The sequence below is a fragment of the Proteus sp. HMSC14B05 genome (assembly GCF_001808035.1).
Taxonomy (GTDB): domain Bacteria; phylum Pseudomonadota; class Gammaproteobacteria; order Enterobacterales; family Enterobacteriaceae; genus Proteus; species Proteus mirabilis.
The window spans coordinates 102,719-153,781 of the sequence record NZ_KV791979.1 but is presented as its reverse complement, the minus strand read 5'-3'; the positions used below and the strand labels follow the sequence as shown (position 1 = coordinate 153,781).

Here is a 51,063-nt window from a genome sequence, read left to right as displayed (position 1 = left end):
CTTGTAATCAGTAGGTCACCAGTTCGACTCCGGTAGCCGGCACCATATAAGAACCCGTTATCTCGTAAGAGGTAACGGGTTTTTTCTTATCTCCACGTGTTGGGATAATGATGATCTTAGGATAATTTTCCTTGATTGACTTATAGATAAAATTGCTATACAACTAAATAAGTTAATAAGGAAAGATTGTGAATACAAGACCTCGCTCATTAAGATCAATTCAAAATTGGTGGCGCTTTATTTAAGCGGCACCTAGTCCTATTTATCTTTTATTTATATAAATAACACTATTGCCGCCAGAGCGCGGTGATGTTGTTTATGGCATTTCTCTGGCGGTATTTATCCCAACTAAGGAAATGCAATGAACAAATATCTCACTGAAAATAAATCGATAGTTTTAACAGGGGATCGGATCACTGGACCTTTACATCTTGGTCATTATATTGGCTCTCTTCAGCAACGTGTCGAATTTCAGAAGAAAGCGACACAATATATCTTAATGGCTGATATGCAAGGGTTAACCGATAATGGCTCAACACCTGAAAAGGTCAGTAAATTTCTTTTTGATGTGGTGGCTGATTATTTAGCTGTTGGTATTGATCCGAAACTTTCCACATTATGCTTACAATCCGCACTACCGGCTTTATCAGAACTGACTATGCTGTATTTAAATATTGTCACAGTATCTCGCTTAGAGCGTAATCCAACAGTAAAACATGAGATTTTGCAAAAAAATCTTTCTCGTTCATTGCCGGCGGGATTTTTAACCTATCCTGTCAGTCAAGCGGCGGATATTACTGCATTTAGTGCAGATATTGTGCCCGCAGGCGAAGATCAATTACCTATGATTGAGCAAACCAATGAAATCGTCACCAAAATAAATAGCTTAATAGGACAACCCGTATTGACAAGTTGTAAGGTCGTAGTAGGGCAAGTCGGTCGTTTACCCGGTACAGATGGTAGTGGGAAAATGTCTAAATCCTTAGGTAATACGATTAATTTATCATCCACAGCAGATGAAATTAAAAAAGCGGTTTATTCGATGTATACCGATCCGCAACATATTGATGTTGCATCACCAGGTCATATTGAAGGTAATGTGGTGTTCACCTATTTAGATGCTTTTTGCCAAGATAAAGCCATGGTGACAGCAATGAAGGCTCATTACCAAAGAGGAGGACTTGGTGATATGAAATGCAAAGCTATGCTTAATGATATCTTACAAGAGCTTCTGCAACCAATACGTGAAAAAAGAGCGCAACTTATTAATGATAAAGCTTATTTATTACAAGTGATCAAAGAAGGGAGCGATAAAGCGAAAGAAGTGACTCAACAAAAGCTTGATGAAGTAAAACGCGGTCTAGGATTATTGATCTTGTGAGCTATTGTATTTAAAAAAGCTAACATTAGGCTTAACGGTGAATATCAGTAAGCCTAGTGTTAGCACTATTCACTTTTTCATTCACTTTTCCTAAAGCGATCACCAGCCCATCACCGACCAATTAAAAACACGCCCTAAGATTTTTACTTCTTCTAAGGTTGATTCTTCATCAGGATAATCAATCGTATTATAGCTACGAATAATGATTTTATTATTGGGTAAGCGGTGCAAGATTTTAACTCTTAACAAGTCACCTTGCTGAATAGCGTAAATACCACCATCAATAATCTTAGTATGTCCTGTACTGATGGTTACAATAGAGCTGTCAGGAATAACCGGTGACATACTGTCGCCATGCACTTTAAAAGCAACAGCATCACTTGGCTGTACACCATATTGATTAAATGTAGAACGAGAGAATCTCAATAATTCCACCTTTTGATTATCAGTGGTACAACTGCCAAAACCTGCGGCCAATTCAATTGTTGAATAAAATGGGATCTCCACTTCATCTCGCTCTATAGGAGTACTATTATCCCAATCATTAACAGGTATTATTTCATTAACTGAAATGCCATCATTTTTCTTGGCGCCTCTGCCATATTCTAACCATTCAGCTCGAACATCTAGCCACTGACTTAAGGCTAAAATATTCGTTGAGTCAGGAACGGATTCACCATTTAACCATTTCCAGACAGCGGGCGCACTGACTTTTATTCCTTGTTTAGCCAATGCCTCTGTAATTCTTTTACCTAACCCTCTACCCGCAATCCCGGAGTCTAAGCAGGCTTCTTGTAGTCTTTTTGTGAATGCTAACTTATAGTCATTTTTAACCACTAGTTAATTTCCTTTTCTATCTTGCTTGACGTGACTTTAGTTACATACTAGCATTAACTAACAGTTAATAAAAGTATGTTAAACATGATTTGTTAACTAAATTAACCATAACGGATAGGTTGAGTATAAAATAGCATTGAGTGCATCAATACGCTAATGGTGATTTAAGCAGGCATGTAAGTGCCCCTAACTTGTTGTGGGATATGGATAAGCAAATAAGTCGTGACAGTAAATCAAAGGGAATATTGTATGAGATTAGCTGACTTACCTAAGTATTTTTCTCCAAAAAGTGTTGTATTAAGTGATGTTAGGACGCCTAAAGCTGTTGATTCATTATCCATTACGGATGTAATGGCTTCAATAAGCTTAGCGACCCGTAAAGGGCGAATGGGAATAGAGCTATTTTTAGCTAAGCACCACATTAACCGTCCCGAAGAAGCGATAGAAAGCCTGTATCAATGTGCATTAACTCAAGTTAACCAATATAAGATGATTGATAAGTTAGCTGAACATGATAAAGCTAAAGTTTTACATATTATCGCTGAATATGCTTTTCAGGATTATGCCAGAAGTGCAGCCAGCAAGAGAGCATGTCCTGATTGTGATGATGGCTTTATCGAAGTTGAAGTTTTTACCACCAAATGCCATGGTCGAAAAACAACTCTGCAGGTTACTCAAAATGCCAAACCTCATCTAAAAACAACCTCATCAAATAAACCTTCTTTTCGAGAGGTAAGGGAAGTAACACGCGTTATTTGCCCTACATGCAAAGGTAAAGCGGAAATTCGTTTAGCATGCCGTTGCCATGGACGTGGAAAAATTGTTGATAAAAAACAGACTGAATTACAAGGAGTTGCCGTATTTAAACCTTGTCGCCAATGTGCTGGACGCGGTTATCCTCGCCTTAAATTCAGCGAAGTCTTACAACAATTGCAACATGTGGTGAGTATTTCAAAAACGGCTGCTTATAGTCATTATAAACCGCTATTTGATTTTTTAGTGGCGGAATGCTTTAAAGAAGAGTCTTTATCAGATAAATTTCTACAAGAAGTTACTGTAAAATAATAATTTTCTATTTTTATTTATTTTTATGAAAAAATATTGTTGACTTAAAGGAAAAATAAGCATACTATAACTCCACAGTGAGAGATTTGTATCTAACAAGCTCTCAGCAAAATCTAAGAAGCCTCACTTTTGAAGTGGGGCTTTTTTGTTTTCAATATTTATCACTATCACACTGACCATTATATAAGCTTGGCGAGTTAATCGATCTCACTGCCAATAGGTTTATGTTATGGCATTTTTTATACTACGCTTTTATCTAATTTATTAGATAAATAAAACCGTCAATATATTCATATTAGCCTTGTGATTAAAATTAGATATGAAGAATGAATATATTATTAATGACATTTCCTCTGATTGGAGGTAAGCCATAAGAAATAATGAAAGAAAATCCAGATCTATGGGAACAAATATGCATTGTTCTTTATTCAATGAAAGAGCAAGGTATATCAGCCTTACTCGCTGGGGGAATGGCTATTCTTCGAAGTTTATATAACGCAGGAGGATGGAAAAAAACTTTTTTAGATGGACTGATGTGTGCAATGTTTGCTTGGTTTATCAAAGATATTCTCCTTTTATTTAGTATTAATCATCAATTTGCTTACTTAGCCAGTGTCTTTATTGGTTATGTAGGCATTGAACCTGTAAGCAAACTTCTTATCAGGAAAAATAGGAGTTAAAAATGGCTAAAATAGCGCGGGGTGAACGTAATAATAACCCAGGTAATATACGCCATGGTGCAAAATGGCAAGGATTAGCAAGCACGCAAACAGATAAAGATTTTTGTCAATTTATTTCACCAGAATATGGCATCAGAGCAATTTATAAATTAATTCAAACCTATCAAAATAAATATGGTTTAAATACAATTAAATCTATTATTTATCGCTATGCACCACCTAATGAGAATAATACATTGGGTTATATTGAGCGCGTATCAAAAGAAATAGGGATTGAAAGTAATAAACCTATTGATACCCAAATAAAAAAAGTTTGTATATCTTTATCTATAGCCATTATTAATATTGAACTGGGTTATCAACCCTATGCCAAAAAAGTATTTGAAGATGCTTGGTTGTTATTATGAACTATCTTACAAAAATCATAATAATCATTATGTTATGTTTAATTGCTGGACTTTTTTGGGTTATTGATAGAAATAAAATATTAAAACAAAAATATGTGAAAATTAATGAAACACTGACGCAACAGATTGTAGAAAACAAAAACTATCAATTAAGAATAAAGCAATTATATCAAATGGATACTCAACGTTTACAGGAGTTAGCCAGTGCCAAGAGCGAAATTAACCGGTTGCGTAGTTATGCTGAGCGTGATCCTGAGCGGGTGTACATCAGAGCCAGTTGTGCAACAAACGACGCCAATTCCACCCCCCGCGTGGATGATGCAACCCGCGCCAGACCTACTGACGCCGCTATCCGAAATTATTGGATACTCAGAGAAAGAATTGCTCAGTCAGAGTCCATCATCTTAGGTCTACAAGGTTATATTCGCCAAGAGTGTATTAATTAAAGTGATTAAAAAGGAGTGTAAAATAAAGGAGATGAAATGAATGATAATGATATTAATAAAGCTATTCGAGAGCAATTAATAAAACAATTAATAAAAACAGATATCAATGCTGAAGTTATTACAGGATATCAACCGGAAGAAATCACTGATAATAATATTATTATGTTTTTTCCTATTAAGGAGGTGAGCCAAGGTTGGCAGAAAAGAAGTTATGATGTTCAAGGTAATAATGCCAATCACACTGAACAACAACTTGTTGAGTTAACTTATCAAGTTCAGAGCTTTACTAAAAAACAATCTGATTTTACTGCAGGTGATTTAATTAGAACAACGCGAATGATCATTCATTCGCTGCCTTTTATTGAATCAATGAGAAAAAAAGGAATAGGAATACAACGTGCGACAGAAATTAGGCGTGCGCCAATAATTAATGAAGGAAATAGCTATGAACATAATCCTTCATTTGATTTTAATGTCACTTTTCCCAGCTCATTATCTCTAAACACTGCAGCTACACATTTACTTATATCTAATCTATCTCGTATTTAAGGATAAATATGTCTATTAAACAAACACGCTATGTTGATATTGCGAGTGCGGTGATTGGTGCCTCTACTGCACCAATGCGTAAACTGACCGCACGTATTTTTTCAACAAACCCTAAAATTCCAGCAGGGAAAGTACTCGAATTTACTTCTGGTCAAGTTGATGCGTTTCTGGGAGCTGATTCTCCAGAAGCGCAATTTGCCCGCCAATATTTTAGTTATGTGAGTCCGGCTCCCGTCAGCAAGCCTAAAGAGCTACAAATTGCCTCTTATGAGCCAATGGGACGAGCGCCAACACTCTTTGGTGGACCGGTTGCCACACTGGATAAATTAAAGCTGATTGAAGAGGGTGAGTTAACGCTGGTGATTGGCGATGTGACTAAAAAAATCAGCAAGCTCTCTCTTCAAGACGTGACGTCCTATAGTGATATTGCATCTGTAATTCAAGCAAAACTCAATGCTGAAAGTGAGCCACAATTTGCCAGTTGTTATGTGACTTTTAATGCTATGGATAGTGCTTTCTTAATCAGCGGCGGTGTGCAAGAAAAAGCGCAGATTAGCGTCAACAACTCACCTCTTGCTGATGCCTTAGGGTTAAGTCAGGGACAAACTTCTGAGGGTAATGCATCACAGACTGCCCTTGAAGCATTTATGGCTGCAGAAGCTATTTCTGACTCATTTGGTAGTGCAACATTTTTAACCGAACTATCTATTGAGCAAAGTGTGGAACTGGCTGAATACGTAGCAGGTGAAAATGTCAAATACCAACTTTATTTATCGGTGCCAGATCAACAAGCTGAAATGTACAGCAAGGCATTAATGAATACCGCATCGACAGGGTTGAATTTAAAAACCGAGGAAAACTTTTTTGTGCAAGCGTTGCCTATGGCGATTATGGCAGCAACAGATTTTGAGCGTACTAATGCCACCACAAATTACATGTATCGACAATTTGGTATTACATTCCCATCGCAAGTTACCACAGATATGGTGGCCGATCGCTTAGATAAATTGCGCGTGAACTATTATGGTGAAACGGCGGTATCTGGCTCTGAGATCAGTTTCTATCAACGTGGTTTTTTATGTGGTAATGGTGCTAATCCAGTAGATATGAGCGTACATGCCAATGAGCAATGGCTAAAAGCGTATATTGCACAGCAGTGGCTTAGTTTATTACTGTCAACGCGCGGTATTCCTGCGAATAAAGATGGTGAAGCAAGAGCGATGATGATCATTGCTGGGGCAGTAACAAAGGCATTAAATAACGGCACTATTCAAACGGGTAAAGCATTAACAGAAGTACAAAAAATCGCAATTACAGATGCGGCAGGTGATGATTTAGCGTGGCACGATGTACAAAACAAAGGTTATTGGTACAACGCTGAAATCGTTGAACAAACAGGGCCAGGCAATTTACCGGAATACACCATGAAATATGTATTGATTTACGGTAAAGGCGATTGGGTTCGTAAAGTTGAAGGCTCACATAATTTAGTTTAAGGAACAAACAATGAACGATATTTCAGCAACAGGCTTAAGCCTTATTATTCAAGCAAGTAAAACATTTCCAGCGGGTATTCCGATCACCACCTTTTCTGATGAAGGTGATCCTTTAGATTTACCGACAGTTAATATTACACAAACAGCGGTAGATATTAATGGTAATTTGGTCAGTTGGTCTTCACCAACACCTCAAACGGTCACCATTAATGTGTTAGCGGGAAGTGAAGAAGACGAAAATCTAGCTATTTTGTTTGATGCTAATACAGCAAGACGGGGACGACGTCCTGCCAGTGATGTGATTACTTTAGTCGCTTCTTATGGAGATGGCTCTATTACCACGGCACGTAATGGACGTATTACTGGCGGTTGCCGAGGTAATTCAGTCGCAGGGGTAGGGCGTCTTAAATCTAAGCAGTACACTTTTATTTTCCAAGATTTTGACCGTGTTAGAGCGCGTTAATTATTAATCTTACTTTTTATCATGGCGACTTCGGTCGCCTTTTTTTATGGAGTTTTTATATGTTGATTAAACCAAAAGAGATCACGGTGATTGATAGTGATCGTCAACAGCATACCTTTATTATTAGCCGGTTACCCGCCACAATTGGACGAGAGATCTTGGCTAAATACCCATTATCAAATGCCCCTAAAATCGGTGATTATGAAGTCAGTAAAGAGGCCATGTTAAAGATGATGGCGTATGTTGCTGTAGAAAAAGAAGGCCAAGAAATTTATTTAAAAACCAGTACATTAATTGATAATCACGTCCCTGATGGGGAAGCGTTAATTCGTCTTGAATTAGAAATGTTAAAGTACAACACCAGTTTTTTCGGCAACGGCGGGAGCCAAAATTTCCTTCAATACCTATTAGGCAAGCTCAGCGGTTCTCTCCCGTCGATTATAAAAACGCTGATGGCTTCTTTGCCGTCATCATCTCAGCCGGCTTCGCCTCTTTCACAGAACTCAAAACAACCATAGATTTAGAGGAAGCTTTTGATCTGTGGGAAATTGCGATTACCAATCGTTATAACGAGGCGCTAGCGGCGTCCAAGGAGAGATAATGTCGCTATTACCCGTATTTAGTCAGGTACTGACGTTAGACGCGGAGGTATCTGATAACGCATTAAATAATATCAGGAAATCGACCAACGAAATTCTTGAGGAAATGAAGAAAATAGAGCAGGGCGCATCAGCAGGTATTAGTCGCTTTTTTGCCTTTGTTCAAGAAATAGCCGCCAGTTTTAACGAATTATCACTGGAGCCTGAAATAAACCTTTCGGTGGACAACCAAGAAATTATTCAAGCCTCTGAAACTGTTGAAAATTCGATACAACAAATCGTTAAAACGGCACTTAGTAGTACTCAAGAATTTGATACTTTTTTGCAAAATATCTTAACGGGGCTGACGAGTTTATCGCTTGATGAGCCCATAAATATTGAAATAAATAGTGGTGAAACACAAGAGAAGATCCATTCAATTACGTCAAGCATTGACGCTCTAAAAAATGCGATGTCAGTATTAAATTACACGAGAAATTTGCTTAGCAATGATGTGGATAGTGATGCAAGTCATCTTGCGAATTTAAATGCTGAATATCAGGCAATGGAAGATCAGCTTGCTTCATTAAATAATGAATTAACTTTATTAACTGAGGCAGAAAAGAAAAATAAAGAAAATAAATTAGTTATTGATGAGGTGATTAAAAATCTAGGTGCCGATTACGATCAATTTATCAGCACCATGCAAACCCAAGGTATTAAAGCGGCAATAGAAGAAGCTCAAGCTCAACGTCGATTAAGCAGTAGTGTTGATGAAACCGGGAAAAGTTATCAGCAAACCGTCGATAAAATGAAAGATTTTATCCTAAACGCCATAGGTGCAACGGATATTATGGGGACGTTACAAAAGGTATTTTCTGCGTCACTTGAACGTTCTCAAGAAATCGAATCATTAGATAAACTCAGTAAAAAAATGGGGGTTGCGGCGATTGATATTGACGCTTTTTCAGGTGCGATGGCTGCAATTGGTGGCACGAAAGAAGCTGCTCAAGCGGATTTAGCCGCTATGGCAACTGCGTTTGACGATACGCAAGATCCCATAGAGCAGCTTTTACAGGTCGCTGATAACGTTAAAAATATGAGTTTTGATGATGCCCAAAAAGAGCTGGAAAAATTAGGTGTTGTTGATGATAAAACCATCGAATTAATGATGAAAGGTCGTCAAGAGCTAGAGCGTACGATGGGGGTACAAAAACAATTCTCAGGTATCAACGACGACAGTATTGAAAGTGCGATCCAACTCAATGCCACAATACATAAATTTAGTCAATTAGCGGCACAATTCAAAAATAACTTTTTAGATATGATTATTCCTACGCTGGCAAAAGGTATGGAATGGTTTGATAAATTAGTCGATTTTTGTGTGAAAAATAAAGATATTGTGATTAGCTTTTTCTCCGCCATCGGCGCCGCTGTTGCTATTTATTATTTACCCGTCATGATCTCTGCTGCCGCATCGACACTTGCCATGGCATTACCTATTATTGCTATTGCAACGGTGATTGGTTTATTAGGTGTCGCCTTTAAACTCGTCTATGACGATATTATGAATTTTATTAACGGTAACGATTCCATGATCGGCCGTATATTAGAAAAATACCCAGTATTAAAAAGTGTGATCATGACGATATGGCAGGCATGGCAATCATTCTTTGAATATTTAAAAGAGGCTGTCACTGTTGTTGCTGATTTTGTTATTGCTGCATGGGATCTAATATCTAACTCATTTAATCAATTTATACAGACTCTAGAAATAGGGATTAATAATCTTATTGCTTGGGGGCAATCCATTATTGATATCTTTATTTTTGTTTCTGATTCAGTGGTGAGCCTATTTGAATGGATGTGGGGCTGTGTTGAAAAGATATTGGATTTTGTCGATGAAAAAATCAACCTAATACAAGATATATGGCAATCAGCCAAAAGCTTTTTCGGTATGGACGACGAAGAAAAAGAAATTCGTGTGGTGCAAAAGGTAGAGCGGCGATTAACAAATGAGGGGGAGCTTGACTATATCTTGCCACAATCTCAAACAGCGACACGATATTATAGTCCTATGCAGGAGGTTAAATCGTTAAATAACGGATTAGCAATATCGTCAAATAACAGTTTAAACCCGATGACCAGTCAAATGATCAGTAATCAATCAAGCATTAAAAACGAAAGTAATGTGCAAATTGGTGAAATCAAAATTGAAACTCAAGCCACAAATGGTGCGGAGGTGGTTAAAGAAATCAAGAAATCTTATACAGAGCAAGAAGCTAAAAATATATCGCAGAATCACTCTAGTGGCTGGAGGGTGTAATTATGATAACGGAAGTTAGAATTTTTGATTTAGCCTCTTTTACCACATTGTTTGATAGTGTTAACCCAACTCAAGTCACCATAGACGATAGCCACCAAGCGATTACATTTACGGTAGAAAATGGGGAAAGCCGCAGTGACCATGTGGTGATCAACCCTATCAGTATCAGTATCAGCTTATTGTTAACGGGCGATATTGCCAATGCTTATGCCACTATAAGACAGTTATATGACGAAAATACGTTAGTGGGTATTCAAACACGTGTTAGTACCTATCAACCAATGCTATTAGAAAGTCTTAGCCATGATGAAGATCCGTCAAAAGTAGACGCTATTGAGTTAAAACTCAAGTTTATTGAATGGAAAAGCATTGAGCCTGAATACAATAAAAAATCAGCTAAATCGACTAAAAAACCTAAGCAATCCTCAACGATTAATCGAGGAAATGTGAAAAGTAAAAAATCCATGCCAATAGGAAAAAAAGAGGGCTAGGAGGTAGAAAAAATGCAAGAAATACCATTACAAGCCATTCCTAATCAACGATTTTCTGTAGCAATAGCCGGTGTGAATTGGCAATTAAAGCTTAAAGTGGCTAATCAAACCATGTTTTGTGATATCGAGCGAGAAGGCGAAATACTTATTACAGGAATGCGCCTTGTTGCTAATACACCGATAATTCCTTATCGCTATTTAAATCAGGGAATTAATTTAATGTTTTTAACAGAGCATGATGCATTACCTTGGTATGAGGAATTTACCAAGACGCAATCATTAGTGTATTGGAGTGAGGAAGATGGATCTTCGACGAATAAGGCTCGGAATTGAAGTCGGAGAACGGCTTCAATGGTATGAGGGATTACGTATTTCAGCCAGTGGAACAAAGTATGCCAATCCATTACAAAATGAATGTAATGTCACTATCTCAGGGCTAAATGCACAAACAAGAGATTATCTGCTGACAGAAACCAGTCCCTATAATAACAATAAGCAAACGCGACGACTCTATTTGGAGGTCGGCCGAGTTAATACCGGATTACTCTCTTTATTTATTGGCGATATTGTCAGTGCTGAAATAGATTCACCTCCTGATGTGACGTTAACTTTATCGGCAAAAACCAGTCATCAAAGCGCGGGAAAAATTATTTCTTCCAGTGGCGGCACAATGCGCAGGCTGAGTGAAATAGCCTTGGCTATTGCTGATGATTGTGGGGTGAAACTAGATTTTCAAGCTACCGATAAGAATATTGCTAATTGGTATTATTGTGGCTCAGCATTGCATCAAATAGAACGTTTACAGGAAGCTGGGGACGTTAAAGCCTTTATTGATGATGATACGTTATTTGTAAAAGATGACGACAAAGCACTAAAAAGCCGTTTGCGTATTTTAAATATGAATTCAGGCATGATTGGCATTCCCAAAGCGACAGAAAGTGGGTTAACCGTAAGTTACTTAATTGATAGCACCTCTGAGCTTGGTGGAATGCTTCGCCTTGAGAGTAAATTAAACCCTTCATTAAATGGTGATTACATCATTGAGCAATTGGCGTTTAGTGTTGCCTCACATGAGGCTGATTTCAACTATACCGCAATTTGTAAACGAGCTTAATTATGAGTAAACCCAATAACGATATTGCGAGTGTTGGTTCACTGGCAGGGGCTTTCTCGTCCGCATTTCGCCATTTGATGATGAATACGGATGATATGTTGCCCGCAACAGTCATTGATTATGATGAAAAAAGCAATCGAGCCGTGATCAAACCACTGGTGATGATGTTAACCACGGATAAACAAACTATTTCACGAGCACCCGTTGCAAATATTCCCGTATTTCGCTTTGGTGGCGGAGGTTTTTTTATTAGAGCACCGATTAAAGCGGGAGATTTTGGTTGGTTAAAAGCTAATGATCGTGATATTAGCCTTATTTTTCAACGCGGTGGTCTAGAGGATAGACCTAATACCACCCGATTACATACCTTTAGTGATGCGATGTTTTTTCCTGACACCTTAAAAGGTTGGGTGATCGACGGAAAAAATATTGATGCTTTGGTTATTCAGTCAATGGATGGTTCTGTCTGCTTTTCTCTTCATAACGATAAAGTTGTACTAGAAACCCCCAAGTATGAAATCAATGCCCGAGAAACGATATTTACCGGCAATGTCACAGTGAATGGTAATTATGCGGTAAATGGAAATAGTGATTCTCAAGGGGGCGTGATGCGTCACAACGGGAAAGATATCGGTTCAACCCATCGCCATAGTGGCGTACAAGCAGGCAAAGATAACACAGGGAGTCCAATATGAGGACATTTGCTATAAACCAGCATAATGATCTGGTGATTGATGCTAAAGGTGATCTGCAAATTTGTGATAACGATGAAGCAGTAAAAAACCTTTGTCAGCATTTTATTAAAGCGGTTCGTGGAGAGATGTTGCATAAAAAAGATAAAGGTATTCCTTATTGGTCAGCAACATTTAGCCGTCAAGTTGATATTCCTTTATTTGAAATGGCCTTTCGACAACGTCTGGCTGAAATCGAGGAAGTTGTGGCTATCAGCCATTTTAATGCCTTTTTAGATAATGGCGTACTGAAATATCAGGCGGATATACGCACAATATATGGAGGATTTACATTACATGGCTGATTATCGATATATTAATAATAAAGGCGTTATTGTTCCTGATACGGCAGCGCTACGAAAGGAGGTAGAAGACGAATTTCGCACTGTCTTTGGGCAATCAATCAATTTATCGCCAGAAACGCCCCAAGGGGTTTTGGCAACAATGGAAATTGAAAATCGCGATGCCATTGTGCGTAATAATGCCGAACTTGCTAATCAAATTAATCCCGATATTGCTGGGGGTATTTTTCTTGATGCAATATGGGCGTTAATGGGAGGAGAGCGTATTAATGCCACACACTCCTATTTAAGTAATGTGGAATTTATGGGAGTGCCCGGCACCATTATCCCTAAAGGTTCACAAGCCCTAACGATAAATGGCGCAGTATTTGAAACATTAACCTCTCTTATTATCGCAGACACTGGAAAAATAACTGGGGATATGCGCGCTAAAGAGTACGGGCCTATCACTTGTGGTATTGGGCAATTAAATAAAGTGGCAAGTTCGGTATTAGGCTGGGAAAAAGTCAATAATACCACGCACGCTATTATTGGCCGTTATGCAGAATCTGATATTAAAGCCAGGCGTCGGCGTAAACAGACTCTCGCTAAAAATACCATCAGTGTTGCCCAAGCAATTACATCGTCCCTCTATGAATTAGCAGGGGTTAACTCTCTCTCTTTTCGAGAAAACTTCACTGATAAAACATTAACTATCGATGGTATTTCCTTATTGCCACATAGCATTTATGTCTGTGTTGAAGGGGGAGACAGCCATGAAATTGCCAATGTTTTATTAAGAACGAAAACAATAGGTGCGGCGTTTAATGGTGATATTGAAATAAATCTCTTAGAGCCAGCAAGTGGTCAAGAATATCCGGTTAAATTTTCACGACCAAAAGAAGTGACGATTTTTTGCAAAGTTACCGTTAAAAAATCCCCTTTTGATGCACAAACCATTATTCCTGATGCACTAGAAAAATGGAGTCATGGAGAGATAGAGGGGGATAATGGGCTGGTGGTAGGGCGAGATGTCTCTCCTTTTGAGATTTCCGCTGCCGTCAATGCTGTGGAGCCACATTTATTTGTCACAAAAGTGGAGTTATCAACAGATGGAAAAAATTGGCATGTAGCATTAATTCCCATTGCCATTAATCAAATTGCCCGCTTACCTAAAGGGGCGATACAAGTGGTGATGATATGAATATTCAACAGTTTGATTATCATTCCGATCTTCTACAAGCGATACTTTGGCAATATGAAAATGCCGATAAATTAAAATCACTGGCTCATTTTAAGGCAGATTATTTTCACCAATCCACCGTGTTATTTTGGCAAAATTGGTATCGCGATATATTTAATATTGATACCGCCAACGACTTTGGTTTAGCGGTTTGGGGGCGTATTTTAGATGTGCCTTTAGGCATTGATATTTCCCCAAGTGAGAAAACAAAAATAGGTTTTGGCTTTGGTAAAAAGAAAGCTAATTTTAACGCAAATTTTCGACGCAATACCGATTACACCTTATCACTGACGTTAGATCAAAAAAGAATGTTGATAAGAATGCGTTATTTCAATCTCACCCAAAGTCCGACGGTCACCAATATTAATCAATTTTTAAAACGTTTTTTCTGGCGGGGTGAAAGTAAAGTATTTGTACTTGATCCCTTTGATATGACGTATATGTATTACGTTTTTAATTTTAATCCCGATGAACGCTTACGTTTATTATTAGAAAACTTCGATTTAATGCCACGTCCTTCTGGCGTAGGCGTCAAATATCGCATCATAACTAAAAAAGCATTTGGTTATGGTTCATATCGTAAAAATTTCTTAAAGAGTAATTTCGGAGAATAAATCCTATGACTAAAATATTTAAAATCCCCTTTGCCACGCAAGGGGATAAAACAGTTGTGCCTGTAGAGATCCAAACAGATGGCTCAGTATCTTATACTCAAGGTTACGGTTATGATTATGAGCGTGACCAAGTCACTGATCCGGCGGCAAAAGATATTGAACGTGAAAAAATGAACAGCCTATTTCACGATATCACCGAGTCTATTGGTGAAATGCAATTACAAGGTTTTGCTAAATGGTCAGAAGCGGGCAAACCCTATGCTATTCGTAGTGTGGTTTATCATAACAATAAGGTATGGCAGTCTAAAATTGAGAATAATAATATTGAGCCTATTGCCGGTAATGCATGGGCTGAGCTAAAAGCTGATATCACCGCGAATGAAGTGGGTGCTTATAACAAAGCTGAGGCTGATAAGCGTTTTCAGCCGGTGGGTAAATATCAAGCGGAAGGTTATAGCTATGCAAAAGCGGAATCTGATACTAAATATCAACCCAAAGGCAATTATGCTCCTGCGGGAAATTATGCGAATAAAGGCGATAGTTATACCAAAGCGGAGTCTGATGGGAAATATCAACCTAAAGGCAATTATCAAGCATCGGGAGATTATGCCACCAATACCAATTTAAAAAATGAGCTTAATAAGAAATTTGATAAAGGTAATATTGCTCAAGCGACCGGAACCTCAACGGCTCATGTTATTAGCCAAAAAGCCGCTACTGATGCTTTTCAGCCAAAAGGGAATTATCAACCCAAAGGGAATTATGCATTAGTGGGTGCATCCTATACGAAAACGGAATCTGATAATAAATATCAACCTAAAGGCAATTATTTAGCGACAGGTTATAGTTATTCTAAATCAGAGTCAGATGGTAAATATCAGCCTAAGGGGAATTATGCAATAGTTGATGCATCCTATACTAAAACTGAATCTGATAATAAATATCAACTTAAAGGAAATTATGTACCTACAAGTCGAAAAATTAATGGAAAGCAACTAAATACAGATATTAAATTAACAGCAGAAGATATAGGAGCTTTAACTCAATCTCAAGCTGATGCTCGTTACTTAGCTAAAAATACTAATATTGAAGGAGGGATCGGCAGTTACATCTTAGGTAATACTAATTCTGCTAATGTTGGGGATATTATATCTGGAGGCTCTATTAATAGAGCCTCCATAACAAACTATTATGTATCTACATCTTCTACAGAAGATAGATTCCATACAATATTGCTCTCAGGGACAATAAGTGGTTCATGGAAAGCGTTAGCCAAAACGAGCGGAAATCGTGGATCTAGGCCTCCTGAATCAGGCGGAACTACTTTATTTGTAAGAGTAGCTTAAAATAAATTAAAAAGGATTTGATATGATAGAATATATTAGAAACATACAACAACATAGTATTATTCCATTAGATAAAGGTGTTGAATGTGAAGTTAAATTGACTAGTTTTGAACAAGTAATACCTTACTTTGCAACTCCTGATGATAATGAAAATATTGGAAGGGAAATTTATAAACTTTGTTTGTCAGGGGAATATGGTAATATAGCCCCCCCAACTAAACCGAATAAATATGAATTAATAGCTAGTCAAAAAGAAAAAAGAGATTATTTAATAAATGAAGCATCTTTTATAATTGATCCTTTAAAGGACGCAAGTGAAGGTGGATATATAAATAAAGAAGATATTGATAAACTAGAAAGGTGGAAAAAGTATCGTTATCAACTAACTAAAGTCAATGTTGAAGATGAAAATTTAGAATGGCCATCAAAGCCTGAGTAATAATTGTCATATAGATAGAAAGCCACCTATTACCTCTCTGGTGGCTTTAATTATTCAATTTAATACTATTTTATTGTAGTTTATATTGTTATTACTAATAATTGTATTATTATATTTTATCTAAAATTACTCTAATAAAATATACTATGAAAATTACCCTCGCTAGCAACTGACATTTATCCATACTTGTTAAGCTTGATACCTATGCTCAACAAAATCCTTCTCGTACTGATGAGATCGACGTATGGTTAACTAATCAGGCCGTTTATCTGCTAGAGGTGAAAAGTGAAATTATTGGTTATGGTGTTGCCCATCGCCATTTTTTTGGTCAGCAATTTATTGAATTAGTGATGATAGCTAAAGAGCATAGGGGAAAAGGTTATGGCAAAAAACTAATTACTTATTTTCAGCAAAAAATAGCGACAGAAAAATTGTTTACTTCAACCAATCAATCTAATGTACCCATGCAAAATTTATTTATTCAATTAGGCTTTGTTGAAAGTGGCTATATTGAAAACCTTGATGAAGGTGATGCTGAGCTTATTTTTTGTTTTATAAAAAATCATTGATAGTTTAGGCTAGAAACACGCTAATAGATTAGTGAAAGACTAATATATTGAGTGAAATACATTTCAGTTTTTAGAATAGTTCTTAATTTTTAAGAGCCTCTCAATAAAGTGATTAAATAAAAATATTCTATATCAACCATCTTATTTTAATTTAATCAACCAAAAATAGAAAATATAATGGCCATTGGGAAACTCAATGGCCATGTTATTGCGATAAGAAAAGCACTCAGCAGGCGCATAGCTAAGCTGGGATCTTTGGTTAAAAAGAAGGTGATAATAAAAGAGAGTACAGCCCCAATTAGGTAGCCTATTCCAATAGTTGCAATAACAGACATAGTCGATCTTCAGTAAAAAAATTGCAGTAATTGTACGCTAATTTTGTTAAAGAAACAGACTAAGAAGAAAAAATTTTCAACAAATGTCATTAGCAATTGGTGTTTTTTTAGCATTTATTTCATTATTGATCGCATATTTTACTTAAGTAACATCCAACAAGCTTATAACAACTTTTCTTGTTTTACCGTAGCCTTTGCTACTGTAAGTCTTTTTAATACCCTAACACTATTTTTTAAGCTTTATCCCTTTTAGGCTTTTATCTATTCTATTAACGATCCCAAAGGGGGTTATAGTAACAACATCCTTATTATATTGATTACTAAGTTACATATATCATTAACAACATTGTTTAGAGTATAACTTGCTCATGGATGGGTAACACTTAAAGGAGCTAAGTGTTAACTAGGACGTGATTAAAATCCTCTTGTTGCCTTTAAAGAGGATTTATTTTTTTGTTTTTTTAAAGAAGCTCGATCCCTGTAACCTTTTTCATACTATTCATAGGTTAAAAATCAGTATACTTTAGAGATGATATTTCTTATCAATTTATATAAGGTGGTTATCGCTATGGTTCCTTACCAACCCGTATTAACCTTTTGGTTTGAAGAATGTACCCCAAAACAGTGGTTTCAAAAGGATAGCGCTTTTGATAAAGAAATTAAGGATAGATTTGGTGAGCTATGTATTAGCGCAAGTCGTGCAGAGCTTGCCTCTTGGCGCGAGAGCATTGAAGGGCGGTTAGGGGAAATTATTATTCTAGACCAGTTTTCACGTAATATTTGGCGTGATACACCAAAGGCTTTCGCCCAAGATAATATGGCGTTAATTCTTGCTCAAGAAGCCATTCGATTACCCGAATATCTCACCCTGACACCGGTAAAACGCAAATTTCTGATCATGCCATTTATGCACTCAGAATCACAAAAAATCCATCAAGATGCCATTGCGTTGTTTTCACAATTAAATGATGACGACACGTATCAATATGAATTACGCCATAAAGAGATTATCGATAAATATGGTCGTTATCCTCATCGTAATGAAATTTTAGGGCGTACTTCCACAGCAGAAGAGTTAGCGTTTTTACAACAACCCGGCTCCTCATTCTAAAAAGAAAAAATGCATATCTAAAAAGATATGCATTTTGTTTTTCGTTTCTTGCCGATGACTATGCTTATGATGATAAATCAATAATGATAAAGCGTCATCGCACAGAAAACCAATATTACATGGTTATATGCCATAAGTTATAAAAGGCAATGCGACCGGATAATTCAGCAATTACGACCGCTGCGGCACAAGTTGCTAAGGTCACTTTTGAGGTTTGCGCTTTTAATGCGCTAAACCCGACAACCACAATACCTAATGCTAATACTGCTAATTGGAAACCCCAAAACAGTGATTGCTCAGCACTCAATTCTGGGCCATTAAAGCTTAGGAAACTGACATAACCGGAGCGTGCGGCAAAGGTAATTATGGCACCGATAATAAAGGACAATGCCCCTAAACGTCTTGCACCACTGACCATTGCAAGTACTCCACCGCCAATTAATAGCGTCATCCAAAACTGTAACGTGGTGTAATCTGTGTTCCAGTTAGCAATTGTTGGAATATGGTAAACTTGCGGAATTGACCAAACAAAAGCTAAACTAAAAATAACGGTAAATAGATTACAAATTTCACGTAATCCCCGCCATTTTTTCATAATAGTGAGTGCCACTGTTGCAAAAGCAAAACCAGTAAATACACCACTTAGAAAAGCTTCGTTACTCATTGGAGAACGGCCTACGCCTAATAACATATTGAAAAAGCGTAGTGGCTGACCTACGTGTAATCCACCAATACCTAAGCCCACAAGCATTAATATCAGAGCAAGAATATTGGCATTACGCAGTTGTTGTTCATCAATTTGACCTAACTTTTTACTGATATAAGCGATCAGAAACAGACCTGCTGCGCTAGAGCCTAAAACAGTAAAAAAGACAAGAGGAAGTTCATGCATGGTTTATACCTCCGCCGCATTTTGAACTGAGCCGGTTTTATCACCAGAAGGTTTTGCATCTTTATGTGCTTTTATCACGATATTTGGGTTAGTTAAGCTTGGATCTGGCATTGGTGCGATACCACACTCTGTACCATGTTTCGCTCTGATCACTTCAATATCATCAAAATCCAGTGCACGTTGTGGACAAGATTCAACACAGACCGGTTTCATACCTTGGGCGACACGCTCATAGCAACCATCACATTTTGACATCAATTTTTTCTTTTCATCAAACTGTGGTGCGCCATAAGGGCAACGTAATTCACAATAACGGCATCCAACACAAACATCTTGATTAACAACCACTAAACCGTCTTCTTCACGTTTATGCATCGCGCCAGTAGGGCACCTGCCACGCAAGTAGGGTTAGAGCAGTGGTTACAAGAAATTGATAAATAATAACTATAAATATTTTGTGTCCAGATACCGTCTTGTTTTGCCCAGCTACCACCGCCATATTCATAAACACGACGGAATTTAGGGCCTAAATCTAAATCTTTTTCGTCCTTGCAACTGACTTGACAGGTTTTACAGCCAGTGCATTTAGTGGAGTCAAAATAAAAACCATATTGCTTCATGAGTTAACTCCTTATGCACGTTTCACTTCAACAAGGTTAGTATGTTGTGGATTTCCTTTAGCAAACGGCGATGGGTGCCAGCTTGTTAATGTATTAATACATCCACCGGTATCTACACCTGTTGTATCAAGTGAACGCCATGCACCTTGTGGTACTGCAATCACACCAGGTAATACACGATCTGTCACTTTGACACGAATATGCAAGCGACCACGTTCGTTATAAATCTCAGCAATATCGCCAGATTTTAATCCACGCTGTGCCGCATCAACGGGGTTTAACCAAAATTGATGAGGAATAGCTTCACGTAACATTGCGACGTTAAAATAGGTAGAGTGGACGTGACCTTTATCGTGGAAGCCCGTCATTTGCAGTGGGAACTTCTCTTTTAAGGTAACGTTTTCAACACCTTCTTCATTTTTACAATATTCTGGAATTGCAGGAATACGATCACCTTCTGGTAAGATCCAACCTTCAGTATCTTGCATTAATTTCTCAGAATAGATTTCAATTTTACCTGATGCTGTTTTTAGTGGGTTGGCGATAGGATCTTGGCGAAATGCTTCTAATGCCACATAAGCGCTACGAGGAGGAAGTTTTCTATCCACAATCCCCATATCGTTAGTTTCAGCAAAAGAAGGAAGCGCGGGGTTATTTGCTTTTACTTGGTTATAGCAATACTCAATCCACTCTTGGTAGGTTCTACCTTCAGTAAATTTCTCTTTAACACCTAATTTTTCAGCGATATCTGCCAATACATCATAGTTAGGACGATTTTCCCATAACGGCTCAATAGCATTTTGTAAACGCACCATATAATGATACGCACCACTAGCATAAGAGTTATTGATAAGATCGTTAGTTTCCACAGTAGTGACATCAGGCAGTAAAATATCGGCATATTTTGCTGATGGTGTCATGTGGTTATCCCACACTAAAATAAATTCACATTTTGATTCATCTTGCAGTAATTCATGTGTTTTATTGAGATCAGCATGCTGGTTACCAATCACATTACTGGAGTAACACCACATAAATTTAATGCCCGTATCCAGCTTATCTTTATTTCTGACACCGGCATTTTTACTGGTTAATTCTTCACCACGAGCAACCGCTTCAGACCACATAAACGTTGGGATCTGGGTTTTTACTGGATTTGGTATGGCAAAACTTGCGACAGGGTATTCAATGCTACCGCCCCAACATCCGGTATTAGTACCAGGACGACCAATATGACCAGACATTAATGGCAACATCATAATTGCACGGCAAGCTTGTTCACCATTACTGGTACGCTGAATACCCCAGCCTTGGGAGATCCACGCAGCTCTGGCATTACCAATTTCACGTGCCAATTGAATAATACGCGCAACGGAAATTCCGGTTAATTGACTTGCCCACTCAGGGGTTTTAGCAATTCCATCAGGACCATTACCGAGAATATAGTCTTTGTAAGAGCCATTTTCAGGTGCTGAGGCTGGCAGAGTTTGTTTATCCCAACCGATGCAATATTCACGTAAAAATGCCTCATCAGTGATACCCTCTTGGATCATCACATAACCTAACGCAGCCACTAATGCAGCATCAGTACCCGGATAGATAGGGATCCACTCTGCACCTAATGTTGTGACACTATCAGTACGACGCGGGTCGATAATAATTACTTTACTTTTACTCTTATCTAACGCATTCAGTGTTTCATAGAACTGACCACCGCCAGACATACGAGTTTCAGCAAGATTATGACCAAACATCACAACCAAATCTGAGTTTTCGATTTCTGTTAACAGAGATTCCAGCATATCACCATACACATAAGGGACGATGCCGGTTAATTGTGAATAAGAGTAAGTACCGTAGTCACTTAAGAAGCCACCGACTGTACTTAATAGACGTTTACAGGCTGTTCTACCATGTAAATTCGCTCCGGTAGATCCAGTACCATATTGGTAATAAATAGCCTCATTACCATAGGTATCGATAGTATATTTTAGCTTATCAGCGATAATCGAAGTCGCTTCATCCCAAGAGATACGCTCGAATTTACCTTCACCACGTTTACCGACACGTTTCATGGGGTATTTTAAACGGTCTGGATTATAAGTTTTCCAACGAACGGAACGTCCACGTAAGCAAGGACGGATCTGATGAAGACCAAAGGTTGAGTCATCAAACATGGTTTCATTGGAAATACGGCGGATCACGCCATCTTTAACATGAACTTTTAATGGGCAACGACTACCACAGTTCACTAAGCATGCACTGTATTTGATGGTTTCAGACGTCTCATCAGGACGAATACCCTGGGGTGTTTGAGCATTAGCAGAGAAAGGTAATGATACCGTTCCAGCTACAGCAGCAGCGCCAGAAAGAACAGCTGCAGACTGAATGAAGCCACGCCGGCTCATTTCAGTGATAGAAACATTATTTTTAATTTTTGACATTGACATTACCCTAACATTTTTCACAACAAATAAAGTTGTATATCTATGTTAAGTTATTACACCTATACCTATAATGATTTATATCAATATAAAAAATGTTAATAAGGTTATCTAAAAAAATAATTATTAAACAATTGGTTACATTTTGCGGTTAATACCACTTTAGTGGTAAATAAAATATCAAATATATAGGTGGAAACAGTGATTCGATATATAAAAAATAACATATCGATTTTAAAAAAATAGGCTAAAACAAGATTGTTAATATGATAACAAAGTCGATAATTATAAATATTTGTTAATCTATTTAATAGAAAAAAGGGAGAATTAATCTCCCTTTTAAATAATGAACGCTAGGGCTATGGTGTGTCGATATTGGTAGGGAATTTTAATGCTCTAACATCGCTACCTGTTGGTGATTGGTGTATTCGTAAACCAAACTGAGGAAGAATAGCGAATATATGATCAAAAATATCGGACTGAATAGCTTCATACTCTACCCACACGGTTGTATTGGTAAAGGCATAAATTTCGATAGGTAACCCTTCAGAGGTTGGGGCAAGCTGTCTTACCATAATGGTCATCTGTTTATGGATCTTCGGATGATTTTTTAGATAAGCTTCCACGTAAGCGCGAAATGTACCGACATTCGTCATACCACGTTGATTAAGTGGCATTTGATGATCATGACAAAGGCTAGCGTTATAGCTGGAGATTTCACCTACTTTGCTTTTTATATAAGGTTCAAGAAGCTGTGCCTTTTCTAATTTATCAATATTCTCTTGATCTAAAAAGTAAATACTATTGATATCAAGAGATAAACTGCGCTTAATTCGACGCCCACCTGATTGTGTCATCGCTTGCCAGTTTTTAAACGAATCAGAAATTAAAGAATAAGTAGGAATGGTCGTAACGGTATTATCCCAATTACGTACTTTTACTGTGGTGAGGCTAATATCCACTACGGCACCATCAGCACCATATTTAGGCATTTCTAACCAATCACCCAAGCTAATCATATTATTGGCGGAGAGTTGAATACCGGCAACAAGTCCCATAATTGGATCTTTAAATACCAACATCAACACCGCAGTCATGGCACCTAAACCACTTAATAAAATAAGCGGTGATTTACCGATCAGTAATGAAACAATCATGATACCAATCAGCACGCTGGCGACTAATTTTAAACTTTGGAAAATACCTCTAAGGGGTAATCGGCCAAAAGAAGGGGAATTTCTCATGATCTGCAAACAGAGATCCATAATTGAGAAAATCATCAATAAACCGAAAAGTAAACACCATGCTTGAGCTGTGGTGGTTAATATCTCCTGTGTTTTACCGGGTCCCATCCATAATAAGGCTTGGATATTAATGACTACACCTTGGATAAGAAAGGCAAATCGACTGAATAACTTATTAATTTCAAAAGAGAGTTGCCACTTTTGATCGTATTTACTGATAGCTTTTGAAAGCTTAGGGAGCACAAGTTTGTGCAAAATAAAGTGGAGAACAAGAGCAACAACAAAAATGATCAATAAAACAAGTAACAGAGAAGTGATTTGAGCGTACTCTTCATTAAACTGACGTATCCATGTAAGCAGTTGCTGCTGCATAAACTATCCTCATCATAAAAGGTGATTTAATACTAGGGTACAAGAAGAGGGATTTTAGTTCAAACAAGTGAAATTTTTGTTACTAAAGATGCGCGAAGAGTAAGATAAGAAAAAATCAAAGAGATAGAAAATAAAAGCCAGATAGTGCCTCTTGCGATATAGAGTGCATTTTCTGGCTTTATGCGCTAGTTATTCTTTTTAATACAAAGAATTACAATAAACGAGTTGAAGATAATTTAACAACAACTTGGTGCAGATGAGTAATAAAAGAAGTCATTGATTTCATATTAAGTATCCTATTAATAAAATGTGATTCTCGTCACAAATATTTTCTGATACTGATTCTAATCACATTTTCATAACAGTCAATAGCTTTATACAAAAATATTTTAAATTTTAAATTATTTTTTATATTGAAAGCATTTTTTGTTGGTAACCATAGCTTAAGAACGTTTGAATTTATATCTATCTTATTGTTTTAAAATTATTTTTCTGCTTATAGCGCTTAGTTGACTTTTTCTATTGCGCCTTTCGCGATATTGTTTTTTTAAACTAACTATTGCAGTAGAGAAATGAGGAAGTAAAAGGAAGGGCATTTGACAAGTAGTCTCGGTTGGCTTTGTCGAATTGGGATAAATTAATACACCGCTACTGTTAGAGCCACATTAAGTGGCTCTAATATTCAACTACAGCTTATAAACTAAGACGCAATTAACGAGTCATCCGCTTGATTGCACTGGCTATTGATAGAATAGTTATAGAACTTAAAATAAGTTGTATACCAATCAATGCCATCACCAGTGTTATAGAAGTTTCAGGGCCAAAAGCTAGTAAGAAATAGGCTAAAACAAGATCTAAAAAGCCCACTAAAATATTAAACCAGCCATAAAAGCTATCTTTAATTTGCTTAAAGCCGAGTACTAAGCGGAGTATTCCTGCAAAGATAAATAAATAACCGATAATAAATGCAAGGCTTAACATGCCATTTAAAGGATCGGTAATAAAAATATAACCTAAAAATAGATAGATAAAACCAGCAAGTAAAGTAATTAACATCGACCAACCAGAAGAGATCCGGCTATTAAAGGCCGCCATTATGCTGGTTATTGCACAAGCAAAAAACACCACACCGAGGAAAACACTGACCACGACCCCTGAAGAAAAAGGGTTAATAATACAGATAATACCCGCAAGTAATCCCAGCATGGCAATGATACTCATTAAAGTACACTGCTTTTTAACGAGTTTCTCTGTTAGCTGAGATAAATTATTTTTATTAATGTCTAACATAACAACCTCTTAATTTGTAATCCTTATCGCAAATTATAGCAATTTTTAGCTATATAACAGGAATTCTTTAAAGAAAAAGGCCATTAAAGATTTGTATTAGAAAGTCAGTAGCATTTGAAATAGTAATGTGAAAGAGTAGTGTGGTGAAAAGTTATCAAGGTTAATACAATTTATCACGGAGGTAAAATGTCTGAGATTGTGTATTTAAATAACCAATTTGTACCTAAAGAACAAGCTAATATCTCTGTTTTTGATCGAGGTTTCTTATTTGCTGATGCCGTTTATGAAGTTACCGCCGTTATTAACGGACAATTAATTGATTTTGAAGGGCATTTTCAACGTTTACAGCGCTCGTGCAAAGCATTATCAATGCCTTTTTCATTAACCAAAGAGCAATTAAAAGAGATCCACGGGCAATTGATAGATAAGAACCATCTGCATGAAGGACTTATCTATTTACAAGTCACTCGTGGCGCCGATTCATCACGTTTTTTTGATTTCCCGTCTTCATCAGTCGCTCCTACATTGGTGCTATTTGTTCAACACTCAACGGTGGTAAATCATCCTAATGCAACCAAAGGAATTTCTGTCGTAAGTGTTGAGGATATTCGTTGGCAACGCTGTGATATTAAAACGGTGGCATTACTTGCTGCATGTTTAGCTAAACATCATGCGCATCAGCAAGGTGCTGATGATGCTATTTTTATCAAAGAGGGTTATATCACCGAAGGAAGTTCAAGCAATTTCTTTATTGTTAATCAGCAAGATGAAATTATCACTCGCCCATTAAGCCAAGATATTTTACCGGGGATCACGCGACAAGCGATTATTCAGTTAGCCAAAGAGCAAAAACTCACCATCATTGAGCGTTTATTTACACTCGAAGAAGCGAAACAAGCCAAAGAGGCTTTTATTAGTTCAGCGACTACCTTAATTTGGCCGGTGATCTCCATTGATAATGAAAAAATAAATCAAGGTAAGGTAGGGGCGTTATCACAACGCTTAAGAGAGATTTATCTTGAGAAAGCCGGTGTTAAACCATAGTAAATTTTTATCGCACTGATTTTGACTTTATCCAAAAAATCAGTGCGATAATACCATTGTCACTAATTGTGATGTTCAATGATCATGACAGCGGTAGTATCTGGCTCTAATGCACGTAGCACATGAGTAACGTCACCAGGGTAACAAATATAGTCACCGGGAGATAACTCTTGTTGATTATCTAAAGTACCGACAATGGCACGACCGCTAATTATAAGAATATGTTCTGTGACATTTTTACTATGAGGATCTGACACTCTATCTTTACCCGGTTGAGCAATAACCGTATAAATATCGCGCTTCGCGCCATTGGGGCAAGATGACAATAAAAAGGCATGGTAATAGGCCTTTTCTGCACTAATTTTAAACCCATCACCTTTGCGGATCACTTTAACTTCTGGTTTAGGTGAGGAAATCAGTTGTGAAAACGGAATATTGAGTGCGACGCAAATAGCCCATAAAGTTTCGATACTTGGATTACCTTGTCCCGCTTCTAATTGGGATAACGTTGACTTTGCGATCCCCGCTCGCCTTGCGATTTCTGCAAGTGAAAGACCTGCTTTTTTTCTTTCTCTAGCAATAGATTGAGAAATAATTTCAATGGGTGCCGAAGGTGATGACATCATAGTTTCCTTCAAAAATCAGCTTGCAAAAAAATACATCGTTCAACATAATGAACAAATCGTTCAATAAATAATACGTTTTTTATGCATATTAACAGTCGTCTAGATAATAACGTACTTAGAGATATTCTGCTTGTTTCATTAGCGGATGGGATCGTTGGAATATCTTATGGTGCTTTAGCACATACTCAAGGTTTCGATTTTTGGGTACCTCTTTCGTTATCGATTTTTGTTTTAGCAGGGGCTTCTGAATTTCTATTTATCGGAGTGGTTGCGATGGGGGGAAGCGCCATCTATGCGGCACTCGCTGGTTTAATGGTCAATGCAAGGCACATCCCTTTTAGTATGGCGGTGAAAGAGTTACCCGGAAAAGGGATTAAATCACTATTAGGCTTTCATGTATTAAATGATGAAAGTGTGGTTTTTGGGTTATCTCAATCGACTGCTGAGCAAAATAGATTAGCATTTTGGGCTTGTGGATTAGGCATTTTACTGATGTGGCCGTTAGGTACTATGTTAGGTGTTTATTTAGGCTCTTTTATTGTTGATATAAAAATGCTTGGTTTAGATGCGATGTTCCCAGCGATTATTTTGGCACTAAGTTTACCGGCATTGAAAAATAAATTAACACGAAAAGCCGCTATTATTGGTAGTGTGATTGCCTTAGCAACGACACTGTTTCTCCCTGCGGGAATACCGGTTTTATTATCCTTGTTAGGCGTTTTATTTGTGGTGAGAAAAATATGATCTCAACAACTTCACTTATCGCAGGTATCGCTATTTTAGCCGTAGGAACTTATGCCATGCGCATCTCCGGTATCTTATTAAATAATAAAACGGGGATGTCTGAGCGGGTCAAAGAAATGTTTTCACTTTCAGCAATTGTGATCTTATTTTCGGTTGCAATGACATCTACTTTTTTTGATGGTGACCAACTCGCTGATATTGCCAAGATTATTGGTGTGGGTGTTGCAGGCGTTTTAACCTGGAAAAAGAAACCTTTTATTTTGGTGGTATTAAGTGCTGCAATTATTACCGCGATGCTACGTTGGATAGCCACTTTGTGGGGATAAGCATAACTAATAGTTTTAACTAAAATTATAGGAGGCAAAGGCCTCCTATAATTATATTTACTCATTATCTAGTGGTTTAATTTTTAACGGTAAGGTAATAATAAAACCAATACCTTTATTGTGTAGCCCTTCAGTAATGGAAATAGTTGCTTGAATTTTTTCAGCGAGATTTTGTGCAATAGATAAGCCTAAACCACTGCCCGTCCCTTGTGATCCTGGAACACGATAAAAACGGGAAAATAGTGAGCTAATATACTCTGGTGCAATTCCTGGTCCATTATCACGCAGAATAATATTGAGATGATGGGTATCTTTATGTTCAATAGTCACTTCGACTTGACTATTATTGGGGCAATATTTGATTGCATTATCCAATAAGTTATTAAAAATAGACAGTAGTGCTTGTTTATCTGTTTCTATTTTAAGTGACATACCTTCATTTAAAGATAGCTCAATATTTTTTGTTAAGGCATAGGGCACGCGCTGAGCAATAGCATTACCAATAATATTATAAACATCAAAGGATTCTATTTTTATAGGGAAATCGTCACACTCTAGTCTTGCTAAATCAATAAGCTGGTGGGAAAGTGCGGCGGCTCTATCCAGAGATTGTTTCATATCTTCAATAATTTCTTCTCGCTCCTGCTTTTCATCGACTAAAGAGAGAATGTGCAATTGGGCAATCACTGCGGCAATCGGGGTTCTTAGCTCATGAGCCGCATCAGCCATAAATTGTTTTTCTCTAATATTAGCCGCATCTATTCTTGCCATTAATTGGTTAAGCTCTTTAAAGATAGGGTGGATCTCTTTAAATTGTTGTCCGACATTAATTGGCGTTAAATTACGAGGTTTTCGATTAGAAATCAGCTCTGTGGCTTGTCTTAAAGGGCGCAAACTAAAATAAGCAGTAATTAAGATAGCCAAGATCACCGTCGCTAAAATAAATAGGAAGGGCACAAAAGTACCGGAAATAGGGTTACCAATGACATGCCCTCTATCTTCGACGGATTCACCAATAAAAACTTTAATTTTATGTTGTTTTCCCCAACTATAAGATAAATACCATTTCTCCCCAGCCACAGAGATTTTTTCAGAGGCAAGCGACAGTACCCGTTTAGGCAGAGAAAGTTCCGGTCTATTGGTATAAATCAGATCATTGTCTTTATTTAAGACAATAAACCAAGGTAAATAGTGTAAATCATCATCCTCACCATTAAGCATGGTATCGATATACATGTTTTGTAAATGGTGAGCTATCTGTTTTACTGTCTCGGGTTGAGAGGAAACCGTTTCGAGTGTATTGGCAAATCCTTCAGCAATAATTTCTTGTTGCTTATTGTAGATAGTTTCAAAGTCAGCAAGATAATCAAATTCTATCCAAGCTAACCAAACGCCCCATAGCATCACGATAGATATCGTTTGTAGAAAGATAGTATAAATAAAGAAAGAGCGGATCTTCATTTAGTTCACTTCTTTTTTTAAGAGATAACCGATACCGCGAACCGTAATAATACGCTCTTTGCCTATTTTACGGCGTAAGTTGTGCATATGAACTTCAAGTGAGTTACTTTCAATTTTGTCATCTAAGCCAAATAAGCGTTGTTCTAAATCAGATTTACGTACTACATTATCTGTATTGCGCATCAGCTCATATAATAACTGGTACTCTTTACCTGATAATAACAATAGTTCACCATTTAAAGTGACTTGATGATTCGAGGGATTAAGCTGTAAATCACCAATAGACCAAATCTGTGAAGAGAAACCGGCCATACGGCGACTTACGGCTTTTACACGAGAAATTAATTCAGGCATAGCAAAAGGTTTTGGTAAGAAATCGTCAGCACCTGAATCTAATGTTTGTACTAAGTTATCTATTTGAGTACGAGCAGTCAAAATAATAATGGGTATTTTTTCACCACTTTTTCTTAGTGCGATAAGTTCATCTTGACCATCACCATCAGGAAGACCTAGATCAAGCAACATTAAATCAAAGGCTTTTTGGTTTAATTGAACACGTGCATCCGTAAGCAATCTTACCCAGCAGGGCTGAAAACCGGCAATTTCTAGACCACGACAGAACGCCTTTCCCAATTGCAGATCGTCTTCAACTAATAAAATATTCATAATAACACCTATAAAAATATGCTTTAAGAAAGTATAAAAGGCAAATAAAGTTTGAGCAATATAATAAAAGATAAAGCTAAGTGTGATTAATCAACTCTTAATATTAGATAATATATTATTAAATATGTATTTTTACTGAAAGTAAGGTGCTTAAGTAATAAAATAATCACTTTCTACATAAATCTTTTGTAGAGGTGATAAATAAATACTTGCTTTTATGATGATGATGACATTTATTGCTGAACTGTATTGTTTTAAATTTCAATATAACCAAAGAGTTAACTCATAGAAAGTAATGCATTAACGTAAATTGATAATATTAATTCTATTAATAATAGAAAATAAAGGCATTAATTATAAATGAGCAGATAATAAATATGTTGTATGAAAATGGATAATATCTAAAATATGATTTTATCATATTGAATATGAGATAAGAGGCGATCTTTTCTTACTATTAGATAAAAAACAATATAGTAAGATAAGTGTGTTGTATCAGAGTTAATTAATTTATTTACCCTATACATTTCAATATTCTAAATAAAATTTTGCAATTTAATTGGAATAAACACTGTTATTAAAAGGAATTAATATGCAATTAGATGTTCACTTTTAATATTAATTAAATCGTTCTGTGTCAGAAATGCTCCCCTCCTCAGGGAGCATTTCACCGATAAAATGTATTGGGTAAAAATTAACTCAAAATATGAGTAATAATGTTATACCCTTGGTGTAGTTCTGTTGAAAGATAAAGATTCACTTAAGTTATTCATGAATTCTATTGTTTTTATCAAATGATAATGATAATAGTTTACTTGACAAAAATACTTTCATTTATATACTAGCATCGGTCTAGTCTACAAGACTCGTAAGCGTTTACGTTAATCAACGCATATAACTTAATTTTTTTACCTTTATGGGTATTCGCCTGTTGTATTGGCGGTTATATGCCGTAGTACACGTTTTTATTGGGGTCTTTTCTATGTTTTTTCAAGATAAAAATAATATTTTGGGTATACCTAAATTGCCACCAAGAGCCATGATTTTTCTGGTTCCGTTTTTCCTATCTTTTGTGATGTGTGGCATTGTTTCTTTTATTAGTACAGCAAAAACAATGGGCTTAAATAGCCTTATGTTTGCACCTTGGTTCTCTTCATGGGGGGTATCTTGGATGATTGCGTTTCCAACCGTTTTATTCGTTTTACCCTTTGCAAGAAAGCTATCACTCTTATTAGTAAAACCACATTAATATTTCATATCCTATAATGCGTTATAACCTAATATGGCATCTAATACCGCTATTTTATTAGATGTTGTATTAGGATCAGCCATTGAAGTCTGTTTTTCTTAGTACTCTGTGAGATAGGTTATCGCGTTATGTCATTTAATGCGTTAGCCTTATTAAGTTATAGTGATGGTTCATTTAAAACCAGATAGAGGGCAAATAATTATTTTTAATCGTAACAATAAGATAAAAATGATTTTTGTCTCATTGCTTATATAGCAGGAGGCTTTGCATGAGTTTGTTATTTACGCCTAATAAATTAGGACCTCATCAATTAGACAACCGTATTATTGTTGCACCAATGTGCCAATATTCTGCGCAAGATGGAATACCCACATCTTGGCATACAATGCACTATGGGCAATTAGCATTATCAGGTGCCGCTTTAGTGATTATAGAAGCGACGGCGGTAGAGCCTCGAGGTAGAATTAGCTATAAAGATCTCGGATTATGGTCTGAGGAACATGGTCGCGCATTAAAACAGCTTATTAGCGATATAAAACAGCATACTAATGCTAAAATAGGTATACAGTTGGCTCATGCGGGGCGAAAAGCATCAACATCGTTGCCATGGGAAGGTGGAAAATCATTGGCTCCTGATGATGAGAATGGCTGGCAAAAAGTAGCACCTTCTAGTATTGCTTTTGGTCAATATCATCAGCCTCAAGCATTAACAATTGATGAGATTGAAAAGATAAAAAACGCATTTGTTGAAGCAGCTAAAAGAGCTGAGTCAGCAGGCATTGATGTTATTGAGATACATGGTGCTCATGGTTATTTACTGCATGAATTCTTATCACCATTATCAAACCATCGCACCGATCAGTATGGCGGTGATTTTAATAATCGTAGCCGCTTGTTAATTGATGTTTTTACTGCAGTTAAAAAAGCAGTCTCTGACAAAATGTGTGTGGGAGTAAGAATATCGGCGACTGATTGGGTTGAGGGAGGATGGGATCTGGAAAGTTCTATCGCATTAACTCAACATCTTGAAGATCTCGGTTGCCACTATATTCATGTTTCTTCCGGTGGCTTATCAGACAAACAAGCCATCAAGCTAGGACCTAATTATCAGGTTCCTTTTGCTCAAGCCATCTATAATGAAACGCAATTACCCGTGATTGCGGTTGGGTTAATTACAGAGCCAGAGCAAGCAGAAGCTATTTTACTGACTGAACAAGCTGATTTTATCGCATTAGGTAGAGGAATACTTTATGATCCTCGTTGGCCTTGGCATGCGGCTGAAAAGTTAAAGCAGACCATTAAAGTTGCTCCGCAATATTTACGTTGTGCACCTCATGGTAGTAAAGAATTTTTTAAATAGCATAGTTGATAGCTAGAAGATAATGTATTTTTAAAACCACAGAGTTGCTGGAAAAATAGTTAACAAGTTGCAACTTTGTGGTTTTTCTATGTCACATTATTATAGATATTCATAATAATGGTGAAGGAGTGTAAGGAATGGATAAGGTTCAAAATCCGTTATTGTTACAACCACGGATTGCTTAGTCATGATGTGTTTTGGAATGCGGACACATCATTAAAGAATACAGCATTCTTTGATGGCTCATTAATTTATAGCGAGTCATAGTATGAACACGAAACATTGGTCACGTGTCGAATATTTACACGAAACAGTAAAAAATAAGAATATTATTATTAAAGGTCAGCATAGCTATTACAGTGATTGTTGGGATAATGGCTTTGAAGCATCTGTAGTGCGTTACCTTTATGGCGATGAATTTAGCCTTCAGTGGGAACCTTTATGGGAAATCGATAAATTATATATCGGTGACTATGTTTGTATTGGTGCTGAAGCGGTTATTTTGATGGGGGGCAATCATACTCATCGTATGGATTGGTTTTCTCTTTATCCATTTTTAGACAATATTAAAGAAGCCTATATTGGTAAAGGTGATACTTATATTCACGATGGTGTATGGATAGGTATGCGGGCAATGATTATGCCTGGCGTTACTATTGGTGAAGGGGCTATTATCGCAGCAAATAGTGTAGTGACAAAAGATGTCGCTCCTTATAGTATCGTTGGTGGAATACCGGCTAAGCATGTTAAATACCGCTTTGAACCAAAAGTGATAGAACAACTTTTATCTTTAAATATTTATAGTTGGCCAGAGAAAAAGTTTGCCGCATTAAAACCTTATTTATGCCAAGCTTCAATTGATAAGCTGTTAACTGCTCATACGCAATATAACCAAGATATGAAATAGAACTAAAGCCTTTAATAATATTGTTATTAAAGGCTTTTTGTTGATTATCATTGTGTTATCTAATTACATATAAACGGCCTTTATATCGACAGATATTGATGGGGTGTTTACATAGCAAAAATTAATTATTATTGATATTTTTATGAGGAAACGATGATCTATCTGCATTCTGGTGGCGGTGACTCCGCTAAACAACAAAGAGTTAATCAAGCCGCAACAGATAAAGCGCAACAAATTGCCCAAGATCAGCAATCTTTACTCTATACCATCTCCTCAGAGAGTGATTTTCCGACGACGGTTGAAAATATCGGCGCTATTTTATTAATTGAGCCCAGTATTGAATTAGCTCTAGAGGTGTGTCGCCGTTATCAATCATCAACAGAGATAGTGATGGCTGAAAGTGCAATCACGGGGGCAAAGTTGACTGTATGCCAAATTGAATTTGAAGTGATAAAAATTTGTGTTATTTAACGGCTAAAGTTGTTGCAACGTCTTTCTTGTTATCCACATTAACTGTGGATAACTCTTGCTTTACATGTGAGTAATCAATTTACCCATTGATTTTATTTGATATTTTCATGTGATTGAAAAGTATCCACAAAGATTTATCTGATCAAATAAAATCGGACGATATTAATTAACCCACAGCATAATAAAATCTGTCGTTTTTAATTTGAAGAATAAAACGACAGATTAGCGGTTATAAAAGCGATGGTTTATCGAATAAAGGGGTTGGCTTACCATGCTCATCAACGGCAACAAAATTAAATTGGCCGTGGATCACTTCTTCTCGCCCTTCGGCATACATATCTTCGAGAAAAATAGAAACATTTACCGTTAGACTGGTACGCCCGACACGTATTACCTCACCAACTAATTCAATAATGGTGCCAGAGGGAATAGGGTGATTAAAATTAATTTTCTCTGTAGAAACTGTCACTAAACGTTTACGGCAAAAGCGCGTAGCGGTAATAAAAGAGACTTCATCCATCCATGCTAATGCCGTTCCGCCAAAGAGTGTGGAGTGATGATTGGTGGTGGTTGGAAAAATAACTTTAGAGACGCGGGTGATTGAGTGTTTAATTTTATCTTGCAACTCTAGAGATAAATCCGTTGTGGACATAATAAAACCTTATCTTTCTATACAGTAGGGATGTTCCTAAAGTATAAAATAGAGAAAAATGAAAGCAAAGGAGAGGAATAGATGATATTCCTCTTTAATTTTAAAAGGTTATTTCACCGGTTAAAAATAGTACAGCATCACCCGTAAGCAATAAGCGCTCTTGTTTGAGTTCACACTGTATATTGCCTCCCCTCGCGGAAACTTGTCTGGCATTTAATTTATCTTTGTTTAATTTTTTTGCCCAAATTGGTGCTAATACACAATGTGAAGTGCCAGTTACTGGATCTTCATTAACCCCTTTACGTGGTGCAAAAAAGCGTGAAATAAAATCAAAAGGCGCATAACCTTTCGCCGTCAATATTACACCGGGAAGTGGTAGTTGTGTTATAGCATTAAAGTCAGGTTGATAATCAATAACCTTGTTAGGATCAGCCACAAAGCAGGTATATCTGTCGTGAGATTGCCAAACTTCTTCAATATCTATGTTTAGTGCCGCTTCTAATGATGGTTTTATAGTTGGATTTAATGATGCAGGTACTTGAGGAAAATCGAGAGTAAAACTTGAAGAGTGACAAGATACCGTGAGCTCCCCAGACAGAGAATGGAATTTAAAGCTTGTCGCAGGTGCTTTGTTAATCGTTTTTAATACAAAAGCCGTGGCTAAAGTCGCATGTCCACATAGGGGAACTTCTACTTTAGGCGTAAACCAGCGAATATGATTGGCAACTAAAAAAGCCGTTTCAGGTAAACCAATCTCATTGGCTAATTTAAGTAGTGTGTCATCGGGTAGCCATTTATCTAACAAAATAACCGCAGCCGGATTTCCGGAAAAAGGTGTTGAAGTAAAAGCGTTAACATAATAAATGGGAAGCGTGTTCATAAAGTACCTTAATCGGAAAGAGGAAGAAGAAACAATTTAGCAGAGCAAAACAGTGATAAAAAGTGGCTGGAAGTAAAAATAAGAAGTAGGGGATTGAGTAGGAGATTTGTTTACAGAGGGGAAAGCCATATCATATTTGATATGGCTTTATGAGCGAGGCTGGCTAATTATGCTTGCGCATTCTCTTTATCATCTGCACTTTGTAACAGTTTACGCACAGGAATAATTAATGCTGCAAGAACAACGGCACAAATAACCAATGCTATAGAGACGTGAGAGAAGAAATCAGGCATAACATCAAGTTTATCAGGACGAATATTTCCACCCATTAAACCTGCGGCTAAGTTACCTAATGCACTCGCACAGAACCATAAGCCCATAACCTGTCCACGCATTCTTGCTGGCGCTAAAATGGTCATCGTCGCAAGTCCTATAGGGCTTAAACATAATTCACCTAGGGTCAGCAATAAGATACTGGAAATTAACCATAATGGTGAAACACCGCTGCCTGTTGCAAGCACGCTTTCAGAGGCGTACATCATGACGGTAAAGCCACCTGCAGCGAATAAAATACCAATCACAAATTTGCTCATGCTACTTAAATTCATATTGTTGCGTGCTAGCATTGGCCATAACCAGCTAAATACAGGGGCAAGAATAATAATAAATAGCGCATTGACGGACTGGAACCAAACCGCAGGGATCTCAAAGCCCATAAAATTTAGATCAGTATAGTCGTTAGCAAATAAGTTAAATGAGGTTGGTTTTTGTTCGAATGCAGACCAGAACAGGGCCGCTGAAACTAATAATAGGAAGCAAACAAACAGGCGAGAACGGTCACTACTACTTAATCCTGCAAATAGGAATAAATAGATAAAATAGGCGATAACACTGCCGGAGATCACATAAACCATAAAATTGGCAACAATAACCGGATTAAATGGAATAGTGCCTGAAATAATTAAACCAACAATGGCAATTAATATCACAGCAAGTGCTAATACCCATTGTCCGACATTACGACGCACAACAGTAGGGCGATCCCAACTTGAATCTAAGCCAACTTCTTTATCAAAGCGACGCATTGTCGGTACGGCATAAAAGCGGAAGATCAGTAGTGCAACTAGCATACCAATACCACCAATACCAAAGCCCCAATGCCAGCCATAATCACGGACTAAGAAGCCGGTGATCAGTGGTGCGATAAATGAGCCCATATTGATCCCCATATAAAACAAGGAGAAACCACCATCGCGGCGTGTATCATCTTTTTTATACAGGGTTCCCACCATAACAGTGACACAGGTTTTAAATAGGCCTGTACCTAATACGATAAGCAATAAGCCGATAAAAAATAGGTTCTGAGACCAAAACGCTGAAAGTGCGATAGAAAGGTGCCCTAATGCAATAAAGATAGAGCCATACCAAACCGCAAGACGTTGTCCCAACCAATTATCAGCCAGCCAACCTCCTGGCAATGATGTTAAATAAACACCACCAGCAAAAATTCCCACAATAGCAGATGCCTGCTCTCGAGGAATATCCATACCTCCTTCATAAACGGTTGCAGCCATAAATAGGATTAATAATGGGCGAATACCGTAGAAAGAAAATCTCTCCCACATTTCTGTGAAGAACAGAGAGCTTAAAGGGTATGGATGGCCAAAAAAGGTTCGGCTTGATTTTGAGTGAGTAGATTGCATCTTAAATTCCCAAAAAAAACCTTTGCAGGTCGTTTGCAAGTAAAAAGAACAAAATATCAGTAGGAGGCAATACAGAATTATTTCATTCTGTTATCAATTGCTACTACATTTAATTAATATATTTTTAACACACTTTTAGTGAACTTCAGTGACTAAAAGCATATTTAATACTTTATAAACCATTTTTTAGTGCAAAAGTCGATAAAAATCTCATTTTGCAATAGTTAACCTTGCAATTTTTTGAAAAAAAAGGACAAGAAAAAGTAAAGAGGTGTAAACGTAGTGTGTAAATATTTTTCTTATTAAACAATAAATTATGAAAAATAAAATAAAAAAATTAACAATTAGACCTTTAAGAGAGAAAGTGTAATTTTTTATTGAAAAAAAACTATTAACTAAATCTATTGGTGGATTTTTTGACTATTTTCTTTGCGGGGTACGAAAGCTTATCCATGAGTAAATAAGATTAAAAAATACCACCGCAGCGGTGAAATAAAAAACAGCTCTAAATCCATAATTGGCCGCAACAAACGCGCCCATTAACGGTCCAGTAACATTTCCTACATCTCGTAAGGCTTGATTATAGCTGAAAATTCGACCAGCAATTGCAGGCGTAATATTGTATAAAATAAGCGTTTGTACCGCAGGTAACATGGCAGCGTTTACTGCACCCAATAAAAAACGTAATGCGCCTAGTTCCCAATAATTACTGACGAGTGCCATCGGAATAAGCATAAAAATAGATAAACCCAATGTGAAAATAAGCACCTTATCAGGGCCTATGCGATCACCTAATTTACCAAAACGAGGGGCACTAATTAAAGCGGCAATACCGGGAACAGATGCAATCACACCACTAATAAAGGCAAGATTACTGATAGAGCCGGCTAGATCACGGATATAAAGTGTTAAAATAGGCGTAACAGAGCCTGTTGCCACTTGGATAATCATGGTGGTGAAAAACAGGCAAATGACTAATCTTTTATTTTTGAGTGATGAAAAAACTTGCTGGGTGGATAATGCATCTTTTTTAGAAACAGGGGTAAAATTTTCGCTAACAAAAAATAGGGTCACTATAAAACAGATAAATAAAACCGCGGCTGTAATAAAGAAAACCGGACGTAAACCGTAGAGATCGGCAAGTATTCCACCAATTAATGGCCCAATTAATGCGCCACTTACCGCACCCGTAGAAAGAGTTCCTAATGCCCAACCACTTTTTTTAACGGGCACTTGTGTGGCGATAAGAGCATTAGCATTAGGCACAAAACCCCCTAATACCCCTAATAAAGCGCGTAAAATTAACAGTTGCCAAATATTTTGAGCAAAACCAATGAGTACCATGACGATCGCCATACCTAAGGCAGAACGTAATAGCATTAATTTGCGTCCTTTTCTATCTGACAATTTTCCCCAAAAAGGTGCCGCTATGGCAGAAAAGAGAAAAGTAATACTAAAAGCGACACCAGTCCATAGGTTTAAGGACTCATGATCTTTAATGCCAAGCTCTTCTACATACAATGGTAGAAAAGGCATAATCAAGCTAAAGCCGGCACCCGTTAAAAAACAACCAAACCAGACAATGTAGAGATTTCGTTTCCAAGAATTGTTGCGGGGCTTTAGGTTCATGTCACTCCTTTATCTAAGAATGTAAACGAAGCACATAAAGTGAGAATAATGGTGTTTGCGTTGTCTTTTTTATCTCAATGTTGGTTATCTATTCTTAAATAAGAATATCGCCATAATACAAAATAACAACGATAGGTAGTGCTTTATAATGTGTTTATTTGCAGGAAATAATAGTAGTGAGTATGGCTAATTTTATTATTTTAGTCTTGTATTTTAATCTTGGTTAAGAGAGTCAATCTGTTTGTCAGTGACTGTTTTTTTATTAAAACAGTCACTGATGGGGACTAGTGTACTTTCTTTATCTCATTATATAAAGAAGCTTCTCCAGGTGGGCGGGTTTTAAAACGACGGTGTAACCACATATATTGATCAGGAGCACGTAAAATTTCTTGTTCGACCACTTTATTCATTGCGATAGCGGTGTTTTCTTCACTATCGATGGGAAAATCAGCTACGGCAGGTGAAATAATCAGTTCATAACCTTTTGCTTCAGGTAAGCGCTTTGGTGTAAACGGGATCAGAGCCGGATGACTGGTTTTGACTAGAATATAGGTTCCTGTTGTTGTCGCTGCTTTATCTACGGCAAAAAGTGGGGCAAAGACACTCTTTCGTGGGCCGTAATCGTGGTCAGGGGCATACCAGAGGATCTCTCCAGCTTTTAAATTGCGGATCATACCTTTGACATCTTTTCTATCTAACATAAATTTGTTAGAACGCAAACGACCCCAAGTTTGTAACCAGTCCATAACTGGATTGTCATTAGGGCGATACACACCAATACCGGGGTTTAGCATGCCAAATATACGTGCACCTAACTCTAGAGTTAAAAAGTGTATACCAACGACAATAATACCTTGGCCAGTTTCTTGTACTTTTTGAATATTTTCTCTACCACTGATTTTAAACCAACGTTTCACACGCCAATCAGGCCAAAACCAAGCCATTCCTGTTTCAAATAGCCCCATACCTACGGACTCGAAGTTTTTATTCACTAACGCTTCACGTTCATTTTTAGGCATGTCAGGAAAACATAGCTCAAGATTACGTTCTGCTATTTGTACACGTTTTTTTAAAAAGACTTTAGATAAACGACCTAGCCGTGTACCCAACCAGTAGATAACGGGATAAGGGAGCAGAACGAGAAGATAGAGTAATCCTATCCCCAACCATGTCAGCCAATATTTGGGCTGTAAAAATGATGTTTTAAATGGAGGTGACTTTATCATAAGCCTATCTATTTACTATTTTTCCAATGAATATTCTATATTGTGACACTTTTTACCGCAGATCAGAAATTTTGTCATAAATTTGGCGCTACAATATCAATTCCTTGTAATGCGGTAACTAATTCTGCGATATTTTTAACGGCCATTTTATCCATTACTTTTGCTCGATGTACCTCAACTGTTCTGATAGAAACACAGGCAGTTTCAGCAATTTCTCGATTCATTAGGCCTTGAATAACATAATATGCAATATCTTTTTCTCTTGGTGTCAGTGAGGCATAACGGCGACGGATATCATCAGCCGTAAAGCGTGTTGCAGTTTCAGTAAAGGCGGATTTCAGTGCAGAGAGTAATGCATTGCTATCAACGGGTTTTTGTAAAAAATCAATGGCACCTTTTTTTATTTCTTCAACCGCCATCGGAATATCACCATGACCCGTTAAGAAAATCACTGCTAGCGTACTGTGTTTTTCAATTAAATATTGATGTACTTGTCTACCATCTGCTTTAGGCATTCTCATGTCTAACAGCACAACCCCTTGCTGATAAAGGTCAATATTATGGAGAAAATATTCGCTGTCATTCCAAACCTGCGCCGCATAACCTAAGCTTTCTAATAGAAATTGGCAAGCATCGGTGACGGCGAGATCGTCATCAACCAGATGAATTGTTGGCATTTTTCTTCCTCTAATTATTGTTATTGGGGAAAATAAGGGTGATTTTTAATCCAACATTATTTTGCTTATCTTTTTGATTTTCTATGTGAATATCAGCACCTTGTGAATTTAATAAGCGTTGGCAAATCACCAAACCTAAACCAAGACCTTCTGTTTTGGTGGTTTGAAAAGGGGAGAAAGGTTGTTCAAGCTGGCTATGGCTCATTCCTCCCGCATCATCTTTGATCACAATTAACAACCTATCAGGCGCTTTATGGGTGCTTATCTGTAGCACTTTAGTACCCGCCTGTAGGCTATTGGTGATCAAATTAGATAATATTTGCTCTAATAATGTTTCAGGTAAGTATAGGGTATCATGTTTATCAATCTTAGTGATCAGAGTCACTTGTGGATATTTTTCATCAATACGTAATAACCGCCAAATATGTTCAATACATTGGGCAATATTTTGTTCTGACAGTGGCACTGTATCACTATTTGCTGATTGCTTACCTACCCATAAACGTAGATTGCGAATAATATCTGCGCCACGTTGGGCTTGGTGGTCTATCTGTCGTAACGCGGGGAGTAATGGATGATTTTTGTTCTCTTTTTCTAGGCGGATCGCACTACCTTGGGCATAACTTTTGATCGCAGAAAGAGGTTGATTAAGCTCATGAGCAAAGCCTGACGCCATTTCACCTAAAATATTTAAACGCTGAGCTTGTTCTAATGCCTCTTTTTGCTCTCTTAAATGGATATGCGCTTGTTCTAATTGATGGCTACGTCTTCTGACCAAATAACTAATCCAGATTTGGTTGAAAACCAGTAAGATAATGGCACCCAATGATAATCCGATAATAAAACGGTGCTGGATAGCCCAAATTTTCGCATCTTGCCAAAGTTGTCGCTGCCTTGGGTGTTGGTTGACTTCTCGGAGTAAATTTTCCACTTGAGAATGAGAAGCGGGTGCCCCCCATTTCATGGCGTCGCTTTCATCATTGAGTAATGTTCGTGTCACTTTATCCACTAATGTGTCAGGAACAGTATCTAATGCAGCAAATGACCAATTAGGATAGAGCGGAGTACTGGTTAAACAAGAAGTATTGGTAGAATAATTTAATAATGGACGATAATCTTCTTTATTAATAAGACCTTCGTTATCCATATTTTCTAATAAACAAACTGGGATGATCGCTGCATTAATATCGCCATCACGTAATAAGTAAAGTAACGCATCAGCCGGAAAACCACTAAAACGTAATGTAAAATCCTGTTCAGGATCAATCCCTTCTTCACGCAGTGCTTTGTAACCTAACAGATATCCACCAAAGGCATCTGGTGCAATGGCGCCAACACGCTTTCCGACTAATTCATGAATCGATGTAATTGCGCTGTCTTTGCGCACCAAAATAAGGCTACCAATCACATTTCTTGTTGTGTTATCCGGCTCATAACCCGAGCGTAAAGAGAGTAACCAACGTAGCGGATATGCACTATCAAGCTGGACAAATTGCGCTGGATTCGTCAATAGAAAATCCACTCTCTTGTCTGCCACTGCTTGCTTCATTTCTGACAAGTTAAGTGGTAACAGCAGAAAGCTATCTGTGGGTATTTGTTGATCTAAGGTATCGATAAGCGGTTGCCAATGTCTTTGTGTTGAGGCGTCGCCTCGCAACGCTAACACACCAATAGTCCACTCTTTGGCAACCGCAGAAGAAGAGAGTAGAAAAAAGAGCAGTAATAAGCTCAAACTAGCGATTTTTTTTATCCCAATTGTCTGTTTTATCGTCATAACTATCTAATGTTAAATATTGTTTTGGATCAAGTTCGCACCGAGTATGTGGTAAACCACAATAGGTGGAGGACTCAGTAATTTTTACAATGCCATAAATACTTATTTTCTATTCCCTTCGCTCAATGTGGCAGGTATTTACTGAGTGATACTGGAGACAAATATGGATCTTGGTAAACGAAAATTCTTACAACAATTAGGGGTCCTTACCGCAGGTGCTTCACTGGTTCCTCTCTCTCAAGCAGGCATTAAACTATCCCCAGAGCGCCGTGAAGGCTCAGAGGATAAACGTTATGGCATGCTGATCGATCTGCGTCGTTGTGTTGGGTGTCAATCTTGTACAGTGAGCTGTACGATTGAAAACCAAACGCCACAAGGACAATTTAGGACGACAGTAAACCAATATCAAGTTGCTATCAAGGGGCAAGAGGGAATAACGAACGTCTTACTCCCTAGATTATGTAACCATTGTGACGAGCCTCCGTGTGTACCTGTTTGCCCTGTTCAAGCAACATTTCAACGCAAAGACGGGATCGTCGTGATTGATAATGAACGTTGTGTAGGCTGTGCTTATTGTGTGCAAGCATGTCCTTATGATGCCCGTTTTATCAACCATTCCACTCAGACAGCCGATAAATGTACTTTTTGTGCTCATCGCCTAGAAGTTGGGTTATTACCTGCCTGTGTTGAATCTTGTGTGGGGGGCGCTCGTATTATCGGTGATATGAAAGATCCACACAGCACAATAAGTAAAATGATCCGCGAGCATGAACATGAATTAAAAGTACTTAAACCAGAAAGTGGCACCTTGCCACAAGTTTTTTATCTTGGTTTAGATGATGCATTTGTGCAGCCATTAGTTGGACAAGGGCAACCCGCATTATGGCAGGAGGTTCACTCATGATTTCATCCGTTTCGCAAATTCAAGAAGTGATAGCGATCCCCCAAGAATACTTTTGGTTACCTTGGGCAGTGCAATATTTCTTTTTTATCGGCATTGCGTGTTGCGCAACACTTTATGCATGTTGGCAATGTTGGAAAGGGCGTACAGGTAATCCTCGTTTAGAAGCTGTTGCGGTTTTTATTGCTGTTACGGCGGGGATCACCGCCCCTTTAGCATTAACCGCTGATCTCCATCAAACCGCACGTGTTTGGCATTTTTATGCTTATCCAACTCCTTGGTCGTGGATGGCATGGGGATCACTATTACTGCCACTCTTCTCTGCATTTAGTATTTTGTACTTTATTGCCATGGTCGTGCGTTTAGTGTGGAAACGTGAATATAAGTTAACGCGTTGGGTTGCTTTAGCTTGCGCCTTAACCTCGATAGGTTTATTGCTCTATACCGGCCGTGAAGCTTCTATTTTAAAAGCAAGACCGGTGCTTTATACCTACTGGCTGCCGATATTACTGTTTTTTAGTGCCATGCAAGTATTGCCTACGCTATTAGCATTAGGTACGCGACGAGAGCCTGTGTATCAGCGTGAACTGGCTATGTGGTTTATCGGATCTTTAATGTTACTTGCTGTATGTACAGGTTTTTGGATTGCGGGGGATACTATTTCAGGACAAGCCATTAGGCAACAATTGGCAATAGGAAGTTTAGGCTGGTGGAGTGCGATAGGGGTTATTGCCTTATGGATAGTGTCTGTTGCTATGGGCGGATTAATGGCAAAACAGGCACGCTCAGTGGCATTTATTACCGTAATGGCTTTTATTTCAATGGGATTGGCGTGGGTATTACGTTGGCTAATGTTAATGGGAAGCCAATATATTCCCAAATATAACATTATTACCAATCCTTATCAGTTCCCGCTGGGTAATGATGGATTATTAGCGATTGTTGGAACATTTGGGCTTTGGATAGCGTTAACCATTATATTCAGAGAAAGTATTCGTTGGGTTGTCAGGAGAGTACAGCATGGCTAAGTTTACAAGACGTCAATGGCTTAAAGGTGGATTGGTTATCGGTGGTATTGCCGCATTTGCTGCCAGTTATCGCGATGTTGCTAAGCGTGCTGTCGACGGTCTCGTTGATGGGACATCTGGTAAGGTTACTTTGGATAGGATCAACGGTAACTCTTTATTACCAGAAGGTAAAATCACGGCGAAAGCGAATTGGCAACCTAATACCAATCAAGCTGTTTGTATGACTCAGTGCTTTGGCTGCTGGACTCAGTGCGGTGTGCGTGCGAGAGTCGATCGTAACAATAATCAAGTATTACGTATTGCAGGAAATCCTTATCACCCATTATCTCAGGATATCCATTTTGGTTATAACATGCCAATAAAAGAAGCCTTTGAAAAAATGGGGGGCGAAAGTGGTTTAGCTAACCGCTCTACGGCTTGTGCTCGTGGTGCGACGATGATGGAAAGCCTCGATAGTCCTACTCGTATTCTTGAACCCATGAAACGAGTGGGTAAACGAGGTGAGGGGAAATGGCAACGAATTAGCTTTGAGCAACTGATCAAAGAAGTGGTTGAGGGGGGCGATTTATTTGGTGAAGGGCATGTTGATGGCTTACGTGCTATCCGCGATTTAGCAACACCCATTGATCCTAAACAGCCAGCCCTAGGACCTAAAGCAAATCAGTTATTAGTTACTAATGCTGGGGATGATGGCCGAGATAGTTTTATTCGTCGCTTTGCTCAAAATGCCTTTGGTAGTAAAAATTTTGGGGCTCATGGCTCTTATTGTGGATTAGCGTATCGTGCCGGCTCCGGTGCATTAATGAATGATCTGGATAAAAACGCTCATGTGAAGCCTGATTGGGATCATGTTGAATTTGCACTATTTTTAGGTACCTCACCTGCGCAATCAGGTAATCCATTTAAACGCCAAGGTCGCCAATTAGCGAATGCGCGTATTCGTGGCTCATTTAACTATGTGGTTGTGGCACCTGCTTTGCCATTAACCACCACGTTAGCTAATGATCATGGCCATTGGGTACCCGTGCAACCGGGAACAGATGCTGCTTTAGTGATGGGTATGATCCGCTGGATCATTGAAAACAAACGCTATAATGCTGAGTATTTATCGGTGCCCAGTGAAGTGTCGATGAATAATGTTGGAGAGCGAAGCTGGACTAATGCGACACATTTAGTCATTAGTGATGAAAATCATCCACTGTCAGGGCAGATGTTAACCGCCGCGCATCTTGAGGATATTGCCGATGATGGCGAAGCGCAAAATATGGTTATAGCCCTTAATGGACAGCTTACAGCAGCGACGCAAATAGACAGAGCACAGCTTTTTGTTACTCAAAAAGTGACATTAAAAACAGGTATTGAGGTTACAGTAAAATCAAGTTTCCAATTATTAACTGAAGCTGCAAGTCGCATGTCATTGGCGGAGTATAGTGAACGTTGTAAAGTACCTGAAAGCACTATTGTTGCCTTAGCGCGTGAATTTACTGACTACGGACGAAAAGCTGCGGTTATCTCACATGGTGGCATGATGGGGGGAAATGGTTTCTATACGGCGTGGAGTGTCATCATGCTAAACGCTTTAATTGGAAATCTAAACCTGAAAGGGGGAGTATCTGTCGGTGGAGGTAAATTTAATGGTGCGATAGATGGCCCTCGTTACAACATGGATAGCTTTAAAGGCAAAATTAAGCCTAAAGGAATGGTGCTATCGCGCAGTAAAGCGGCCTATGAACAATCTGATGAATATCGTGAACGGATCGCGAAAGGGGAGTCACCTTATCCTGCTAAAGCACCGTGGTATCCGTTTGCCGCAGGGCAATTAACAGAGCAACTGGGATCGGCATTAGCGGGTTATCCTTATTCATTAAAAGCATGGATAACCAATATGACGAACCCGCTATACGGTATTGCAGGTATTCGCCAAGTTATGGAAGCGCGTCTTAAAGATCCACAGCATCTACCATTGATTATTGGTATCGATGCTTTTATGAATGAGACCACTGCACTGGCGGACTATATTGTGCCTGATACGCATAACTTTGAAAGTTGGGGATTTAGTGCGCCGTGGTCTGGTGTACAAGTCAAAGCCAGTACGGCACGTTGGCCGATTGTAGAGCCTCGTGTGGCGAAAACAGCCGATGGTCAACCTATATCAATGGAAACTTTCTGCATTGCGGTTGCTAAAGCATTAGACTTACCCGGCTTTGGTGAAAATGCGCTAGAAGATAAAGATGGGCATTTCCACGCAATTAATAGTGCTGAAGATTATTATCTGCGTGTAGCGGCTAATATTGCCTTTATGGGCGAACAGCCTGTAGCACCTGCCAGCCATGAAGATATTTTATTAAGTGGTGTCGATCGTATTCTTCCTGCTATTACTGCCACTTTAAAAGAAGAAGAAGTCCTAAGGGTGGCGAATATTTATACTCGTGGTGGGCGTTTTGCTCCTTATGATAAAGCATGGAATGGTGATGCGACAGGCCCGCAATGGAAGAAACCATTACAGATCTGGAATGAAAATGTAGCGAAGAATCATCATGCTATTACCGGTGAGCGATATAGTGGTTGCCCAACTTATTATCCACCGCGTTTATCTGACGGTAGCGATATACATCAACATTTTCCACAAGAGCAATGGCCATTAAAACTGATGTCCTTTAAATCTCATGTGGTAAGTAGCTCAACGGGCATGATCCAACGTTTAAGAATGGTAAAACCAAGCAATTTAGTCGCGATTAATCCGCTAGATGGTAAAAAATGGGGGATCAAGCATGGTGATAAAGTGCGCATAGTGACCCCTGGTGGAGAGGTTGAGGCTGAAATTAGTTTATTAGAGGGGGTTATGCCTGGAGTGTTAGCGATTGAACATGGTTATGGGCATAAAGAGCTAGGCTCACGTCAACACTATTTAGATGGGCAACCATTAGCTATGGATAAAGCAATAGGTAGTGGTATTAACTTAAACGACTTAGGCTTTGCTGATCCAACACGAGAAATAACGAATACTTGGTTAGATTGGGTTTCTGGTGCCTCTGTACGTCAAGGATTACCGGCAAAGATTGAGCGTATCGCCTGATAGTATGTCGCAATAGTGTCTTTTTGTTGTTGATGACTCTATTGGTGCTCACTTCACTCTAGGATAGCTGTAAGAGTGAAGTGAGTCATTCTATGACATATTGTGCTTATTAATATGTTTAGTGTCATATTGAATATGAAGAAGATTTTTTATGTTATAAAACATTGCTCTTAGGTGATTAAATATTTTTAATTTTTGATATATTCACCCATATTTATAATCCTATTATAGAGTTCAATGTTAAGTAATAGGAATTTGTTATTCCTCCAATTAATTAAACTATTAGCTTCATAATTTCATTCCATAAAATATATCAATCATTAAACGATAAGTTTGTATTTATTTCTCATAGATATATTTTAATATATTATATATAAAGAAGAGTTCAATTCTATTTTTTACATTTATTTTTTCAGTAATATGTCTTTTATGCGAATAAACGGTGCTATTGCTAATTTTTAATTTTTTGGCAATTTGATAGTTAGGCAACTCTCCCATCCAGTAATTTATGATTTTTTGTTCTTGTATGCTAAATATTGAGCAAAGAGAATGTTTATAAGTGGGGAAAAAAACTTGGCAACGAGAAGTTAATGTTGATGTTCTCTCTAATACCCAAGGTAGTACTCGTTTAGCAAGGATAAAACAGTTATTTGTCAAGGCGATAGGTCTATCTTTGTCTGGATAGTTGGCATCAATATAGAGGTATAAACGACACTCTTGAGTCAGTGAAAAGAAATATTGTAAGTGCTGACAATGTGCCACTTCACGACAATATTTAGTGAGATCAATAAAAATAATATCAGGCATAGAGTTATTAATATAATGATTAGCTTCTTCAATAGAAGACATATCAATAATTTCATGCCTTACATTTTTTTTTAAGAAGAAATGCCGAATACCATTACGAGTAAAGTAACACTCATCAATAATTAATATTTTCACTAATAACTTCCTTGTGATATCTATTTTCAAGTTATTAAAATAAAGATAACATAGTTTTATGTCAATTCGGGTTATATATCATTTTGTGAAAGATATATCGAATAAAAAGAAAATTATAATAACTTAATTAAATATAAATTAATTTATAATAATAACTAATTAAAAAAACAGTATGAAAAATTAAAATGTTAGGGATAGATAATAGAGATAAACGAAATAAAAATGAAAGGTGATTATAACAATAAAAACGAGACAGGAGTACGAAAGTACTCCTGCTTGGTGTCTTAATGCTTTTCTCGAACTTATCTTTTTATCAATGCTTGGTGTTGTCTGATACAAAATCTTCAGATGATTCAATTTTATCAATACCTGCTTGAAGAATATAAATCAACTGTTTTGCTACATCAGTAGTAAGCCAAAGTGTTTTATCAACCACTGCATTGTCTGGATGGTGTTCGTTTTCAGGAAGATAATGTAAACGTAGCATCATCGCATCATAGATATCTACAGTGCTAATATCCCAGCCTACAACAGGATGTGTTTGAATAACTTCATTTTTTCTACTCATAATACCTCCTAATCATACAACCGGTTTTGACTAAGAGAGAAGCCCCCACTAAGTGGTTACTTTCCAGTATACGAAATTTGGCGCAATAAAAAAGCTAAATTTTGATGAAAAATGGAAAAGTACAACGAGGAATAGCAAAAAATATGCACCATAACTATCCCAGATAAGGGGTTATATGGTGCATAAAGAGAAGATATCAAGTCACTAATTGATTAATTGACACTAATATCCCAATGAATATCTTCATTTGCTAAGAAGGGGATTAATGCTTCATCACCATTCATAATTTCTGCAGGTGCAGTAACGGATTTTTCCGTTAAGGTAATAGTGCCTTCATTAACCGGTAAACCATAAAAACGTGGACCATTGAGTGAACAGAAGGCTTCAAAGTGAGAAAGGGCATTGAGCTCTTTAAATACGCTAGCATAAGCTGCTAAAGCGGTGGGGGCGTTAAACACGCCAGCGCATCCACAAGATGATTCTTTGCGATGTTGTAAATGAGGCGCGGAGTCAGTACCTAAGAAGAAACGCGAATGGCCTGATGCAACGGCTTGCCTTAATGCCTCTTGGTGTACATTACGCTTAAGGATAGGTAAACAGTACAAATGCGGTTTCACACCACCGACAAGCATATGATTACGGTTAAACATTAAGTGTTGTGGTGTAATAGTTGCACCAAGAAATTCATTTCCCTCTAAGACATACTGTGCCGCTTCTTTGGTGGTGATATGTTCAAAAACAATTTTTAAGGCAGGAAATTGTTTGCGAACGGGAGCCATCACGTTATCAATAAAACGAGCTTCTCTATCAAAAATATCGATATCTGATGCAGTAACTTCCCCATGAATAAGCAATGGCATACCTATTTTTTCCATTACACTAAGAATAGGATAGATTTTATTGATATCGGAAACACCATGGCTAGAATTTGTCGTCGCATTGGCAGGATAAAGTTTACAAGCAGTAAATACGCCTTGTAAAAAACCTTGTTCAACTTCTGATGGCAGAGTGCTATCCGTTAAATAGCAGGTCATTAATGGTTCGAATTTATCGCCACTAGGAATAGCTGCTTTTATGCGATCACGATAACGACGGGCGGCTTCAATGGTGGTGATCGGGGGAACAAGATTTGGCATTACGATAGCTCTGCCAAAATAACGACTGGTATAAGGAACAACGGTTTTTAGCATGTCATCATCACGAAAGTGAACATGCCAATCATCAGGACGGCGAATAGTGAGGGTGATAGGTTGTGCAGTGGTCATATACCGGCTCCGTGTGTCTTAGGAAAATCGAAAGATCAACGATTGGATTGGACTGGATAGTCAAGCCGGAAATGAATAGTAATACGAAAACGATTAAATAGCTACCTTTTAATGGTATTTTTTTATTGTGTGTGAGGGAAAACAGAGAATAAAATCAAATAGTTACGAGGGTAATACTAATAGAAATGGCTCCTCCAACTGGACTCGAACCAGTGACATACGGATTAACAGTCCGCCGTTCTACCGACTGAACTATGGAGGAACATCATTAAGTGGCGTGTATCATATAGTGGTAAAATTGAGATGTCAAAGGCCAATCGTAGATATTTGTTTAAATGGATAGATAAACAGCAAGTTGCATCAATTATCAGCGAATAATGAACAAGATGCCGGGATTTATAGGATGAAACAGAGAAAAATTTATTTTTCAGTATGCTCAGTGTGGGATGCTATCGGCTAAAAAGCAAAAAGCCCGCATAAAGCGGGCTTCTCTAAATTTGGCTCCTCCAACTGGACTCGAACCA

50 protein-coding genes, 2 tRNA genes and 1 pseudogene (1 of these 53 running past the window's edge) are annotated in these 51,063 nt (G+C 37.8%); 31 read left to right on the top strand and 22 right to left on the bottom strand.

The genetic code is table 11. The features are described 5' to 3' along the window. Window positions 1–361 precede the first annotated feature (361 nt). Window positions 362–1,381: a tryptophan--tRNA ligase gene (gene trpS / locus HMPREF3129_RS04915; RefSeq protein WP_012368094.1), complete on the top strand. Its 1,020-nt coding sequence runs from the start codon at window positions 362–364 to the stop codon at window positions 1,379–1,381. A 99-nt stretch (window positions 1,382–1,480) separates the two neighbouring features. Here trpS and HMPREF3129_RS04910 read toward each other — a convergent pair whose 3' ends face one another. Beyond that, complete coding sequence (locus HMPREF3129_RS04910; protein WP_036918602.1) at window positions 1,481–2,218, bottom strand: LexA family transcriptional regulator; 738 nt, start codon at window positions 2,216–2,218, stop codon at window positions 1,481–1,483. A gap of 249 nt (window positions 2,219–2,467) precedes the next feature. Between HMPREF3129_RS04910 and HMPREF3129_RS04905 the strand changes: the two genes are divergently transcribed. From HMPREF3129_RS04905 to HMPREF3129_RS04815, 19 genes are all read left to right on the top strand, one after another. Then, entirely contained in the window at window positions 2,468–3,283 is an 816-nt protein-coding gene (locus HMPREF3129_RS04905; protein WP_036918599.1) for an antitermination protein Q, read from the top strand. A gap of 380 nt (window positions 3,284–3,663) precedes the next feature. After that, window positions 3,664–3,963: a phage holin, lambda family gene (locus tag HMPREF3129_RS04900; RefSeq protein ID WP_004248367.1), complete on the top strand. Its 300-nt coding sequence runs from the start codon at window positions 3,664–3,666 to the stop codon at window positions 3,961–3,963. Window positions 3,964–3,965: 2 nt separating this feature from the next. Beyond that, window positions 3,966–4,370, top strand: coding sequence for a hypothetical protein (locus HMPREF3129_RS04895; protein WP_017628006.1), 405 nt, complete (start codon window positions 3,966–3,968; stop codon window positions 4,368–4,370). Next, window positions 4,367–4,816 carry a lysis system i-spanin subunit Rz gene (locus tag HMPREF3129_RS04890; RefSeq protein ID WP_036918597.1) on the top strand — a complete coding sequence of 150 codons (450 nt, stop codon included), beginning with the start codon at window positions 4,367–4,369 and terminating at the stop codon, window positions 4,814–4,816. The genes HMPREF3129_RS04895 and HMPREF3129_RS04890 overlap by 4 nt, the downstream gene beginning before the upstream one ends. A 36-nt stretch (window positions 4,817–4,852) precedes the next feature. Continuing rightward, the gene (locus HMPREF3129_RS04885; protein ID WP_004248364.1) at window positions 4,853–5,365 is read left to right on the top strand and encodes a phage gateway protein; all 513 of its coding nucleotides are present in this window, start codon (window positions 4,853–4,855) and stop codon (window positions 5,363–5,365) included. Window positions 5,366–5,373: 8 nt separating this feature from the next. After that, complete coding sequence (locus HMPREF3129_RS04880; RefSeq protein WP_036918594.1) at window positions 5,374–6,861, top strand: DUF3383 domain-containing protein; 1,488 nt, start codon at window positions 5,374–5,376, stop codon at window positions 6,859–6,861. 10 nt (window positions 6,862–6,871) lie between these two features. Beyond that, entirely contained in the window at window positions 6,872–7,324 is a 453-nt protein-coding gene (locus tag HMPREF3129_RS04875; protein ID WP_004243628.1) for a phage tail fiber protein, read from the top strand. A 59-nt stretch (window positions 7,325–7,383) separates the two neighbouring features. Next, the gene (locus HMPREF3129_RS04870; RefSeq protein ID WP_004243627.1) at window positions 7,384–7,842 is read left to right on the top strand and encodes a hypothetical protein; all 459 of its coding nucleotides are present in this window, start codon (window positions 7,384–7,386) and stop codon (window positions 7,840–7,842) included. A gap of 82 nt (window positions 7,843–7,924) precedes the next feature. Then, the gene (locus HMPREF3129_RS04865) at window positions 7,925–10,228 is read left to right on the top strand and encodes a phage tail family protein (protein WP_036918590.1); all 2,304 of its coding nucleotides are present in this window, start codon (window positions 7,925–7,927) and stop codon (window positions 10,226–10,228) included. A 2-nt stretch (window positions 10,229–10,230) separates the two neighbouring features. Further along, window positions 10,231–10,719, top strand: a complete 489-nt coding sequence (locus HMPREF3129_RS04860; RefSeq protein ID WP_070486847.1) for a phage baseplate protein — start codon at window positions 10,231–10,233, stop codon at window positions 10,717–10,719. Between the two features lie 12 nt (window positions 10,720–10,731). Next, window positions 10,732–11,052, top strand: coding sequence for a phage baseplate plug family protein (locus HMPREF3129_RS04855; RefSeq protein ID WP_036918587.1), 321 nt, complete (start codon window positions 10,732–10,734; stop codon window positions 11,050–11,052). Further along, window positions 11,021–11,833 (top strand): baseplate hub protein, encoded by an 813-nt coding sequence (locus HMPREF3129_RS04850; RefSeq protein WP_004243622.1) that lies wholly within the window; start codon window positions 11,021–11,023, stop codon window positions 11,831–11,833. Before HMPREF3129_RS04855 ends, HMPREF3129_RS04850 begins: the two co-directional genes overlap by 32 nt. Before the next feature lie 2 nt (window positions 11,834–11,835). Continuing rightward, complete coding sequence (locus HMPREF3129_RS04845; RefSeq protein WP_036918584.1) at window positions 11,836–12,528, top strand: Gp138 family membrane-puncturing spike protein; 693 nt, start codon at window positions 11,836–11,838, stop codon at window positions 12,526–12,528. Beyond that, on the top strand, window positions 12,525–12,869 hold the full coding sequence (locus HMPREF3129_RS04840; RefSeq protein WP_004243617.1) for a contractile injection system sheath initiator: 345 nt from the start codon (window positions 12,525–12,527) through the stop codon (window positions 12,867–12,869). The genes HMPREF3129_RS04845 and HMPREF3129_RS04840 overlap by 4 nt, the downstream gene beginning before the upstream one ends. Continuing rightward, complete coding sequence (locus HMPREF3129_RS04835) at window positions 12,862–14,049, top strand: baseplate J/gp47 family protein (protein ID WP_036918580.1); 1,188 nt, start codon at window positions 12,862–12,864, stop codon at window positions 14,047–14,049. Before HMPREF3129_RS04840 ends, HMPREF3129_RS04835 begins: the two co-directional genes overlap by 8 nt. Then, window positions 14,046–14,702: a DUF2612 domain-containing protein gene (locus tag HMPREF3129_RS04830; RefSeq protein WP_017628011.1), complete on the top strand. Its 657-nt coding sequence runs from the start codon at window positions 14,046–14,048 to the stop codon at window positions 14,700–14,702. The genes HMPREF3129_RS04835 and HMPREF3129_RS04830 overlap by 4 nt, the downstream gene beginning before the upstream one ends. 5 nt (window positions 14,703–14,707) lie before the next feature. Further along, window positions 14,708–16,048, top strand: coding sequence for a hypothetical protein (locus tag HMPREF3129_RS04825; protein WP_036918579.1), 1,341 nt, complete (start codon window positions 14,708–14,710; stop codon window positions 16,046–16,048). Window positions 16,049–16,070: 22 nt separating this feature from the next. Beyond that, window positions 16,071–16,487 carry a tail fiber assembly protein gene (locus tag HMPREF3129_RS04820; protein WP_049218810.1) on the top strand — a complete coding sequence of 139 codons (417 nt, stop codon included), beginning with the start codon at window positions 16,071–16,073 and terminating at the stop codon, window positions 16,485–16,487. 182 nt (window positions 16,488–16,669) lie between these two features. Then, entirely contained in the window at window positions 16,670–17,056 is a 387-nt protein-coding gene (locus tag HMPREF3129_RS04815) for a GNAT family N-acetyltransferase (protein WP_080749531.1), read from the top strand. A 155-nt stretch (window positions 17,057–17,211) separates the two neighbouring features. Here HMPREF3129_RS04815 and HMPREF3129_RS04810 read toward each other — a convergent pair whose 3' ends face one another. After that, complete coding sequence (locus tag HMPREF3129_RS04810; protein WP_017628013.1) at window positions 17,212–17,391, bottom strand: GhoT/OrtT family toxin; 180 nt, start codon at window positions 17,389–17,391, stop codon at window positions 17,212–17,214. Window positions 17,392–17,959: 568 nt separating this feature from the next. Here HMPREF3129_RS04810 and HMPREF3129_RS04805 point away from each other — a divergent pair. Further along, complete coding sequence (locus HMPREF3129_RS04805) at window positions 17,960–18,502, top strand: DUF924 family protein (protein ID WP_004250729.1); 543 nt, start codon at window positions 17,960–17,962, stop codon at window positions 18,500–18,502. A 115-nt stretch (window positions 18,503–18,617) separates the two neighbouring features. Here HMPREF3129_RS04805 and HMPREF3129_RS04800 read toward each other — a convergent pair whose 3' ends face one another. From HMPREF3129_RS04800 to HMPREF3129_RS04780, 5 genes and pseudogenes are all read right to left on the bottom strand, one after another. Next, window positions 18,618–19,394: a dimethyl sulfoxide reductase anchor subunit family protein gene (locus tag HMPREF3129_RS04800; RefSeq protein WP_070486845.1), complete on the bottom strand. Its 777-nt coding sequence runs from the start codon at window positions 19,392–19,394 to the stop codon at window positions 18,618–18,620. A gap of 3 nt (window positions 19,395–19,397) precedes the next feature. After that, window positions 19,398–20,014, bottom strand: a pseudogene (locus HMPREF3129_RS04795) (DMSO/selenate family reductase complex B subunit). A gap of 11 nt (window positions 20,015–20,025) precedes the next feature. Further along, the gene (locus HMPREF3129_RS04790; protein ID WP_012368081.1) at window positions 20,026–22,464 is read right to left on the bottom strand and encodes a DMSO/selenate family reductase complex A subunit; all 2,439 of its coding nucleotides are present in this window, start codon (window positions 22,462–22,464) and stop codon (window positions 20,026–20,028) included. A gap of 353 nt (window positions 22,465–22,817) precedes the next feature. Next, entirely contained in the window at window positions 22,818–24,074 is a 1,257-nt protein-coding gene (locus tag HMPREF3129_RS04785; protein WP_004243606.1) for a mechanosensitive ion channel family protein, read from the bottom strand. Between the two features lie 711 nt (window positions 24,075–24,785). Further along, window positions 24,786–25,364: an HdeD family acid-resistance protein gene (locus tag HMPREF3129_RS04780; protein ID WP_004243604.1), complete on the bottom strand. Its 579-nt coding sequence runs from the start codon at window positions 25,362–25,364 to the stop codon at window positions 24,786–24,788. A 186-nt stretch (window positions 25,365–25,550) separates the two neighbouring features. Between HMPREF3129_RS04780 and HMPREF3129_RS04775 the strand changes: the two genes are divergently transcribed. Next, entirely contained in the window at window positions 25,551–26,408 is an 858-nt protein-coding gene (locus HMPREF3129_RS04775) for a D-amino-acid transaminase (protein ID WP_036918573.1), read from the top strand. Between the two features lie 62 nt (window positions 26,409–26,470). Here the strand turns inward: HMPREF3129_RS04775 and HMPREF3129_RS04770 are convergent, their stop codons facing one another. Beyond that, entirely contained in the window at window positions 26,471–27,031 is a 561-nt protein-coding gene (locus tag HMPREF3129_RS04770; RefSeq protein ID WP_004250737.1) for a helix-turn-helix domain-containing protein, read from the bottom strand. Between the two features lie 84 nt (window positions 27,032–27,115). Here HMPREF3129_RS04770 and HMPREF3129_RS04765 point away from each other — a divergent pair, with 84 nt between their 5' ends. Together HMPREF3129_RS04765 and HMPREF3129_RS04760 are read left to right on the top strand one after the other, a co-directional pair. Beyond that, on the top strand, window positions 27,116–27,778 hold the full coding sequence (locus HMPREF3129_RS04765; RefSeq protein WP_012368078.1) for an AzlC family ABC transporter permease: 663 nt from the start codon (window positions 27,116–27,118) through the stop codon (window positions 27,776–27,778). Continuing rightward, window positions 27,775–28,104 (top strand): AzlD domain-containing protein, encoded by a 330-nt coding sequence (locus tag HMPREF3129_RS04760; protein ID WP_004250741.1) that lies wholly within the window; start codon window positions 27,775–27,777, stop codon window positions 28,102–28,104. The genes HMPREF3129_RS04765 and HMPREF3129_RS04760 overlap by 4 nt, the downstream gene beginning before the upstream one ends. Window positions 28,105–28,161: 57 nt before the next feature. Here HMPREF3129_RS04760 and HMPREF3129_RS04755 read toward each other — a convergent pair whose 3' ends face one another. Further along, on the bottom strand, window positions 28,162–29,565 hold the full coding sequence (locus HMPREF3129_RS04755; protein ID WP_070486843.1) for an ATP-binding protein: 1,404 nt from the start codon (window positions 29,563–29,565) through the stop codon (window positions 28,162–28,164). Then, window positions 29,566–30,231: a response regulator gene (locus tag HMPREF3129_RS04750; protein ID WP_070486841.1), complete on the bottom strand. Its 666-nt coding sequence runs from the start codon at window positions 30,229–30,231 to the stop codon at window positions 29,566–29,568. A gap of 982 nt (window positions 30,232–31,213) precedes the next feature. On the opposite strand from HMPREF3129_RS04750, the gene HMPREF3129_RS04745 reads away from it, so the two are divergent. The 4 genes from HMPREF3129_RS04745 to HMPREF3129_RS04730 all read left to right on the top strand — a co-directional run bounded on the left by HMPREF3129_RS04745 (window position 31,214) and on the right by HMPREF3129_RS04730 (window position 34,218). Then, window positions 31,214–31,480 (top strand): DUF2798 domain-containing protein, encoded by a 267-nt coding sequence (locus HMPREF3129_RS04745; RefSeq protein WP_012368076.1) that lies wholly within the window; start codon window positions 31,214–31,216, stop codon window positions 31,478–31,480. Window positions 31,481–31,748: 268 nt separating this feature from the next. Continuing rightward, on the top strand, window positions 31,749–32,840 hold the full coding sequence (locus tag HMPREF3129_RS04740) for an NADH:flavin oxidoreductase/NADH oxidase (protein ID WP_004243595.1): 1,092 nt from the start codon (window positions 31,749–31,751) through the stop codon (window positions 32,838–32,840). Window positions 32,841–33,108: 268 nt separating this feature from the next. After that, on the top strand, window positions 33,109–33,747 hold the full coding sequence (locus HMPREF3129_RS04735) for a CatB-related O-acetyltransferase (RefSeq protein ID WP_036918570.1): 639 nt from the start codon (window positions 33,109–33,111) through the stop codon (window positions 33,745–33,747). Between the two features lie 153 nt (window positions 33,748–33,900). After that, window positions 33,901–34,218 (top strand): hypothetical protein, encoded by a 318-nt coding sequence (locus HMPREF3129_RS04730; protein WP_004243593.1) that lies wholly within the window; start codon window positions 33,901–33,903, stop codon window positions 34,216–34,218. A 229-nt stretch (window positions 34,219–34,447) separates the two neighbouring features. Here HMPREF3129_RS04730 and HMPREF3129_RS04725 read toward each other — a convergent pair whose 3' ends face one another. From HMPREF3129_RS04725 to ttrS, 7 genes are all read right to left on the bottom strand, one after another. Then, complete coding sequence (locus HMPREF3129_RS04725; RefSeq protein ID WP_004243592.1) at window positions 34,448–34,870, bottom strand: acyl-CoA thioesterase; 423 nt, start codon at window positions 34,868–34,870, stop codon at window positions 34,448–34,450. Window positions 34,871–34,970: 100 nt separating this feature from the next. Continuing rightward, a complete protein-coding gene (locus HMPREF3129_RS04720) occupies window positions 34,971–35,750 on the bottom strand; it encodes a PhzF family phenazine biosynthesis protein (protein ID WP_004250752.1) in 780 nt (259 codons plus the stop codon). Between the two features lie 167 nt (window positions 35,751–35,917). Continuing rightward, a complete protein-coding gene (locus HMPREF3129_RS04715) occupies window positions 35,918–37,453 on the bottom strand; it encodes a peptide MFS transporter (RefSeq protein WP_004250754.1) in 1,536 nt (511 codons plus the stop codon). 420 nt (window positions 37,454–37,873) lie between these two features. After that, window positions 37,874–39,082, bottom strand: coding sequence for a multidrug efflux MFS transporter MdtG (gene mdtG, locus HMPREF3129_RS04710; protein WP_004243586.1), 1,209 nt, complete (start codon window positions 39,080–39,082; stop codon window positions 37,874–37,876). Window positions 39,083–39,366: 284 nt separating this feature from the next. Further along, a complete protein-coding gene (locus HMPREF3129_RS04705; protein ID WP_004243585.1) occupies window positions 39,367–40,308 on the bottom strand; it encodes a Kdo(2)-lipid IV(A) acyltransferase in 942 nt (313 codons plus the stop codon). 74 nt (window positions 40,309–40,382) lie between these two features. Next, entirely contained in the window at window positions 40,383–40,985 is a 603-nt protein-coding gene (gene ttrR / locus HMPREF3129_RS04700; protein WP_004243584.1) for a tetrathionate respiration response regulator TtrR, read from the bottom strand. Between the two features lie 10 nt (window positions 40,986–40,995). Continuing rightward, complete coding sequence (ttrS, locus tag HMPREF3129_RS04695; RefSeq protein WP_036918567.1) at window positions 40,996–42,759, bottom strand: tetrathionate respiration histidine kinase TtrS; 1,764 nt, start codon at window positions 42,757–42,759, stop codon at window positions 40,996–40,998. A 163-nt stretch (window positions 42,760–42,922) separates the two neighbouring features. Between ttrS and ttrB the strand changes: the two genes are divergently transcribed. The 3 genes from ttrB to ttrA are packed head-to-tail and all read left to right on the top strand — an operon-like array spanning window position 42,923 to window position 47,764. Beyond that, window positions 42,923–43,663 (top strand): tetrathionate reductase subunit TtrB, encoded by a 741-nt coding sequence (gene ttrB, locus HMPREF3129_RS04690; RefSeq protein ID WP_004243581.1) that lies wholly within the window; start codon window positions 42,923–42,925, stop codon window positions 43,661–43,663. Further along, window positions 43,660–44,688 (top strand): tetrathionate reductase subunit TtrC, encoded by a 1,029-nt coding sequence (gene ttrC, locus HMPREF3129_RS04685; protein WP_004243580.1) that lies wholly within the window; start codon window positions 43,660–43,662, stop codon window positions 44,686–44,688. The genes ttrB and ttrC overlap by 4 nt, the downstream gene beginning before the upstream one ends. After that, entirely contained in the window at window positions 44,681–47,764 is a 3,084-nt protein-coding gene (gene ttrA / locus HMPREF3129_RS04680; RefSeq protein ID WP_036918565.1) for a tetrathionate reductase subunit TtrA, read from the top strand. The genes ttrC and ttrA overlap by 8 nt, the downstream gene beginning before the upstream one ends. Before the next feature lie 339 nt (window positions 47,765–48,103). Here ttrA and HMPREF3129_RS04675 read toward each other — a convergent pair whose 3' ends face one another. From HMPREF3129_RS04675 to HMPREF3129_RS04655, 5 genes are all read right to left on the bottom strand, one after another. Beyond that, the gene (locus tag HMPREF3129_RS04675) at window positions 48,104–48,706 is read right to left on the bottom strand and encodes a response regulator transcription factor (protein ID WP_004243578.1); all 603 of its coding nucleotides are present in this window, start codon (window positions 48,704–48,706) and stop codon (window positions 48,104–48,106) included. Between the two features lie 313 nt (window positions 48,707–49,019). Further along, a complete protein-coding gene (gene bssS / locus HMPREF3129_RS04670) occupies window positions 49,020–49,274 on the bottom strand; it encodes a biofilm formation regulator BssS (RefSeq protein ID WP_004248355.1) in 255 nt (84 codons plus the stop codon). 212 nt (window positions 49,275–49,486) lie between these two features. Continuing rightward, window positions 49,487–50,539 carry a dihydroorotase gene (gene pyrC / locus HMPREF3129_RS04665; RefSeq protein ID WP_036895236.1) on the bottom strand — a complete coding sequence of 351 codons (1,053 nt, stop codon included), beginning with the start codon at window positions 50,537–50,539 and terminating at the stop codon, window positions 49,487–49,489. A gap of 186 nt (window positions 50,540–50,725) precedes the next feature. Beyond that, window positions 50,726–50,801 (bottom strand) — tRNA-Asn (locus HMPREF3129_RS04660). Window positions 50,802–51,037: 236 nt separating this feature from the next. Beyond that, a tRNA-Ser gene (locus HMPREF3129_RS04655) sits at window positions 51,038–51,063 on the bottom strand (it continues 45 nt past the right edge of the window).

Excerpts from the sequence above, each read along its gene's own strand:
- HMPREF3129_RS04780 (WP_004243604.1), bottom strand. The coding sequence starts at position 25,364 with ATGTTAGACATTAATAAAAATAATTTATCTCAGCTAACAGAGAAACTC.
- HMPREF3129_RS04830 (WP_017628011.1), top strand. The coding sequence starts at position 14,046 with ATGAATATTCAACAGTTTGATTATCATTCCGATCTTCTACAAGCGATA.
- HMPREF3129_RS04800 (WP_070486845.1), bottom strand. The coding sequence starts at position 19,394 with ATGCATGAACTTCCTCTTGTCTTTTTTACTGTTTTAGGCTCTAGCGCA.
- HMPREF3129_RS04730 (WP_004243593.1), top strand. The coding sequence starts at position 33,901 with ATGATCTATCTGCATTCTGGTGGCGGTGACTCCGCTAAACAACAAAGA.
- ttrR (WP_004243584.1), bottom strand. The coding sequence starts at position 40,985 with ATGCCAACAATTCATCTGGTTGATGACGATCTCGCCGTCACCGATGCT.
- HMPREF3129_RS04870 (WP_004243627.1), top strand. The coding sequence starts at position 7,384 with ATGTTGATTAAACCAAAAGAGATCACGGTGATTGATAGTGATCGTCAA.
- HMPREF3129_RS04735 (WP_036918570.1), top strand. The coding sequence starts at position 33,109 with ATGAACACGAAACATTGGTCACGTGTCGAATATTTACACGAAACAGTA.
- HMPREF3129_RS04825 (WP_036918579.1), top strand. The coding sequence starts at position 14,708 with ATGACTAAAATATTTAAAATCCCCTTTGCCACGCAAGGGGATAAAACA.
- HMPREF3129_RS04855 (WP_036918587.1), top strand. The coding sequence starts at position 10,732 with ATGCAAGAAATACCATTACAAGCCATTCCTAATCAACGATTTTCTGTA.
- HMPREF3129_RS04755 (WP_070486843.1), bottom strand. The coding sequence starts at position 29,565 with ATGAAGATCCGCTCTTTCTTTATTTATACTATCTTTCTACAAACGATA.
- HMPREF3129_RS04750 (WP_070486841.1), bottom strand. The coding sequence starts at position 30,231 with ATGAATATTTTATTAGTTGAAGACGATCTGCAATTGGGAAAGGCGTTC.
- HMPREF3129_RS04860 (WP_070486847.1), top strand. The coding sequence starts at position 10,231 with ATGATAACGGAAGTTAGAATTTTTGATTTAGCCTCTTTTACCACATTG.
- HMPREF3129_RS04705 (WP_004243585.1), bottom strand. The coding sequence starts at position 40,308 with ATGATAAAGTCACCTCCATTTAAAACATCATTTTTACAGCCCAAATAT.
- HMPREF3129_RS04725 (WP_004243592.1), bottom strand. The coding sequence starts at position 34,870 with ATGTCCACAACGGATTTATCTCTAGAGTTGCAAGATAAAATTAAACAC.
- HMPREF3129_RS04810 (WP_017628013.1), bottom strand. The coding sequence starts at position 17,391 with ATGTCTGTTATTGCAACTATTGGAATAGGCTACCTAATTGGGGCTGTA.
- HMPREF3129_RS04835 (WP_036918580.1), top strand. The coding sequence starts at position 12,862 with ATGGCTGATTATCGATATATTAATAATAAAGGCGTTATTGTTCCTGAT.
- HMPREF3129_RS04715 (WP_004250754.1), bottom strand. The coding sequence starts at position 37,453 with ATGCAATCTACTCACTCAAAATCAAGCCGAACCTTTTTTGGCCATCCA.
- ttrB (WP_004243581.1), top strand. The coding sequence starts at position 42,923 with ATGGATCTTGGTAAACGAAAATTCTTACAACAATTAGGGGTCCTTACC.
- HMPREF3129_RS04805 (WP_004250729.1), top strand. The coding sequence starts at position 17,960 with ATGGTTCCTTACCAACCCGTATTAACCTTTTGGTTTGAAGAATGTACC.
- ttrA (WP_036918565.1), top strand. The coding sequence starts at position 44,681 with ATGGCTAAGTTTACAAGACGTCAATGGCTTAAAGGTGGATTGGTTATC.
- HMPREF3129_RS04840 (WP_004243617.1), top strand. The coding sequence starts at position 12,525 with ATGAGGACATTTGCTATAAACCAGCATAATGATCTGGTGATTGATGCT.
- HMPREF3129_RS04905 (WP_036918599.1), top strand. The coding sequence starts at position 2,468 with ATGAGATTAGCTGACTTACCTAAGTATTTTTCTCCAAAAAGTGTTGTA.
- HMPREF3129_RS04760 (WP_004250741.1), top strand. The coding sequence starts at position 27,775 with ATGATCTCAACAACTTCACTTATCGCAGGTATCGCTATTTTAGCCGTA.
- HMPREF3129_RS04785 (WP_004243606.1), bottom strand. The coding sequence starts at position 24,074 with ATGCAGCAGCAACTGCTTACATGGATACGTCAGTTTAATGAAGAGTAC.
- HMPREF3129_RS04850 (WP_004243622.1), top strand. The coding sequence starts at position 11,021 with ATGGATCTTCGACGAATAAGGCTCGGAATTGAAGTCGGAGAACGGCTT.
- ttrS (WP_036918567.1), bottom strand. The coding sequence starts at position 42,759 with ATGACGATAAAACAGACAATTGGGATAAAAAAAATCGCTAGTTTGAGC.
- ttrC (WP_004243580.1), top strand. The coding sequence starts at position 43,660 with ATGATTTCATCCGTTTCGCAAATTCAAGAAGTGATAGCGATCCCCCAA.
- HMPREF3129_RS04885 (WP_004248364.1), top strand. The coding sequence starts at position 4,853 with ATGAATGATAATGATATTAATAAAGCTATTCGAGAGCAATTAATAAAA.
- HMPREF3129_RS04775 (WP_036918573.1), top strand. The coding sequence starts at position 25,551 with ATGTCTGAGATTGTGTATTTAAATAACCAATTTGTACCTAAAGAACAA.
- HMPREF3129_RS04820 (WP_049218810.1), top strand. The coding sequence starts at position 16,071 with ATGATAGAATATATTAGAAACATACAACAACATAGTATTATTCCATTA.
- HMPREF3129_RS04765 (WP_012368078.1), top strand. The coding sequence starts at position 27,116 with ATGCATATTAACAGTCGTCTAGATAATAACGTACTTAGAGATATTCTG.
- HMPREF3129_RS04740 (WP_004243595.1), top strand. The coding sequence starts at position 31,749 with ATGAGTTTGTTATTTACGCCTAATAAATTAGGACCTCATCAATTAGAC.
- HMPREF3129_RS04875 (WP_004243628.1), top strand. The coding sequence starts at position 6,872 with ATGAACGATATTTCAGCAACAGGCTTAAGCCTTATTATTCAAGCAAGT.
- HMPREF3129_RS04790 (WP_012368081.1), bottom strand. The coding sequence starts at position 22,464 with ATGTCAATGTCAAAAATTAAAAATAATGTTTCTATCACTGAAATGAGC.
- bssS (WP_004248355.1), bottom strand. The coding sequence starts at position 49,274 with ATGAGTAGAAAAAATGAAGTTATTCAAACACATCCTGTTGTAGGCTGG.
- HMPREF3129_RS04880 (WP_036918594.1), top strand. The coding sequence starts at position 5,374 with ATGTCTATTAAACAAACACGCTATGTTGATATTGCGAGTGCGGTGATT.
- HMPREF3129_RS04770 (WP_004250737.1), bottom strand. The coding sequence starts at position 27,031 with ATGTCATCACCTTCGGCACCCATTGAAATTATTTCTCAATCTATTGCT.
- HMPREF3129_RS04865 (WP_036918590.1), top strand. The coding sequence starts at position 7,925 with ATGTCGCTATTACCCGTATTTAGTCAGGTACTGACGTTAGACGCGGAG.
- HMPREF3129_RS04745 (WP_012368076.1), top strand. The coding sequence starts at position 31,214 with ATGTTTTTTCAAGATAAAAATAATATTTTGGGTATACCTAAATTGCCA.
- HMPREF3129_RS04890 (WP_036918597.1), top strand. The coding sequence starts at position 4,367 with ATGAACTATCTTACAAAAATCATAATAATCATTATGTTATGTTTAATT.
- trpS (WP_012368094.1), top strand. The coding sequence starts at position 362 with ATGAACAAATATCTCACTGAAAATAAATCGATAGTTTTAACAGGGGAT.
- HMPREF3129_RS04900 (WP_004248367.1), top strand. The coding sequence starts at position 3,664 with ATGAAAGAAAATCCAGATCTATGGGAACAAATATGCATTGTTCTTTAT.
- HMPREF3129_RS04845 (WP_036918584.1), top strand. The coding sequence starts at position 11,836 with ATGAGTAAACCCAATAACGATATTGCGAGTGTTGGTTCACTGGCAGGG.
- HMPREF3129_RS04895 (WP_017628006.1), top strand. The coding sequence starts at position 3,966 with ATGGCTAAAATAGCGCGGGGTGAACGTAATAATAACCCAGGTAATATA.
- mdtG (WP_004243586.1), bottom strand. The coding sequence starts at position 39,082 with ATGAACCTAAAGCCCCGCAACAATTCTTGGAAACGAAATCTCTACATT.
- HMPREF3129_RS04720 (WP_004250752.1), bottom strand. The coding sequence starts at position 35,750 with ATGAACACGCTTCCCATTTATTATGTTAACGCTTTTACTTCAACACCT.
- pyrC (WP_036895236.1), bottom strand. The coding sequence starts at position 50,539 with ATGACCACTGCACAACCTATCACCCTCACTATTCGCCGTCCTGATGAT.